Here is a 57671-nt window from a genome sequence, read left to right on the forward strand (position 1 = left end):
GGGTTTCATTGGCCCGAACGGGGCGGGAAAATCGACGGCGATCAAGATCCTGTCCGGCATCCTGCGCCCCACGTCGGGAGACGTGCAGGTCAATGGGCTGGTGCCCTGGACGAACCGCGTCGCCCATGTGGCAAGGATTGGCGTCGTATTCGGCCAGCGCACCCAGCTCTGGTGGGATCTTTCCGTTGCTGAAGGTCTGGCCCTTCTGCGCGACATTTATAGCGTCGAGCCAGAACGCTTTGCCCGCAACCGTGCCCGGCTGGCGGATGCACTGGATCTGGGCGGAATCATGGACCAGTCCGTCCGCCAGCTTTCGCTGGGGCAGCGAATGCGCGCCGAAATTGCGGCATCGCTCATTCACGACCCGGACATCCTCATTCTCGATGAACCCACGATCGGACTGGATGCGCCGTCCAAGCTCGCTGTCCGGGCATTCGTTCATGAACTCTGCCGCGACCGAGGCACGACCGTCCTGCTGACGACCCATGACATGCACGACATCGAAGCCCTGGCCGAACGCGTGATCGTCATCGGTCATGGCCGCATTCTCGCGGACAGCCCGTTCGAGGCTCTGCGCACCACCACCCTGTCCGAACGTATTCTCGAACTCGATTTCCATGGCACGCCCCCCGATCTGACGCTCCCCGCCGGTGCCCGTGAAACCGCCCGCGCGTCCCAAAGCGTCACAATCACCTTCGACCCACGCCAGATCCCGGCCCCGGCTCTTGTTGCGCATGTGGGGCACCTTCCGGGCCTCGACGACCTGCGCATCAGCCGCCCTTCGATCGACGAAATCATTACCCGCTTCTATGCGGACCACGCTGCATGAGCCTGCGCCCCTATCTCACCGCATTTGGCCTGCAATGGAAGATCGGCCTGCGATACCGGATCGCCGTTATTGCTGGACTGGTGGCGCAGATGTGGTTCGGGGCCGTCACGCTGATGGCCTATGCCTCGGTCTATCACGCCGCACCTGACGTGCAGGCTCCGCTCTCGCTGCGACAGGCCATGACCTATACCTGGATCCAGCAATCGCTCTTCACGCTTCTGCCGCTCGGCTGTCTTCCTGCCATCGGCGATGCCGCCAAGACAGGGGCCATCGTCTATGACCTGCTCCGGCCGGTCGATATGTGGAACTGGTGGCTTTCGTCCAGTCTCGCACGATTGCTGGGGAATGCAGTGCCCCGTGCGGTCCTGCTATCCTGCGTTGCCGGACCGCTTGCCATGCTTGTCGGCCTCGGCGCCTGGAGCCTTGCCCCGCCTGCAAGCCTGCTTTCCGCTATTCTGGCCCTCATCTCCATCACGCTGGGGGCACTTCTTTCGGCCACCATCGTCATGTGGTGGAATATCCTGACGGCCCGCACGCTTTCTCCGCTCGGCAGCTATGCCGTCGGAACCCCGCTGGCGGTCCTCCTGTCCGGAATGCTGCTACCGCTGCCGCTCTATCCCGACTGGATCAGGCCCTTCCTGCTCGCACAGCCTTTCGCCGGTATTACCGACATTCCCATTCGGATCTATCTCGGGACACCCATTCCGGGTGGGGTCGCAACGGGTCTGAGTCTTCAGATGTTCTGGGTGGTAAGTCTGACACTTCTCGGACGTCTCTGGATGCGTCAGACCGTGAACCGCCTAGAGGTGCAGGGTGCCTGACATGTCACAATCCCCTTCCCGCACACTCAGCGCGATTGGCCTTTACCGTCGCATGGCCGGGGCCTCGATCGTCGCGCAACTCCGCTATCCCGGCACCTTTGCCATTCAGGCTATCGGGAATTTTGTCACCACGCTTCTGGGCTTTTTTGGTATCTGGAGCCTGTTTCACCGCTTTGGCAGCATTGCCGGCTGGGATATCGGCACGGTTGCCGTCCTGTACGGGCTGGTGAACGTCGCCTTTGCCGTGGCTGAAACGCTGGGGCGTGGCTTTGAAGTCTTTGGCGGCGAATATGTCCGGACAGGGAGCTTCGATCGTCTGCTCCTGCGACCGCGCTCGACCCTGCTTCTGCTTCTGGGCCATGAACTCCGCCTGCGCCCGATCGGACGCTTCCTTCAGGGCGCGTTCGTCCTCATTGCCGGGCTCTGGCTCGCACCGCATGTGCAATGGAGCGCGCTCCTTGTGCTGCCCAGCGCCATTGCAGGTGGAGCAGCCATGTTCCTCGGCGTTCTAATCGGCCAGGCCGCGTTGTGCTTCATCACGGTCGAGGGGCTGGAAGTCGTGAACGTCCTGACCTATGGCGGCGTCGAGGCCGGACAGTATCCGCTGACCATGTTCGGCCGCTGGCTCCGGCGGTTCATCACCTTCGTCCTGCCGCTCGCAGCCGTCTGCTATTATCCGGCTTTGTTCAGCCTTAACCATCCAGACCCTCTAGGCATGCCCACATGGATCGGCAGCCTTTCGCCCCTTGGTGGATTTGCATTTCTCGGCGTCATGGTCCTTGTGTGGCATCGGGCCGTGGCGGGATATGTCTCCAGCGGGAGCTGAAAAGCCGGGCTTACGAGCCCGTGCCCATCAGTGACACATGAGCAGCAATGATTTTCCACCCGTCGGTCGTGCGGAACCACGTCTGGCTCTGACGCCCGATCCGTTCCGCCCCGATGCGCCGGAATTCCAGATCCACGGTCGCAACATCCTGACCCACAGCCGTAATAACCCGCCGCAGAACCTCACGCGGTGGAGATCCTCCTGTCCGCCCCCGTCGAAAAGCCTGAATTTCCTGAAATCCGTACAGGTTCTCGCCCACTCCGTAACGGACCGTTTCGGCACCGTCGTAAAAGAGAGCGTCCAGTTCGTGCAGGATATTGTCCCCCAGCGCTTTTTCATAACGGTCTGACATCTCGGTCACCTCCGCCAGAACCTGAGGATCATTCAGGGCGGGAACAGAATGCGATGTCACTTTTTGATCTCCCACAGAGCGACCAGGAGGGCCTTCCCATTGCTCTGAAACATATCAGTCCTTCGGAAAAGCGCCATCTCGCAACAAAACCAAAACGCTCGAACAGTAACGAAAATCTGTATTTAAATTCATAAATATAGATTAATCTGTTTAAATGATAAAAATTTATTAATGCGCCACCAAAAGTAAAAAACCGTCCATAAATCACGATTTAAAAGACGTTGTATTTCAGGACCAGTATCGTCCCGGTTTCCCTTCCTTGCTCAAAATCTGTCGGGAACCGAGCTGAATGAATGCCATTGTCATCACCGCGCTGAGGCGACCGCTCACCTTTGTCGTCCTGTCGATCATGATCGTGATGCTTGGCGTCATGTCCATTTTCAAGACACCAACGGACGTCTTTCCAAACATCAACATCCCCGTCGTTTCGGTCGTCTGGACCTACGGCGGCATGCTGCCCGAGCAGTTCGCCGGACGCATTATCTATAATTACGAACTCAATGTGACCTCGACCGTCGAAGGTATCGAGCACATGGAGTCCAACTCCTATTACGGTCGTGGGATCGTCAACATCTACTTCCAGCCCGGGACCGATATCGGCCCGGCGGAAGCGGATGTCGTCGCCATTTCCCAGACCGTAATCCAGCAGTTGCCGACGCATATTCCTGCACCGATGGTCATGCGGCTTGAGGCGTCGTCCGTGCCGGTCATTTCGCTTCAGATCACATCCGATAAACAAACGCCGTCGGATCTGTTCAAGCTTGGCGTTATTTCCGTCCGGCCGCTTCTGGTTACGGTTCCCGGCTCCGTCGTGGCGCATCCCTATGGCGGGATGGACAGCTTCGTCATGATCGCGCTGAACCAGGCGCAGCTTCGGGCGCATCACCTGTCGGCCATGGACGTTCAGGCCGCCATGCGCGACCAGAACATCGTGCTTCCTGCGGGCGATCAGAAGATCGATGCGACCGACTGGATGGTGCAGACCAACGCCACCCCCACCAGCATGAAAGCCATTGGCGACATTCCGGTGAAGCGCGTGGGCAATGCGGTCATTTACATCCATGACGTGGCGGACGTGTATCGCGGCGGCCATCCGCAGACGAACGTGGTTCTCGTCAAGGGACGTCAGGGCGTGGAAATCGTCGTCATGAAGGGCGGCGGAGCCTCGACGCTGGATGTGGTCAACGGCGTGAAGGACCTCCTCCCCCGTCTGCGCCGCATCCTGCCGCCTGACGTTCATGTCTCGGTCCTGACGGATGCTTCGACCTTCGTGAAGGATTCCATCAAGGACGTCGTTCGTGAAATGGTCACGGCCGCGTTCCTGACGGGGCTTGTGGTGCTGCTGTTCCTCGGGTCCTGGCGCTCAACGATCATTATTGCGACGTCGATCCCGCTGGCCATCCTGTGCTCGATCATCGGGCTGGGCTGGGCCGGACAGTCCATCAACGTCATGACACTTGGCGGTCTGGCGCTGGCGGTCGGTATTCTCGTGGATGACGCCACCGTCATGATCGAGAACATCGACACCCATCTTGAGATGGGCAAGGGTCTCGAAGACGCCATCATCGATGCGGCCAACCAGATCGTGGTGGCGACATTCGTTTCCACGACCTGCATCTGCATCGTCTGGCTGCCGCTGTTCGAGCTGGACGGCGTGGCGGGCTTCCTGTTCCGCCCGATGGCCATGGCCATCATGTTCGCCATGATCGCCTCCTTCATCCTGTCGCGGACGCTCGTTCCGACGATGGCGAAATACCTGCTGACCGATCACGTCAACAGCGGCCTGCACGGTGAGGAGCATGAAGCCCTTCACATGGACCAGACGGTCGCCGGTGGCCCGCGCAAGGGGTTCCTTGGCCGCTTCCAGCAGGGATTTGAGCGTGGTTTTACCCGCTTCCGGGAGGGCTATAACCGCGTCCTGACCCGCTGCGTCGAGCGCCGCATTGCCTTCGTGGGCGTGTTCCTCGGCGTCTCGCTGCTCTCGCTCGGGCTTTATGCCACCGCAGGGCGGGACTTCTTCCCGGAGACGAAATCCGGCCTTCTTCAGATGCATATGCGCGCGCCTCTGGGCATGCGGATTGAAGTGGCTGGCCGGATTGCAGCCCTCGTGGACGACCGTATCCATCAGATCCTGCCCGGCAAGGTCGAGGACATCATCAGCAATTGCGGCCTGCCCGAAGGTCCGCACAACCAGGCCTTCATTCCAACACCCAGCATTGGAACGCAGGACTGCGACCTGACCATCACACTCAAGGACGAGGCCTCGCCGGTCTGGGATTACCGCCGCCTGCTCCGCAAGGATCTCTCGGCACAGTTCCCCGGCACGGTCTTTACGTTCCAGCCGGCTGACCTGACGGCCAAGATCCTGAACTTCGGGGCGCCGTCTCCGATCGACATTCAGGTTTCCGGCCCCGATATCCGCCAGAACTACGCCTATGCACGCTCCATCCTCGGCCAGCTCCGGCATATTCCGGGCACTGCGGATGTCGTGATCCAGCAGACCATGAAGACGCCAACCCTCATGGTTCAGGGCAACCGGACCTTCAGCCAGGCGACCGGCCTGACCGAAGCCGATCTTGCCAATAACGAGCTGATGGCGCTGTCAGGAAGCTCCACGGTCGATCCGCAATACTGGCTCGACCCGAGCGACAACGTGACCTTCCCGCTCAACGTCTATGTCTCGCAGGACCAGCTCACCCATCTGACGGACCTGATGACGATCCCCGTGGACAAGGGCGACGGAGACCCGAGCGGTACCCAGACCCAGCTTCTCGGCGCCATCAGTGCAATCAAGGCGACCGGCACACCAGGTGAAGTCTCGCACTACAACTCCATGCCGGACATCGACATCTATGTGTCGGCGGAAGGCACCGATCTGGGCTCCGTTCTCGATGGTGTACACAAGGTCCTGAACGACACGGCCAAGACCGTTCCGGCATCCGCTCAGGTTGATGTCCGCGGTCAGGCCACGACCATGCACGGGGCTTATAACCAGCTCGTGCTCGGCCTCGCCGTCTCGGTGGTGCTGATCTATCTGCTGATCGTGGTGAACTTCCAGTCCTGGCTGGATCCGTTCATCATCATCACGGCGCTGCCCGGCGCGCTGGCAGGGATCGCCTGGGCGCTGTTCCTCACACATACGCGCCTCTCCGTCCCTGCGCTGACGGGTGCGATCATGTGCATGGGCACCGCAACCGCAAACTCGATCCTCGTGGTCTCCTTCGCCCGCGAGCGGATTGAGGAACATGGCGACGCCCTGCGCGCCGCCGTGGAAGCCGGTTACGGGCGTATCCGTCCCGTCATCATGACCGCTCTGGCCATGGTGGTCGGCATGGTGCCGATGGCGATTTCCAACTCCACCAATGCTCCGCTCGGCAAGGCCGTGATTGGTGGCCTGATCGTCGCCACCATCTCGACCCTGCTGTTCGTTCCCTGCGTCTACGCAATTCTTCACAACCGTCCCGCGCGCCACAAGGAGACAGTCTGATGGCCTCCCTTTCCCGTAAGTTCATTCTTGGCGCGGGAGCCTGCGCCGTGGGCCTCTACGTCGCATTCCTCGTCGTCGATCGCGTCCATGCCGTCAGCACCCTGCGCGCAGAAACCAATGCCGCCGCCATTCCTGACGTGTCGGTCGCCTCGCCGCACCGCACGAGCCCCAAAGTATCCCTGACACTGCCCGGCAATATCGACGCCTGGTATCAGGCACCGATCTACCCCCAGGTCTCTGGCTACGTGAAAATGTGGTACAAGGACTATGGCGCGCATGTAAAACAGGGCGACGTTCTGGCGGAAATCAACGCGCCGGCGCTTGATGCCGAATATGCGCAGGCCAAGGCCAGCCTCGCTTCAGTCATGGCGAAATATAACCTGGCTTCCGTCACGGCGAACCGCTGGCGGGCCATGGGCAAGTCCCAGTCCGTATCCGGCCAGTCGGTCTCGGTCGCCAATGCGAATGAACAGTCCGCCAATGCTGAAGTACAGGCCGCACAGCGCAATGTGGATCATTTCGAGGCGCTCGAACGCTTCAAGCAGCTCGTGGCCCCGTTCGACGGGATCGTCACGGCGCGTTCGGTCAATGTTGGCGATTACGTCAATAATGGCGGTGGCGGCCTGAATGCGACCGGCAGCGCGTCCGAACTCTTCACCGTGGCCGATACGGACAAGCTGCGCCTGTTCGTCTCCGTGCCAGAAGTCTTCTCCTATGTCCTGCAGGACGGCATGACCGCACAGGTCACCGTGCCGCAATATGCGGGCAAGACCTTTACGGCGAAGTATCTGACGACGTCCAAGGGCTATGACCCCAATACGCGCACGGCCATTGCGGAATTCGTGCTCGACAATCCCGGCAATCTGCTCTGGCCCGGTACCTTTGCCTCTGTCGCCCTGACGGCGAAGAACACGGATGCCAACCTGTATGAAATCCCAAGCGGCAGTCTCGTTTTTGAAGAAAAAGGCATGCAGGTCGCCCTCGTGGATGCCACCAGCCACGTCCATTACGTCAATGTGCAGGTGGGCCGGATGGCGGATAGCTCGACGGAAATCCTGAGCGGTCTCAAGCCCACGGACCGTCTCATTAACAACCCGCCTGCCGACCTGCTGGAAGGTGATGTGGTCCATGTCGTCACCCCGGCGCGTGGCTATAATGAAAGCGGGTTTGAGACTGATAATGACTCCTCCGACAATGACGGGGACGAATGATGATCCCAGCCACGTTCCGACGCCTCGCACTCACCGGTGGATCAGCCCTCGCGCTGATCAGCCTCTCGGCCTGCGATCTGGCACCAACTTATAAAGCCCCGAACTTCGTCGTCCCCTCGAACTGGCAGGGGCAGGCGCCCTTCGCTCTGGCCACACCGGCGGATACGGCGCTGCCAGCCAACTGGTGGACCATGTTTCAGGACCCACTGCTGAACGATCTTGAAGCACGGGCCACGGCTGATAACGGCGATATTCAGGCCGCGGCCGAGCGCTTCATTCAGGCGCGTTCGCTCGTTGTGGCGGCACGGTCTGAATTGCTGCCGCATGCCAGTCTGGATGCAGGAGCCTCGGACAACAAACAGTCCGCCGACCGACTGTTCCGCAATGGCGCGACCCAGACCCAGACCAGCGAGGATTATGGGGGGCTGGTGTCATGGGAGCCTGATTTCTGGTCGTCCATCCGCAACCGCGTGCGGGCGCAGAAACAGTTCGCCCAGCAGCGCGCCGCCGATTTCGCCATGGCGCGCCTGAGCACGCAGGCCGAACTGGCGCGCGATTATATCCAGCTGCGGGGTTATGACGCGCAGGATGCGATCTACGAGCAGTCCATCGGCTATTATGAGCGGGCCGTCCGCATTACGGAAAATCAGGTCCAGAATCAGGCAGCCCCTCGCCTCGATCTGGCGCGTGCGCAGGCGCAGCTCTACACCACGCAGGCCGCCCGTCTGGACATTCAGGCCGCACGACAGGTTACGGAACACGCCATCGCGGTGCTGACCAACAGTTCACCGTCGAGCTTTCATATCCCTGCCAGCCCACAGTTCCATTTCATCCAGCCAACGATCCCGACGGACGTCCCCTCAACCCTGCTTCAGCGCCGCCCGGACATCGCCTCGTCCGAACGCGAGATGGCGCAGGCCAACCGAGAAATCGGCATTGCCCGTGCGGCGTTCTATCCGCATATCGCGCTCAAGCTGAATGGCGGGTTTGAAGCCAACGGATTTGATCTGGCCAATCTGGCCAACTCGCTATGGACCTATGGCGCAAGCTTCCACATGCCGCTGTTCGATGGAGGTCTACGCCGTGCGGAGCTTCAGAGAACATGGTCGGCCTATCGCGAAACCCGCGACGACTATCGCATGAAGATCCTGTCAGCCTTTCGCGAAGTGGAAGACGGCCTGTCCCTGACAGAGCGTCTGACGAAGGAAAACGCGGCGCTGGAACAGGCGGTCAAGGCCAACCTTTCCACGCAGAACATGACCATGACGCTCTATCAGGGTGGCGTTGGAACCTATCTTGAAGCCATCGTCAGTCAGGAAAACACGCTGGAAAGCCGCATCCATCAGGTCGAGGTTGCGACACGCCTCTATCACGCGGATGTGGACCTGATCCGCAGCCTTGGTGGTGGCTGGAACGTGAAGGATCTGCCGACCATGGACCAGACCCTCTCGATCACGCCGCTGCAATACGACAACCTGCATCACCCCAAACCCGTCGGAGACGTCACGGCGTCCCAGCACCCCGAACAGTTCGAAAACCTGACAACAGGACTGCCAACGCCACGATGACCGGACACGCCTGTCCGGTCAGGGCAGGCGTGTTTTCATCTGAGGCTCAGGAAAAAATCCGTTCCATCCATACCTCGATACTGTCTCCACTGCTGATCTGCGGATCAATCAGTCCGTCAACCATGAAAGTCGGGGAGACATGAATGCCGTTCTGCCGTGCATATTTGCAGTGCCATTTGACGGCCTGCTGAAGCTCAGGGACGGCAAAGGCCTCAGCCAGTTCCAGTCCGCTATAGGCCTCGATCCGCCGGATAATATCGTTGGGTGTTGCATCCATATTCGGACCGGAACAGTGATCCCGAAACTCGAACTCCTCCCGGTGCTCTCCCACAACGGTCATGACAGTCCGCGCGGCCTCCCGGCCGTTTTCCAGCGTGGAAGCCGCCAGAATGCAACGGACGATCACGCCTGAAAACATATGCCACGGCTGTGACTGCAACCGCACCCTGACTGTCAGCCGATCTTCTCCAGCGGCCTTCAGGAGCCCGTCCAGCTTTCCAAAAGCCCGCACTGAAAACGGGCATGTCGGTTCGAGAAAAACTTCGAACAGCTTTGGCCCATGTCCCCACACCAGCGGCGCGACGGAGAGGGAAGTCGATCCTGTCATGATGTCTGTAATCCTTGTTACATTCTAAAGGCATTGACCTTTTCAGAAGTAACGATCCAATAAGCAGTCAGGTTCTGCTGGGCCTGTGCTTTACCCCGGCCCTTGCCACGAGTAGGCTTTCTTCATGCGTTACGTGATTCTTTCCAGCCTGTTTCTGCTCGCATCCTGTTCTTCTGCGCCATGGGTTACGGGGCACACGGACAGCAAGTGCATCCGGGAGCAGATGCTGAGTGGGGCCCAGGGCAATCCCCGCCCCTTCGCCACCGCAGCGAGCCTCTGCGCTGCCGCCATCCGTCACGACAACGGTGGTCATGACCGCCCGCTGGACGTACGCGACGACACGACCCTTCAGGCCATGGCCGAAAACCCGGATTTCAACACCACCGGGCTTGCGTTCGTTCCGCGCGATTCCAAAACGCGCATTCCCGGCGGGATACGCAACATCAATATCGACTGAGCCTGCGTGGAAACATTTCCGTTTCCCCGCACCCGGTCACCAAGGAAGGTCTTTAATGTTCAGCCACATCATGCTGGGTAGCAATAACATTGCCCGTTCCAAGACATTTTATGATGCCACACTCGGCGTCATCGGCTGTACGCCTGCGGAACCCGATGCAAAGGGCCGTCTGGCCTATGTCCATTCCGGCGGACGTCTGCTCATTACGAAGCCACTGAACGGCGAGCCTGCAACCGGTGCCAATGGTGAGACGATCGGTTTTGCCATGAACAGTCCCGAACAGGTCGACGCCTGGCACAAGGCTGGCGTCGAGAATGGTGGCGAGGCGATCGAAAACCCGCCTGGCATCCGCCACACCGCAATAGGCGACCTCTATCTCGCTTATCTGCGCGATCCAGACGGCAACAAGCTCTGTGCCCTGTACAAGGCCGCCTGAAGCTAACCTTGGCGGCAAGGTTGTCTGCCGGGCTGCCCTGCGGCATGAAAGGGGCCAATACGTTCCTTTTTCCTGTCGCAGGTTCTCAAGATGTCCGAACATACCCCCATTGGTCTCGAAAACGGCGCAGCGCCCGTCGCGGCGCTCACCCATTCAGGCAATTTCCACGTCGACGAGACCATGGGCTATGTCATCCTTCATTACGCCCTTGCCCCCCACGGGGACCTGCGGGCGCGCGTTCTCGAAGAGAAGTCTGCCGACCGGCTGACCTTCATCCGCACACGCAACCCGGATGTTATCAAATCGGCCGATATCGTATTCGATGTGGGCGGCCTGTATGATCCGCCGCATGGCCGCTACGACCACCACATGAAAGACAAGCCCCTTCGCGAAGACGGCACGCCCTACAGTGCCGCCGGTCTCCTGTGGAGGGACTATGGGCACGCAGCCATCCGCAACATTCTGGTCGCGCCGGTTGATAACGCCACCGTAGACCTGATCTGGAAAAGCCTCGACAAGTCTCTGATCCTGCCGATCGATCAGGATGACAACGGTGTGGTCAAGATGGGCAAACTTTCCCTGGCCGACATCGTCTCCGCATGCAGTCCGCCGTGGGATACGGCCGAAGTTTACGGACGGCAAGAAGCCCGTGCCCGGGAATCCCTTGGGTTTGCCAATGCCGCCACCGCCGTTGCCTCGCATCTGATGAACGTCGTCGACCGTGTTCGTGCCAGCCTCAAGGCAACGGACCGCGTGCTTGCAGCTTATGAAAATGCCGAAGACAGGCGCATCCTCATCATGGGAACCGGCATGCCGACGGAGAAAGTCATTTTCGAACACGACCTGCCGGTTGTGTATGTTGTCTCTCCCGCCGGATCCGAGCAGTGGAACGTCAAAGCGGTTCCTCCCGTTCGTGGCGATTTCGGACAGCGCGTTTCCCTACCAGAAGCCTGGGGCGGTCTGGAACGGGAGAAGCTGGCTGCTGTCTCCGGCGTGTCCGATGCCGTGTTTGCCCACCCTGCCCGTTTCATCTGCGGCGCGGGCAGCCGCGACGGTGCCATCCGCATGGCACAGCTGGCACTGGAAATTGCCGGGGTCTGACAAAAAAAGGACGCGATATCAATATCGCGTCCTTTTTCAGGTCAGGGCCGGAACAAGAAAGCTCCAGCCAAACAGTTCTGCGGATCAGGCCAGCAGATAGAAAACCGTCGCGGCGACACAGACTGTCACCGGCAGCGTCAGCAGCCAGGCCATTACAATCTTCGTCAGCATCTTCTTGTTGATCCCCGATCCGGCAGCAACCATCGTTCCGGCAACGCCGGACGTAATGATATGCGTCGTCGAGACTGGCAGCCCGGTATATCCCGCCGTCATGATCAGACCCGCACCAACAACTTCGGACGCAGCACCCTGTGCCGGTGTCAGATGTGTCGTACCAATTCCTTCGCCCAGCGTCCGCACGATACGCTTGTAGCCAATCATCGTGCCGATACCCAGACAAAGAGCGCTCAGCAGACGGACCCACCCCGGTGCATATTCAACAGTCGGGCGCAGTTCGGCTGCAAGATGAGACGCAAGTTTCTTGTCCGCATCCGACGCGGCCGGGTTGGCCGCAACCGAGCGCAGACCGGACAGAACCTGATAAACATCGCCACGCAGTTCAGACGGAGCTTCAGTCGGCTCGCCCGTCTGCGAAAGACGGTTGATCGAGGCAACAGCATCTCCCTTGAAGGAATACCGGTCATACTGCGTCACCAGCGGCAGAGCCTGCTGCGCATCCTGACGGATCTGCTCGATGCTGACGGGCGAAGCAGGGTTGAGCGCAAAGGCGGCGGGCATGATGCCGATGATCGTCAGCATGATGAGACCAATGCTCTTCTGCCCGTCATTGCTACCATGTGAGAAGCTCACGAGCGTGCAGGTCAGAACCAGAACGGCGCGTACGATCGGGTTTGGCTTCTGCTCAGGCGTCGGTGCCTTGTACATTTCCGGCATCTTCACGAGGGAGCGGATAAGGAAATAAAGCAGGAGTGCACCGACAAAGCCCAGCAGTGGCGAGACCGCCAGAGCACGAAGCACTTTCCAGATCTGGCTCCAGTCTACGCTGTGGCCGAGTTCGCGGGCGTGAACGAAGGAGTCACCGATCGCAATGCCGACCAGCGATCCGATAACGCAGTGCGAGGACGAATTCGGAATCCCGAACCACCACGTCATCAGGTTCCAGGCCAAAGCAGTTCCGAAAAGCGCGACCAGCATCGGGACGGCCGGGTTGCCGCTTGGGGGTGAAAGCACGTCCGGCGGCAGAAGCTCCACAAGCGCGTAAGCGACAGAAATGCCGCCCAGGATCACGCCCAGAAGATTCATCAGCCCCGACCAGACAACGGCAACGGTCGGCTTGAGCGAATTGGTATAGATAACTGTTGCAACAGCATTGGCCGTATCATGAAAGCCATTGGCAAATTCAAAGACACAGACAAGAACAAAGCAGAGGCATAGCGCGATAAGCGAAGCCGCTGACGAGGGGTCAAAATGAAGCATAAGGTTCCGGATTCCGTTATTTCGAACCCTGCCTTAATCTATTTTAGAAATTTTTAGTTATGACGTTTCTGGTTTTCATAAAATATTCATAGTTACGACTTTAGACATAAAAATATAGAAATATGCTCGATCTCATTCCTGTACCAAGCAGATTCACACTGCACTGCTACTGAACGAGTGCTTTCACCAGCGCCTTGAGCGCCTTCTGTGCAGCCTTTGATCCCCATTCACGCAGGAGCTCCCGAGCCTGCGGCTGCTTCGAAAGGCCCTCCGGCGTTTCCCTGATGGGTGGCATGGCGCTGACATGATCTTTCAGGGAGGCGGGCAAAGCGGGAAACGGATCAATGTTCACCAATTGGATCAGAAGAGCCACACTGGTAATCTTGCAAGTAGGATGGCGCGTATTCAGACAGACATACGCGCCAGTACCGTTCGCCGCCGGATCATAAATTGCTTTCCAGGTTACGGCTGGAACCGGGATACGCCCTTTGCCGATTGTCTGAGCCCGATCCGGATCATAGCCCGGGCCGGTCACGATAAAGATTTCTCCCTCCTGCCGGGCCCATCCTCTGACGGCGCTTTCCACTCCTTCCCAGGGTCCACGGTTCAGCTCTGCTGTCTGCGGTACGATATTGGAGAGAAGAAAAGACTGCTGCTGGGCCTCAATTCCAGGTTCGTCCCCGCTTGGCGTCATGTGCCCACGATCGTAACCCGAGGCCCTATAATCCTCCAAAGATGCTCTCATGCTGTAAGGAAGGCGTGTGTCGAGGAAAAAACTGCCCTGACGCCGCGTACGATCCGCAATTTCCAGATTTTCTTCTGTCAGATCCTCGGCTGACCATAACGGCCCCTTACTGGCCTCTGAGACAAGAACAGCATACGCGGAATTACAGAGCTGGACGGTGCCGATCCGCGCCGTCTCCCCCAGAACAGCGGGAGGCTGCCCTTCCGCAAACATGGCCGGACAGGTGTCTGCCCGTGCCACATGTAAAAACAGCAAAAACAGAACCGGAAGATAAAGAATATATTTCAACAGCGTCTCACACGCCCGGTCTCGTGAGGTCTGGTCCGGGTCGGGGCGGTGTTAATACAGCCTCCAGCCCTGCACAACCAATTGATTTTTCATTTCCTTTTCATGAGGCACGCATGACTGCCCTGATCAGATGTGCTCCTCCATCATCCTTCAGAAGAACTGGAGCACCGTCCCCCAGACGCCTTCCATTCTCCAGAACTTCAACCACGCCATGGCTGATATGATCCGGATTGGTCACCTCGATCCTGTACTGGGCCGTCTTCCAACGCAATGTCACGTCAAATCCTGACCATTCCGGTGGAATGCAGGGCGAGAGAAGCAATCTGTCTTCCTCAATCCTTACACCCAGCAGGATTTCCGTTCCGACACGCTGCATCCAGCCAGCCGAGCCCGTATACCAGGACCACCCCCCGCGCCCGACATGCGGAGCCGCGGAATAGACATCAGCAGCCACGACATAGGGCTCCAGCCTGTAGCGATCCGCAGCGGCCATATCACGGGCGTGATGCACCGGACTGATTGTCGAGAACATGGCATGAGCTCCCGCGCCGTCCCCGAGCATTGCCGTTGCCATGACCGTCCAGAGCGCTGCATGCGTATATTGGCCGCCATTTTCCCGCACACCCGGCGGATATCCACGGATGTAGCCGGGATCGGGCTCGGACGTATCGAATGGCGGGGTGAGCACCATGATGATTTCATCATCCAGCCTCACAAGCTGTTCCCGCACAGCCTGCATGGCCAGACGTGCCCGCTCGGGGTCCCCGACACCGGAAATCACAGCCCAGGACTGCGCAATGGCATCGATCCGCCCTTCCCTGTTCAGATGGCTGCCAAGCGGCGACCCGTCGTCGAAATATGCCCGGCGATACCATTCCCCGTCCCAGGCGTTTTCCAAACCGCTCTTCAGCTCTGCAAGGGCCCTTTGCCAGACATCTGCATGAGCCTGATCGTTCCTTGCCTCAGCAAGAGGAATGAACGCTTTCAGCGCCGAAGACAGGAACCATCCAAGCCAGATGCTTTCGCCACGCCCCGCTTCACCGACACGGTTCATCCCGTCATTCCAGTCTCCGGTGCCCATAAGCGGCAGACCATGTGCGCCCCATCTCAGACTGTGATCCAGCGCCAGGGCACAATGATCGTAAAGTGAGGCCGTCCGTTCTGTTATCTCCGGCTGGAGGAAGCGCTCATGCTCGTCGGGTGCAAGAACCGGAGCATCCAGAAACGCAAGTGGCTCGTCGAGAACAGCCCTGTCGCCACTCACCCGCACATAATGCGCCACCGTAAAGGCCAGCCACGCACAGTCATCGGAAATCCGTGTCCGCACACCATTACCCTTCTGGGGCAACCACCAGTGCTGCACGTCTCCCTCAACAAACTGTCGGGAGGCCGCGCGTAGCAGATGCTCGCGGACCAGAGCCGGCGCAGAGGTCACGAGTGACATCCCGTCCTGAAGCTGGTCCCGGAACCCATAGGCACCACTCGCCTGATAGAAACCGGCCCGGGACCAGATACGGCTCGACAGGGACTGATACAACAGCCAGCCATTGAGCATGACGTCCATCGCCCGATCCGGCGTATAGACCTGAATGGCGTCGGTCACGGACCGCCAGCCCTGCTTCACGTCCTCAAGCACGGCATCCAAATCACAGTCCCGATAATGCGTTACCAGGTCACGGGCCTGCTCGGCATTCCGTCCCTGTCCCAGCAGGAAAACGATCTCGGTTTCTTCGCCGGACGCCAATCTGACGACAGTCTGCAAAGCAGCGCAGGGATCCACACCTGCGCCTACGAGCCCCGGCAGATCGGTTCCCTGCACAATTGCCTGAGGCGCGGCCAGGCTTCCGTTGCGCCCCAGAAACGCCGTCCGATCATCCGTTCTGGACATCTGGCGCGCACCGCAGTCCGCGAATGCCACGCACTCGCCAAACGTGTCACCCCAGACGTTCCGCGCAAACACGGCTCCTGTTTCTGTATCAGTCTCGGAGAAAACGAAGGGTGCCGCAGACATCCGGGAGCGACCGAGCACCCATTCCGCATAGGCCGTCACACGCAGTGTCCGCGCGTGCGAAGACTGGTTTACCAGACGAAGCCGCGAGATCCTGACTGGATCTTCCTTTGGAACATACTGCGTAAGTGTACTGGCGATCCCACTGGCCACCCTCTCGAAGCGACTGTATCCCCGCCCGTGATACGCAACATGGACGGCGGAATCGTCGGGACACACAGCCGCAACCGGTGACCAGAACACCCGGCTTTCCTCATCGCACAGATAGAAGGCTTCTCCAGTCGGGTTGCTGACCGGATCGTTGCTCCAGGGCGTCAGCTGGTTTTCGCGGCTGTTGCCCGACCATGTGTAGCCGCTTCCTTCTGCAGACACTTGGAAACCGAAATGAGGATTGGAAATCACATTGACCCACGGTGCAGGCGTCGTACGCCTACCACGCAGAATCACGGCATATTCCTTGCCTTCGGCCGTGAACCCTCCATATCCGTTTGCAAGTTCGAGCTCAGGCAGCGAGGGAGCCTCACCAGACGCCCTGTAGGGCCGGCAGATGGATATTGTACTGGAACCTGCTTTTTGGTGACGGGCCGTTTCCGCCTGCGTGAGCTGGTACTGCAGACTGCCGCCTTTTCCTGAAAGCACCACACGTGCCGCCGAGAACAGAAGTTCTTTCACAACCCCCGACATGAGGCCACCTCTGAGCAAATGAACTCCACCTGCCCCACCCCCCATTGAGGAGGAGCGCACAAGTGTTTCAAGCGCCTGCTGAAGGTCCTGCGCATAAGAGGTCTGGTGTTCATTCAGGATCACCACGTCAACGGCCAGCGCCTTGATGCGGAAATATTCATGGGCCCTGAGCACCGTGCGCACCAGTTCGAAGTCCTCGCTCTCACTTACGACAAGCAACAGGATCGGCAGGTCGCCTGAAAGGCCCTGCCCCCACAGATCGGTCTGCCGTCCCGCACCGCGCCTGATGCGCTCCGGAGAGGCCCGCAGCATCGGCCCTGCATAGAGCAGGGATGCCGCCAGCTGCTGGAACAGGTCAGCCTGTGTGGGCCGGATATCGAGATGCCGCAGTTGAACCTGCGCATGTGTCCAGGCCAGCGTCAGCGCACGATCCAGATCCGCCGGATCCTGATGGCGCTCGATGCTCTCCATGAGCCCTGCCCTGGTGGAGGAGACGATCGTCCAGAACGACAGTTTGCGTGTCGCGCGGGAGGGGATGTTCAGCTTGCATCGCGCAGCAAAGACCGGATCAAGCACGGTGCCCGTACTACCGGAAAGTTCCGTGCGACCCACCAATGCGACGGGTGTGCGGAGATCCCGTCCCCGTCCCACAAACCGAGCCCGGTCAGTTTCGATGGAAAGCGATCCACCTCCTACAATCAGGCAGGCCGCCCAGATTTCCTGTTCACCCGGACTGCGACGGCGCCGCGTGGCGATGATAGCCCGGCGTGAGGCCAGATACTCGGTCTGGACAAACATTTTGGCAAAAGCAGGATGGGCCAGATCCGCGTCAGGCGGACAGAGAGCCAGCTCGATATAGGATGTAACTTCAATCTCGACTGGCGCCAGACCTGAATTGCTGACCGACACACGGCGCAGTTCGGCGTCGTCTTCTGCAGATACCAGAATATCCATTGCAGTCGTCAGTTCGCCGTCCTGCCGCAGATACGTGGCACGGTCTTCCCTGAACTCGACACTGGCGTGATCGGCATCCACCCCACAGGGCTGAAATCCTGCTGACCAGACGCGTCCGCGTCCTGTATCGCGGAGGTAGACATAAGACCCCCAGTTATCGAGCGTCCCGTCCTCCCGCCAACGCGTCACCGCCTGACCGTTCCAGCGACTATAGCCCGAACCTGCACCTGTCAGCATGACACTGTATCGGCCATTGGAAAGCAGATGCGTGACGGGAGCTGCATGCGCATCCAGCACGATGTGCCGGCCACCCGGCGCTTGGCCCGTGGAAGCCGGCGGGGGAAGAAGTTTTTCCTCTTTCAGCGGCCTCGTAATGGCGCCTCCTGTTGGTGCCCGTTCCTGAAGCAGAAGCTCGGCCGCCCCCATCATGGGTTCTGCATGGAAGCGCCTGCGCATGATGCCTTCAAGCACCGTATCCGCGAATGCGAGGATGGACATGCCCTGATGATGCGCCATGTAGGACTGGACGATCGCAAATTTTTCACCTGGACGCAGGCGTTCTTTCGTATAGTCCAGCGCTTCATAGAACCCGAAAACACCCTGTGTGCCGAGCCCTTCCAGACGGGCGAAATTCGCCACGGCCTTGCGTGCATCGACCATTGCAGCCAGAGCGGTCGCATACGGCGCAATCACGAGGTTCTGCGCGAGCCCCCGCTTCATCCCGAGACCCGGGACACCGAAATTCGAATACTGGTAATTATAGTCCAGATCACGGGCATTATAGGCAGATTCCGAGATACCCCACGGCGTTTCACGCGCCTGCCCATACTCGATCTGGCGTCGGACAATCTGGCGGCTCGTTCCTTCAAGAAGGCTGTCAAACGGGGCAGCCATGATCAGGGACGGCATAAGGTATTCGAACATGGACCCCGACCAGGAGACCAATGCCTCTCCACGCGCCACGGCAGCGACAGGACGCCCCAGCCGGAACCAGTCCCTGGCGGGAATATCGCCCTTCGCTACCGCAAAAAAGGCCGCAAGCCGTGCTTCCGAGGCCAACAGATCATAGCAGTTATCGTCGAGCACCCCGTCATTGACGACAAACCCGATGGACAGCAGAGCGCGTTCCCGATTGCGCAGGAAACCGAATTCCATCTCCAGCGCCATGCTTCGCGCCTGCGCTGCCAGTTCCTGCAACAGTGTGGCTGTCCGTATTCCGGCGCCATCATCCTTATGATCGCTGCGGATGGTATGCTGGGCGGCATGAAGCCAGAAAAGGACGTTCTCTGCCCCTGTTGCGGGGACAGCCTCCTTTTCAGCGGACCGGCGTTCTGCCATCGCGACCAGATGCCGCACTGTCTCCTCGGCATGAGTAACGAGAACATTCAGCCGCTGCTCCACAAAGGTCTGGCCTGCAGCATTCTCTCTCATGTCATGAAGGAGTGCGCGGATATCCTGCATGATGTCCTCCGCATGGAAGACATCACTTCCGGAGGTCAGCTCGTTTTGCGCCAGATTCAAGGCGTCCTGAACACCCAGCTTCCATCCGTCACTGGACCGCCCCTTGCGCTCCCATTCCACGAAAGTGCGACCCAGCGTGACAAGATGCCCCGCCAGATTGCCGCTATCCACGGTCGAGACATATACCGGCATCAGCACGGACAGGTCTTCCGTGCTGTACCAGTTATAGAAATGACCTCTGTACCGTGGCAGCCGCGCCATCGTCCCGAGCGTTTCCCTGACCCGGTCCACTGCTTCCGCCATGCCGATCCAGCCAAAATCATGCGCAGCGACAACGGACAGAAGGTAAAGCCCCATATTTGTGGGTGAGGTTCTGCGCGCCAGCAGGCCTCGCGGTTCCTCCTGAAAATTGTCTGGAGGAAGGAAATGATCGGAGGCAGTGACAAACGTCTCGAAATACCGCCATGTCCGGCGGGCCTGCATCCGCAGGAACATCCTTTCTTCAGCAGTTGCCTCAAGCCGGCGAGCTGAAACACTGTACTGGCTCGCCTTCCAGGCCAGAACCGGAGACAGTACCCAGAGAGCGGCAAAGGGCAGGATTACGAGCCATACAAGATGCGCCATCAGCGGCATCAAGCCGAACGCCAGTACAGCCAGAAGGATCGCGCCTCCCATCTGACGCACATATCCCATCACGCTCTCACGCGGTGCCTCGGCCGCCTGCGCCGCCGTCACCCATTGCAGCAAATGCCGCCGCGTTACGAAGACCCTTGCGAGCGTACGGACAATCGCATCTCCCATCAGGCAGGCCTGATCGGCAAGGAAGACAAGGCAGAGCGCAGTGGTCAGAACCGTCCGTTTCAGGTCAGTCCCAAGCAGGGCAAGATAGCTGTCGAGCGTCTCACCCTGACGAAACCGGAACATGTCGATCAGGAGAGGAAGGACAGCAGGAATGGCCACAGTCGCCACAATGCACGTCGTCCAGACAAACGCGTCATGACCACCGAGCATCCAGCCAGCAAACAGCGCTGCCACCGCCATAGGAGCCGAAAGACTGCGCCGCAGATTATCAAGCATCTTCCAGCGCGCGATCCCCATCATGGGGTTGGGTCGCATTCCGATCGTCGGAAACCTGCCCATCCATGAAAAGATCCATGGCAAAAGCTGCCAGTCTCCCCGTGTCCAGCGATGTGACCGCGCCGCTGACACCAGATAGTCCGTCGGAAATTCTTCAATAACCTCGATATCGGTCACCAGACCGGCCCGCGCAAAGACGCCTTCGAACAGGTCATGACTCAGAAGCGTTCCCTCGGGCACGCGATCGTTCAGAGCAGCTTCGAACGCATCAATGTCATAGATGCCCTTCCCTGCGAACGAACCTTCGGAAAACATGTCCTGGTAAAGGTCTGAAACGGCCGCAGTGTAGGGTTCGATCCCGTTTGGGCTCGAAAAGACCCGCTGAAACAGCGTACTGCTCCGCGTCTTGGGCAGCGAGGGCGTCACGCGTGGCTGAAGAATGCCGTAACCCTCGACCACACGCCCTTCTTTCGGGTCAAAACTGGCCCGGTTCAGGGGATGCGCCAGTTTTCCAACCAGACGCCTCACAACGTCATAGGGTAACCGCGTGTCGCTATCGAGTGTCACGACATAGCGCACATCCTGAGGAATGCGCGCGCCGGGAAGCATCATGAAGCTCGTATCCTGAGCTCCACGCAGAAGCCGGTTCAGTTCATGCAGCTTACCGCGCTTGCGTTCCCATCCGATCCATTTCCCTTCGCCTTCCGACCACATCCGGCGACGATGCAGCAGCAGGAACCGGTCCGTGCCGGCATCAGAAGCGCCATAAATCGTATTCAGGCGTCCAACACCCTGCATCGCCTGCTGAAGCAGGCCCTCATCCCCTTCACGATGTTCGAAAGAACAATCGGTCCAGTCAGTCAGAAGAGCGAAGCTGATGTCCCCGTCCCGACTGGCGAGATAATGTTTTTCCAGCCGATCAACCATCTCTGCTACGGCCTGTCGGCGCGTCAGGAGGGTCGGCACGACGACCATGGTTCGCAGTTCTGCCGGAATACCCGTTTTGAGCTCAAGCGCTGGTAATTCAGATACTGTAATGGCCCACATCAGGAATCGGTTCATCCCTGAAACCACGGCATCCGATGCAGGGATAAATCCCAGAACAAGTAGCAGCAGGAAGGCCCGCCCCGGCAGATAGCCATTCATCAGGGAAAGAAAGCCCGAGAGCAGAAGAACTGTCAGCAGCGTGACAGCGACGCTGTAGCCGGTGATCCCGAGCCGCCGGCAGGCTTTGCCGACCTGCACCCGCAGGGGAGCACGGAATTCCAGCTCCTCCTCCAAGGCGGGGCGGCCTTCCGCTATCAGGTAATATCCAGGGTCCGTCCGACGCATATCAGCAGTTTCAGGAAGCCTTGCCTCCTGAGCTTTCGCAACTGCCAGACTGGCAATATCACACTCTGAAAAACGTGATCCTTTCGCAAGTTTTTCGACGGCCCGGCAGTACAGATGGCGCGTCGTGAAGTCCATTCCGGAAAATTCACCGTGGGCTGCCAGTATGCGACTTACAAGACTGACGTCCTCGATGAGATCATTCCAGTCGGTCGTCGTCATGAGTCTGATGCTGTTGATGATATTCCGGATCGTCGCGTTCAGAGTGCCCTGTTCCTGCATCTCTGCGTGAACAATCGTTTCCAGATCCGTTCCTTTTTCCTGAAGTACGCCATCAAGCCATAGGAAAGCCGGATCCTTCTGCGGATCATGTCCTCTCAGGCGATGGGCAAACTGGACCAGAAATGCGGGTGAGAGGCTCTCTGTCTCTACACCTGCAAGCACCCGCATTGTCTGTGGTCCATTAGAACCACCGTTTTCCATTAAGGCATCAGCGAGTGCGTCAGCTCTTTCCCGCGATTGCAGATCATCACTGATTTTTTGTGAAATACGACGCAGATTCTCTATCAGCACGATGCGGATATTGATCGGAACAGCCCAGAGTTCACGGATCAGGAGCGGCTGTGTCTGCTGATAGGTCTCCAGAAAACTGCGGATTGTCTCAGTACCGATATGGCTGTCGGTATGGGCGACGAGCGCCCATGCAATCTCGAAAACCCGTGGCAGCCCTGCAAATGCCCCGTCCACCAGTTTGGGGAGATCACGGTAGTACCCTGCCGGCAACTCCACCTTGATGGTCTGGATCTGCACGTCCATCAGATAGTAGTTGTCGATCAGCCACTCAGCTGCTGGCGTAAGCTGCTTCCCCTGCTCTGAAGCGTGGGACAGGGCAATATTGGCCTTTTGCAGAACGCGCGCATTATCATTCAGACGGCCAATCAATGACCTGCCATGCGCTGCAAATACAGTTTTTGCATGTGAAACAGCGAGGCTATGCGCATGGACACGCATCCGATCCAGTCCAAACAGATCGGCTCGAATGGGGCGTTCATCCGCCCAGCAGTTACGAGAAAGGCTTTCAGATATCGGCCATTTAAAAAACCGGGAGCCAGACGAAACCATTTCTTCCAGAATTTTGGAAATTTCTATCCTGATCGACATCTGTATTGCCTCCATATAGAGGATGGAAAACCACCCAGGTGCCGGAAACAGAAACGACAACAGATTTATCAGGAATAAGTTCTTATTATTTGTTCTGCGTATCGATCACTTTTTCTTGCTATATTAAAAATCATCATGTCTTTTTTTGTTTTTATTTATTTTCATGATGTAATATTCAGAATTTAGGCGAAGGCTTTTCAAATACAGAAATGTTATTTCCAAAACGCAGATGCACTTATGGAACACGCCATGCATTACAGAGATCCCCCATGGAAAACTGAAACCGTGCTCTGGACGTTGAAACGCGCAACAATGATCATCTGACTTTGGAAGCAATATTCCATGATCCGCAAAGGGAACGTCCCATCATCACGATAAGACATATGGCTGGAGGAATTTTTCTGGTTACTGCGCTTGGCGCAGCTGTCCCGTGTTTGGGCGCGCCCAAGCCACTTCCTCCCATCGCCCGTGCGGACATGGACCATAACTCTCACATTGCACTCTCCGCACAGGGTGTCGTTGCGGCACTGGACGTCAGACGGACGACCAGATGTAATGTGCCTATCGTCTGGGCTGATGCGGATTCCAGCCCGACATCGCCATGCAGTATGGCATTTCTGACGCTCCGCACATCGGGCACGGCCCATTCGCTTCCTGCATCTTTTCCGTTAACTCCATATGGGACGGAAGATGACGGAATGGCCCAGCTGAGGATGTCGTTTCGCCATCTGGACGCATCATCCCGCCTCCCACAGCTTCTGGTCTCCGCCTATACCGGAGGCGCACATTGCTGCTCGCTCACATCCATTTTCGATCTGGGTCCGAACGGACAGTGGGAACATCTCGAACTGGGAGCAACGGATGGCGATGGAGAGCCGGATATCCAGGACATTACCGGCAACGGCCAGCAGGAAATCCTGACGTCCGATCAGTCGTTTCTTTATGCTTTTGCTTCACATGCCGGCTCGGAAGCACCAGTCGTCATTTCGCGCTATCATAACGGCGTTCTTGAAAATGTGACGCGCGATCCGGCTTATCGGGACTTTATTGCAAAGGACCTGGCGAACAGGCGGCGCAACTGGGTCCGCTCAGGACGCTTCGAGCCTAATGGTTTCCTGGCCTATGAAGTCGCGACCATGGCCAATCTGGGGAAATTCACAGAGGGCTGGCACGACATGCTGGCTCATGCGCAATCCACGAAAGAGTCCGGGTTCGGGCTTTCTTCCTGCGATCTCAAATCCGCTGCGGACAAACAGAACGGCCATGGGTGCTCGGCAAAAGAGAAGGAGCTGCTTCCATTCCCGCAGGCTCTTTCCTTGTTCCTGATACGAAGCGGATACATCACGCCCGAGCAGGTTGCATCCGCAGCTGACGATCACAAACCAGCAATCGCCCAACAATTGCAGGCTTCCCCTTCAGTTCCTCAGACGGCACGCCCCCCTGAGACTTCCAGCCCGTCGTCATCTGCCACAGCACGGCCTTCTGAAATGGATCACCCGGTCTCTGCGGTGGATGCTCCTACCAGGCCGCATGGATGGTTCGCAATTTTCGCTGGACTTGGACTGGTGCTTTATTTTGTACCCGTCCTGATCGCCTACCGGCGCAATTCGATCAACCAGCGCAGGATTGCGCTGGTGACAGTGCTTCTTGGGTGGACTGTCATCGGATGGGTCGCAGCGCTGATCATGGCGCTTAACGAACCTGTCCGGAAATAACCGGCCAGCCGCACTCAGTCCTGATTAATGGTTTGCGGAATCCGCGCTTCGCGCAATGTCATGCCGCAAACCCGGCTCAAGGATGCCCTTTTAGGCGTACCGATCCGCTGGGAGAGATAGATCCCGGTATGACCTGAGCAAGCATAGGCCACGAAACATCCGGTCGCGAAATAGATGATGTCCCCTGCGCCAAAGAGCTCAACACCCATCAGCGTGCAGGCCAGAGGCGTGTTCGCTGCCCCAGCAAACACCGACACGAACCCGACTGCCGCCAGCAGATCCACCGGAACATGCAGCACAAACGCAAGAATGTTCCCGGACGCAGCTCCCAGAAAAAACAGCGGCGTAACTTCACCGCCCTTGAACCCTGTCGCCAGAACCGTGACTGTAAAGACAAGCTTCCAGAACCATGACCAGGGATAGATCGTCGGGCCAAAAAAGCTGATAATGGATGCTCCACCAAGCTCGGGCGGCAGAACCCCCAAACCCAGATAGTCGCGGTTTCCCACAAGCATGACCAGAAGAATGGTCAAAATACCGCCGATCGCAGGACGCAGCCAGGGCGTCTGACAGATCTTCTTCATGAGTGCTGCCAAGCGATGTACACTTTCGGCAAAGACCCTGCTCATCAGACCAAAAGCAACAGCCGCGATTGCCACTTTTACGACCAGCACCAGATCAACATGGGAAAGTGAACCATCCGTGTTCAATGTCCCCTGAAACACAAGGGGGTAGGACGCATGGTGAATTCCCCATGCACGGCAGGACCAGTCCGCGATGATGGAAGCCATGGCGGCCGGGAGAAGGAACCTGTAGTCCAGTCGTCCCAGCGTCAGAACCTCCAGAGCAAAAACAGCTCCGGCAATCGGGGTTCCGAAAACCGCACCAAATCCCGCGGCAATGCCGCAGGTCAACAGAACACAGGTTTCAGGAGCCCGCAGCCTGAACAGTCTGGCCGTCGCGCTGGCCAGACTTCCCCCGACCTGTATGGCCGTCCCTTCCCGCCCCACAGAAGCTCCGAACAGGTGGCTCACGACTGTGGCGATCAGTACGAACGGCGCCATTCGAAGCTGCACACCCGCACCCGGTTCATGAATTTCATCCACGATCAGATTGGCCCCGGCCTCGACGTCACGTCCGAACCAGAAATAGCACAGCCCGACCGCTACACCGGCCGCCGGAAGAGCGTATAGCAGGGCCGGATGATCAATCCGGAACGACGTGGCGCGCTCCAGAAGCCACAGGAACAGGGCACAGGCGCTGCCAATACAGCCTGATAGCACAACCAGCACGGCACTCAGGCGCACGAGGCTGAACATATCGGGAAAACGGGGCTGATTCTGAATCTTGCTCATAGCGGACGCAACTCTCCTGTCTTGTCCCCGACGGGGACGATGGACAGGAATCATCAGCTTCCGGACGAAGCGGTTCGACCTTGGACGGTCAGGCAGAATCCATTGCCTATAGCATCATCAAAAAAGCCGCGCTGCTCTCGATCTGTCAAGAGATGACAAGCTTTTTAGGGACAGACACTTTCCCACATGACACGGCTATGCCACCGTCTCTGTAACAAAAGCGAACGGTCCCTGCCGTTTCTCCTCTTCCAATTGTTTCAAGGAACTGCGTTTCATGCGCCGCCTTCTGGTTCTCACAACCCTGCTCGCAGGCCTGCCCCTCACAATCCCGGCTCACGCCGAGGGCACCTTTTCCTTCGCCAGCACACCCGGACAGCTTCCCAAGACCGTCGTGCCGACGGATTACATCATCGACCTGACAACCGACATGGAGCATCTGACGCTTCAGGGCGACGAAATCATCAGGGTCGAAGTCCAGAGCCCGACGGCTGACATCACGCTCAATCAGGCAGGCCTCAAACTGGCCAGCGCGCTCCTGGACAACGCGCAGAAGGCCATCATTCATCAGGATGATGCCGCCGAGACCGTCACCCTGCATTTCCCAGCGCCCGTTCCGGCTGGCGTTCATACGCTTGCCATCAAGTATTCCGGGCCGATCCTGAAGACGCCAAACGGTATCTATGTGGACGACTACACCGACCCCAAGGGCAAGCCGCAGCGGATGCTGGTCACGCAGTTCGAGGTCGCGGACGCACGCCGGATGTTCCCTGGCTGGGACGAACCTGCCTTCAAGGCGACCTATCAGCTGAACGTGACACTGCCGTTCGAATATGCGGCCGTCAGCAACATGCCGATCCTCGGCACGACACAGCAGGATGAAAAGACAAAGCGCGTCTCCTTCAGCCCAACGCCCCGCATGTCGAGCTACCTGCTCGCGCTGGTGGCGGGTGATCTGGCTTCCGTCGATGGCAAGGCAGATGGCACACCCATTCGCGTCTTTGCGCCGACCGGCCTCGAAAACCAGGGCACCTACGCACTCGGCGCCGCCGAGAAGATCCTGCCCTATTACAACGAGTATTTCGGCATCAAATACCCGCTGCCAAAAATGGACATGCTGGCCATCGCCGGCAACTATCAGGCTGGTGCGATGGAGAACTGGGGCGCGCTGACCTATATTGACAACGTGCTTCTGTTTGATCCGAAAAACAGCACGCCCCGGACCCGCGAACTGATCTATGAAGTTGTCGCGCACGAAATGGCGCATCAGTGGTCCGGTGATCTGGTGACCATGGGCTGGTGGGACAATATCTGGCTGAACGAGGGCTTTGCCTCCTGGATGGAGATCAAGGCGACGGACAAGATGAACCCGGACTGGGACATCTGGCCGCGTCAGCATGAAACCCGCGAAGAAACGATGGCGACGGACGCCCTGTCCACAACCCATCCCATCCAGCAGGTCATTCATAATGTGAGTGAAGCTAACTCCGCGTTTGACGGCATCAGCTACGGCAAGGGCGAACTGGTCATCCGCATGATGGAAGGCTGGCTTAGCGAAGACCACTTCCGCGACGGAATGCGCGCTTATATGAAGGCCCATGCCTTCGGCAACGCGACCAGTCAGGATCTGTGGAACGCGCTTTCCGGCACGTCAGGACAGGATGTTGGCAAGGTCGCCCGCAGCTTCACGGAACAGCCCGGTATTCCTCAGGTCAATGTCGCGGCCGTCTGCAAAAATGGCCAGACAACCTACACCCTGACGCAGAGCCGCTTCACCATCCACGATCCGAATGCAAAGGCCCTGACCTGGAACATTCCGGTTGTCGCAGGCGGGCCCGGCCTCGAGGCCAGAAAGCTGGTGCTTGGTGCGGACCCCGCCACCTTCACCCTTCCACGTTGCAATGCTCCCCTCAAACTTGATCTGGGCGAGAGCGGCTACTATCGCGTGCATTATGACGACGCGGCATTCGCCCCGATCGCCGCATCGATCTCCAAATTTGCGCCAGTCGACCGCGCCAATATTCTAGGTGACCAGTTCGCGCAGTTCCGGGCCGGGCATGGAGCTCTGTCTTCCTATTTCGACCTCGTGGACCGTCTGACAGCCGCACATGAAAGCGACATCGCCACGCTTGAAGAAATCATCGGCAAGCTGGAAACGCTTGATTTCTACGAAATCGGCAGCCCGGACCGCCCCGCGTTCCAAGCCTATGCCCGCAGCCGTCTTGCCCCGGTCCTGAAGCGTCTCGGCTGGGACCAGAAGCCGCATGAAAGCGTGCTGGACACGATGCTGCGTCCGTCCGTCATTTCAGCGCTGGGTGACTTCAACGATCTGGCCGTACTGGCAGAAGCAAAGCGCCGTTTCGCGGCATGGCTGAAAAACCCGGCTTCTCTGCACCCTGATCTGGTCGGTGCGGTCTCGGCCCTTGCGATGAAGCATGCCGATGTCGCGACATACGAGATCATGGCCAAGAAAGTCCGTGATACACAGGCGACCGAACTCAAACTGCGACTGTTCCAGGCCCTTGCCAAAGCCACGGATCCTGATCTGATCCACCGTAATGTCGAGCTGGCCTATAGTGGCGCCATTCCGAACGGCCGTATTTCCATGGCTCTGTCTTCGGTCGCATCCGGTAGCGAAAATCCGGACCTCGTCTGGAAGCTGGTTCGCCAGCATGAGGCCGAAATCCGCACGCATCTTGCACCCTGGTCGCAGGACGGATTCCTGCCAGCCATCGCAGGACATTCCAACAATCCGGATATCCTGGCCGAGCTTCAGAACGACCCGTCTTCCAGCAAGACGACCGGAGCGAAGATTGCCACGGCCCATGCCCTCAATGTTGTTTCCGCGCGCAAGGAAGCCGTCCAGTCTGCCCAGAGCCAGATCCACGACTGGCTTGCCGCACATACGCACTAACCATCCAAACGAGGCGGAAAAGATCCGCCTCGTCCCTGTCCGGGGCGGTAAAACTGCTATAGACGTGGCTCTCCCGTTTTACCCGCCACCGGACCATTCTGCCTCATGCTTCAGATCGAAAACCTTGTCTTCAACGCCTGGGGACGACAGTTCTTCAATCGTGCAAGTGCGAACCTTCCCAATCCCTCCAAGGTTTCGCTGGTTGGCAGAAACGGCGTCGGAAAATCCACGCTTTTCAAACTGATCAAGGGTGAGCTTCAGCCGGATTCTGGTGACATCGTCATCCCCCGCGCGGCCCGCGTCGCGACCGTGGATCAGGAACATCCCGCCACTCCCATCAGCCTGATCGACACGATCCTCGCAGCCGACACCGAACGCGCAGCCCTCATGGCGGAGTTGGAAACAGCCGATCCGGAGCGGATGGGCGATATCTGGATGCGCCTGATCGAAATCGATGCAGACAGCGCCCCCTCCCGCGCGGCGGAAATTCTCAACGGTCTGGGTTTCTCCACTGAAGACCTTGAACGTCCGATGGCAGAGTTCTCCGGTGGCTGGCGGATGCGCGTAGCGCTGGCCGCTGCGCTTTTTGCCGAGCCTGACCTGCTGCTGCTCGATGAGCCGACGAATTATCTCGATCTTGAAGGCGCCCTGTGGCTGGAAGCGCGCCTCGCCCGCTATCCGCATTCCGCGCTCATCATCAGCCATGACCGCGAATTGCTTAACAATTCCGTGGATTTCACGCTCCACGTCACCGAAGGCAAGCTGGAACTCTACACCGGCGGCTACGACGATTTCGAGCGCCAGCGTGCCGAGAAAATCCGCCTGCAAAGTGCCACCCGCGCCAAGCAGGAAGCCGAGCGCGCCCATCTCCAGTCCTTTGTGGACCGGTTTAAGGCCTCCGCCGCCAAAGCCGCGCAGGCCCAGAGCCGCGTCAAGCGCCTCGCCAAGCTGGCCCCGATCGAAACCACGATCGAGGCTTCGGTCTCGCCGTTTCTCCTTCCTTCACCGGCCCGTCCGCTCGCACCGCCCCTGATCCGGCTGGAAAACGTCGAAGTCGGTTATGCTGACGATCCGGCCATTCTGCGCGATCTGAACCTTCGACTGGACGTGGACGACCGTATTGGCCTGCTGGGCGTCAACGGTGCCGGTAAGTCCACCTTTGCCAAAATGATCGCAGGCGCGCTCGAAGTCCGTTCCGGGGAAGTCTCCCGCTCGCCTCGTATCGAGGTTGGCTGGTTCCACCAGCATCAGATCGAAGCGCTGGATCCGGAGCAGACCCCGCTTGACATCATGCGTGAAGCGCGTCCGGTGGACAGCGACCAGTCCCACCGCTCCCGTCTGGCGCAGTTCGGCATCCATTTCGAAAAGCAGGGCACCAAGGTCGAGGCCCTGTCCGGTGGCGAGCGCGCGCGCCTGCTGCTGAACATGGTGGCCATGGCCGCCCCGCATCTGCTGATCCTCGATGAGCCGACCAACCATCTGGACATCGACAGCCGCCGCGCCCTGCTGGACGCCCTGAACAGTTACGAAGGCGCGGTCATCCTCATCACCCATGACCGCTCACTCATGGAACTGGTCGCGGACCGGCTCTGGCTGGCTGCAGACAACCAGATCGTTCCCTTCGACGGCGATATGGACGATTATGCGAAGTTCGTCATCGAGCGCGCCAAGGGTGGAACATCCGCTCCGTCTCAGAGTGCAGCAAAAGAAAAGCGTTCAAAGGGAAAGAAAAAGAAAAACAAATAGAAAATTACTCAGATTATTAATGACAGCTTCCTTCAGGAAGTACTTCACTCAACCTTCTATCTGCAGAAAATATCTCTCCATTTCAGATAGAAGGTCCTAAAGAGGCTTTCATAATTAGAAAATTTATAATTCCCCTCGATGAATAATATGTAATTTTCATTATTTTTGATTTAAATCAACTTTCAAGTTTCCGTGAGGGCGTAAGTCTGTCCTGCGAAAAAATTCCTTTGGTATGTACTCAAGGAAGCTGAAAGAATTCCATAGCTGGATTTTAGGAAGGGAAAAGCGTGTCTCCTGTTGGTGGCCTGAAGATCGCTGGAAATTCTTTACCCAGACGATACAGACTGCTTTTAGGCGCCGTCTTCTTCGTCGCCTCACCCGTTACAGCCCTTGCACAGAGTACCGACGATCAGGAGCTTGCGGCCATCAAGACCGAAATGCGCATGCTGGAAGGTCGCCTGCAGGCCATTGAGCAACGCAGACACCCGTCCACCGCTTCGCGGGCAGCCCGTGCGACCTCTTCAAGAGCATCTGCTCCAGGCCGCAGAGCTGAGCAAAAAATCGAGACAGCACGCATTGGAACACCACCACGGTCTGCCACTGGAACGCCTGCTGGTTATCCGTCCCCGCCTGCTGCAGGCGGCATAGTCCCTGTTTCTACAACTGGCTTTACTTCTGGCTCTGCTACACAAGGCAACACGGTTTTGCCCGCGCTTGCGGCACCTGCGCCAGTCCATCAGACGCCCCCGCCGCTGTTCCAGTGGCTGGGCAATCAGCGGAACGAAGCCCATCGAACCTCCATTGATCTGTCATCGTCGAGCCCGCTTGCCATTACCCAGACGGAAGTGGACCATCTTCCACCCATCTTCCAGATCGGCAATCTGACGGTCCGCCTGGGCGGCTTCATCGATTTCTCCAACATCTGGAGAAGCTCGAACATGACCAGCGGCCCGGCGACGGCCTGGAACAATTTCCCCTATGCCAACAGCCCCAATCATGGGCTGAGCGAGGAACGGTTCTCCGCGCAGCTTTCGCGCTTTTCTACGCTTCTGGAGGCCAACCCGACCAAGTCAGTGCGTCTTCAGGCCTATGTGGAGACCGATTTCGGCGGCTCCGGTGGCACGACCAACAGCGTACAGATCAACGGCTACACCCCTCGTCTACGACAGGGCTATTTTACGTTCACGCAAAAAGACTGGGGATTGCATGTCCTTATGGGGCAGGCCTGGAGCCTGACGACCAACTACGCCAAGGGCGTCATTCCCCGTCAGGAACAGCTTCCGGCCGTGACAGACAACAACCAGATCCCCGGCATTACCTTTACCCGCGTCCCCCAGATCCGCATCGCCAAGGACTGGGACAGGAAATACTGGCTAGCCCTGTCGATCGAGGACCCTCAGGCGACGGTCGGCTTCTCCGACGCACTCAGTTCGGGAGGCACTCTGCCAGCCAGCTATGGACGCCTGGCTGGGCCGCGGGTTTATTACGCAAACGCAGGCGGTGTGCTGCTGAACCCCAACACGCAGTACAGCTACAACCCGGCGCCAGACATTGTGCTCAAAACAGCGGTCGATACGTCCTTTGGACACTACGAGGTGTTTGGGCTGGCGCGCTGGTTCCGGGGGCTTGTCCAACCGGCAGGTGAAAATCATACCCACAAGAGCACCCAGTTCGGCGGTGGTGTCGGCGCAGGTATGACCGTACCGCTTGGAACCGACAAGCTCCAGTTGACCGGAAACGTGCTGGCGGGTCAGGGCGTGGGACGTTACGGACCCAGTCTCATTCCCGATACGACCTTCGATCATAACGGGAATCCGAGCCCCATACCGGAAATCATGGGATCACTCGGGCTGGTCGGACATCCGGCACGCTCCGTTCTGCTCTATACCTATGGGGGCGTGGAGAGCGCGGGTCGTCGCACTTATCTGGGCGCGGACGGCATTCAGCACGGCTACGGTGCCACAGACCTGAACCTGTCCGGCTGCGAGTACGAATTCGGAACCTGCTCCGCCCAGACAAGGACACTGGCCTCCCTGACGACGGGCGGCTGGTGGCACTTCCTGGATGGCCATTACGGCAGTGTTATGGGCGGCCTTCAGTACACCTACATCCGGAAGTTCGCCTTCAAGGGCAATGATGGCGCAGACCATGCCGTCGACCCCACGACTTATGGACATACGGTGTATGTGACCTTCCGGTATTACCCCTTCCAGCAATGAGGGCTGGTAAAGTATCCACATTCCCTCAAACAGCATTCCATCTTTTCGATACGGACAGACCTCTTTTCACGATCCCCGCGCCACTCAAGGTCATGGCGACCGGTCTCACAGACCTGCCCATGACACACTGGAGAATTTCATGTCTGGCACAACACCTCAGGCGCCTCCTAAGCCCCTGAACCCGGCGCAACCGCAGAAACTTCAGCCGCTTTATGTGCTGTCCTGGTTCCTGTGTGCGCTGTTCTATTTCTATCAGTACGCCATCCGCTCCGCTCCCGGGATCATGCAGGATGAACTGACACAGGCCTGGGGCAACAGCCATCTTGGCCTGATGATCGCGGCCTACTACATCGTCTACGCCCTGATGGCCCTTGCCGTCGGCGTGCTGCTGGACCGCTATGGCGCACATGCAATCATGCCGATGTTCATTGCCGTTACGGGCGTCGGGTGCCTGATCTTCGGTCAGGGCAGTCTGGTTGCCGGCATTGGCGGTTACATCATTCAGGGCATCGGCGCGATCTGCGCTTTCGTGGGCGCGTCCTACGTGGCTGCGCGGTATCTTCCTGCCCGGACGCTGGCGCTTTTCGTTGGTCTGACCCAGTGCATGGGCATGGCTGGCGCGGCTTTCGGTTCCAAGCCGACCCGCATCCTGATCGACCCGCATGGCTCGTTCCATATTCCCTGGCAGTCAGTCTGGCTGGGCTTCGGCGTCATTGGTTTGCTGCTCGCTGTGGCAGTCTTCTTTGTCATGCCGCGCGACACGGGTGACAGCGATCATCACCACGGCGATGTTTCCGTGGCCAACCTGCTGCGTCCGTTCAAGATCATTTTCTCCAACCCGCAGAGCTGGATCGCTGGTCTCGCTGGCGGCCTGCTGTTCGTCCCGACGACGATCGGCGCCCTGGGCTGGGGTGCGCTGATGCTGAGCAAAGGTGAACACACAACGATGGGTTTCGCGGCCACGGATGTCTCGATGGTTCCCATCGGTTGGGTCATTGGCTGCCCGCTTCTAGGCTGGATTTCCGACAAGATCGGCCGTCGCAAGCCTGTCATGATCGGTGGTGCGCTGGTGCTGCTGGCAGCGTCGCTCTGCGCGCTCTATGTCCCGGTCGGCGTTCTGCCGCATTACTCCGTGGCGCTGATCATGGGTATTGCTTCCGGTGCTGCGATGATCCCGTTCTCCTCGATGAAAGAAGTCAATCCGCCCGAGGTCAAGGGAACGGCTGCGGGTGTCATGAACTTCCTCGTGTTCGGAACGACCGGCATCATGTCCCCTCTCGTGTCCGCCCTGATGGGCAAGGATGCGCCGGAGACGATGGAGCAGTTCCACACCGCGTTCCTGCCGCTTGTCATCGGCATCGGAATTGCCATTCTTCTGGGCTTTTTCCTCAAGGAAACCGGCTGGAAAGTCCGCAAGGCGTCCTGATTTTACGGACAGCCCGCAAACAGGAAACGGCCCGCTTTCGCGGGCCGTTTTTTTATGTGCGTTACTTCGCGGCCGTCTTCTCGAACGCCCCGGCGATCGTCAGCGTCACGTCATCGCCGACATAGGGGATATACTTCTTGACCCCGAAATCGCTGCGATGGATCGTCGCTTCAGCCTGAAAGCCAACCGTATAGGCCTTGTCCATCGGGTTGACGCCTGCGCCTACGAAATGGACGTGCAGGACTTCCGGATGGGTCACGCCATGCAACGTCAGATTGCCGGTCACGAGGGCCTCGTCCGTACCTGTCCGGCGGACCTGCGTGGAGACGAAGGTCGCATCCGGATACTTCGCAACATCGAACCATTCGTTGTTCTTGAGTTCACCCGTCAGAACCGTGCTGGTGGTCGAAATGCTTGAAACCGGGATGGTCACGTTCAGATGCGAGGCGTCCGGATGGGCAGCATCAAGCTGAAGCGCACCGGTCACGCCAGAGATCTGGCCGGAATAGTAGGTGAAGCCGAAATGCAGCACGGAGAAGCCAATCTGCGTATGGCTGCTCTCAACCGTATAGGCGCCGGACTGAACGTCGGCAGGGGCTGCTGCGTACGCTGTGGAAGACAGGAGTGCGAGAGCGAACGCAGCGCCTGCGCCCTTGAGGAAACGTGTGTTCATGACTTCATGATCCTTCGTAAGATGTGAATTGAAGAGGTCAGCCGAACCGGAAGCCGGACAGGGCCTTCCCCATGACGATATCGCTGTAATCGCGAAAACCGGTATCAGTTCCCGCGGCCCCGGCAGCGAACATCAATGGCAGGAGATGTTCCGGCTGAGGGTGGCACTCCCGCGCGAACGGAGCCTGCTCCCAGTCCAGAAGACTTTTTGTGCGACGATCGGATCTCGCCTCGACTGCGCCCTGAAGCCACGTGTCGAAAGCGACCGATCTAGCATCTGATACGGCGTTTGGTCGCATCAGATGTCGCATGTTGTGGTAGGTCATGCCCGTCCCAACGATCAGAATGTTTTCATCCCGCAACGGGGCCAGAACTTCTCCGAGATGCATAACACCAGCAGCATCAAGGGTCTTGGGGAGAGAAATTTCCACAATCGGGATTTCCGCCTCAGGGAAGGCGAGCATGAAGGGAATGAAGACCCCATGATCCAGCCCGCGTGTGGCGTCTGCCGTGCAGGCCATACCCGCGTTGCGCAGAAGATCCCGGATTTTCCCGGCTACGGCAGGCGCCCCCGGAACGGGATATTCAAGTTGATAGGTATGAGGCGGAAAGCCATAATAATCGTAGATCAGCGACGGATGAGCTGCTGATCCGACGACCATATCCTGCGTCTCCCAATGTCCCGACATGACTACGATGGCGTCCGGACGGCGCGGCAGGGAGGGGCCGACAGAACGGAGATAGGCCGCCATATGGTCCCACGTCGTTCCCCACTCCATGAAGAAGCACGGGCCACCACCATGCGGCAGGAACAGGACCGGCTGCCGCATCTTGTCCTGATTTTTCAGGGTCATCTTCACTGCCTGCCTCTCCGTTCGACAGGACAGATGTTGCCACTCTCACCCAAAAAGAATAATTCCCCAATTTGGGATAGGATCTGACACCAGGAGTGTGAGGTTAATGCTTGATCGCTTCATGAGCATGCAGGTTTTCGCAAGGGTCGTGGTTCAGGGCAGCTTTTCAGGAGCCGCACGTTCTTTGGGTCTGTCGCAGACGATGGTCACGAAACATATTGCCGCTCTGGAAAGCCGGCTGGGTATCTCGCTGTTCCATCGCAGCACGCGCAGGTTGTCCCTGACCGAACCGGGCCGTCTTTTCCTCATCCGCAGTCAGAAAATCCTGACGGATCTGGAAGAGATGGAACAGGAAGTCTCGGCGGAAAATCAGGAGCCTCGCGGGCTGCTGCGCCTGAATGCGCCAGTCTCGTTCGCCATCCGGCATGTGGGACCGATCCTTCCGGAATTCAGCCGCCGCCATCCCCGCGTCACGGTGGAACTGGGGCTGGACGACCGCCGGATTGATCCGATCACGGAAGGCTGGGATCTGACGCTGCGTATCGGGCGCATGCCACCAAGTGCGTTGAGGTCGCGCCGTCTGGCGCAGGTTGATTTTGTGGTCTGCGCTTCCCCGTCCTATCTGAAAGAATGCGGCACACCCCGAACAGTGGCCGAGCTTCAGAACCATCGCTGTCTGGGCTATACGCTGGGCGATGAAATCAGCACGGCGCGCTGGAGCTTCGGTCCGAACGGCGAACGCACGGTTCCGGTGAGCGGCCCCATGCATGCCAATAACGGCGATATCCTCCGCGAGGCGGCCGTCGCCGGACAGGGTATCATCTACCAGCCGACATTCATTGTCTCGGATGAGCTGAAATCAGGTCGGCTGGTTCCGCTGCCCCTTGATGTGCCCGTCATGACGGGGCCGGAACTGCATGCCGTCTATGCGCCGACACCTCATGTCCCGCTCAAAATCCGGGCAATGATCGATTTTCTGGTTGAACGCTATGGGCCGGTTCCGCCCTGGGCGATCTGACGGAACCAGAAAAAACGTCGCTTACTGGACTGTGGCCGGAGCATTCTTCTGGCGGATCGCGGCAAATTCCGAACCGGTATTCCATTGCGGCCAGTCATGCGAGAAGGCGACGTCATGCCCGACTTTCCACACGGCCCAGACATCCTGCGCGGCACCCCGCACATCCCAGTCCGGGCTCCACGCATCACACGCCTGATGGTAGCAGGCCATATAGGCCGTCAGCCATTTGCCGCCCGCTTCGGTGCCACCTTTCAGAAGATCGAACTTCCCCGCCATATCCATGACCGCAAGCACGGGTACGCCGGCCCGTGCGAACGGCAAATGGTCAGCGCGATAGAACGCACCACGCTGAGGCATCGCTTCCGGCTGTGCCGTGCGTCCCTGAAGAGCCACGGCTGCCGCGAACTGCTCCTGAAGCGTGTCCTGCCCTGCCCCGATGATGAAGGCATTATGCGCAGGCCCTGCCATCTGGAGCACGTCCATCGTCAGGTTAGCAGCCGTCTTGTCCAGCGGCGCCAGCGGATGGGCGACGTACCAGCCTGATCCCAGCAAACCGCGCTCCTCGCCCGTCCAGGCGGCGAAGCGGATGGTGCGATCGGGCTTCGGGCCGGCCTTGAAGGCACGGGCGATTTCAAAAAGTGCGGCAATCCCCGAGCCGTCGTCGATCGCACCGCGACGGATGACGGCATGGCCCTGCGCGTCGGTGCTCTTGCCGAAAGCGTCCCAGTGAGCACCGAACATGACCGTCTCGTCCGGATATTTCGCACCCGTGATCTTGGCGAGCACGTTCTGGCTTTGAAGGCGATCCACCGTGACCGGAAGATCGGCCGAGAAGCTCGTATGTTTCAGGGTAACGGGACGGAAGCTTTCGGAACGTGCCTTGATCCGCAGGGCCTCAAGGTCCAGCCCTGCCTGCTGGAACAACGTGCTCGCGGCCTTGCCCTCAAGCCAGCCCTGAACAGGAACGGGACGGCTTTCGGTAGCGGCATGCTCCACGTCATACGCCTCACCACCCGGTGCCACGACCGTGCTCCAGGGATAGGACGCGGCTGCGGTTTCATGGATGATCAGGGCTGCGACGGCGCCCCGTCGGGCTGCTTCTTCGTATTTGTAGGTCCAGCGGCCGTAATACGTCATGGTCTTGCCGCCAAAACGACCGGAAACGGGCTCACCGGGGGCAGCATCGAAATCAGGATCGTTGACGAGGAAAACTGCAACCTTGCCCTTCAGATCCACGCTTTTGAAATCATCCCAGTGCCGCTCCGGCGCATGAACGCCATATCCCACGAAGACCATGGGAGCATTTTTGACCCTGATCCGATCTTCCGGCAGCAGCGTTGAAAGGTAGATATCCTGAAGCTGGATCAAGGAGAGCACCTTGCCGCCAGTCCGGGCACTGACCGTGCCTGTCGCGGCGGTTCTGGTCCGGACCATAGGAACGTTCTGCGTCCATCCGCCGTTTTCACCGGCCGGCTCAAGACCCAGAGCCTTGTACTGGGCGATCAGCCAAGGGAGCGTAACCTTCTCCCCTTCTGTTCCGGGCGCACGGCCTTCGAACGCATCGGACGCAAGAACCTTCATCGTCTCCGACATGCGCGACGGGCTGATTTCGGCCGTCGGATCAGCGTATCCGGCGACCGGAGCGAGAAGGACCGCTGTCAGGGCGCTGGCGAGAAGCAGGCTGCGTCGGGGAAATGTCTTCTGTGTCATGGCGAGATCATATTTTCAGTAGCGGTTTTCGGAGGAGACGTAATCGGGCTGGCATCCTGAAAAGTCGTCTGCCCAAGGCGGTCACGGCGGATATAGACGCTGCGTTCCACCGGATCGCGCCGGTACTCCTGCGCGAGAACCTTGAGCGCGCAGGACATGTAATCCGCAGGCGCCCACCTGTCCCACACATGGTAGTCATCGAAATATATGATCGGCGGGAGATCGCGCGGTAGGTCATGGCACAGATCACGCTCATAACCGCCCCATGGATGGCGCGCATAATCTGCTTCCCAAGGCAGGTATTCGTGATATTTCTTCATGGAAAGGCGCCCGGCATAAATATAGACATCCGGATTATAGGGAATAACCAGAATGCGTTCGTCTGGACGGGAATATTTCTGAATAGTCTTAACGAAACCGACATCTGTGTTTTCACGGAGGGAATGAAATCCAATCTGATGCTGCTGTTGGCGGTTCATGCCATAGGGTGATGAGATGGCATGACGCGTTCCGATGACGTAGAGGCTGCAAAAGGCCACCACAACGGCGGGTGCCAGTCGGTCATGAAACTGCAAAACCCTCATCACCATCAGAACGCAGAGTGTGAGCGCCCCCATGACGAATGTTCCATCCTGAAAGCCAAACGCCCCACGTATCTGCATCATGAGCACCGCTGCCACGCACAACAAGGCGGCCAGCTTGTGCCTGGATGTTACGAGCATGAGAATACTACCGACAAGAAAGCAGATTACAGCCAAAGATTGAATGGTGGTGTCCGGTCGGAAAGACGGAATGAGGCTCAAAAACAGGCTGCCTAAGCCCACGGCGATATAAGGAGCATAATAAAACTGGTTTGCAACAAAATGATAGGCAATCATGCCTCTCAAATCGCCATAAACCGCCATCCAAAGGCCGCAGAGGCCAAGCGCAACTCCCGCGCCCGACAGAATATCAAAGATCCCGGCCCAGTAAGCTGGACGTCGTACGGCAATGACGACGAGCCCCAGCAAAGCAGCCGTAGGTGCAAAAGAATACGCGGTGAGCGGCAGGAGTGCGATACAGGCCCCACCCAGTCTCGCCTGCCAGCACCCGACATGTTCTTCAAGTAAAACCGGAAGAACCAGAACTGACATGAGAACTGCAAGAAGATCACCGCCAATAGTCCAGTAACTGTCCATATTGAATGCCTGAAGCATCCACTGGGCTGCCATTGCTGCAAGCCATGCAGCAACCGTGAGGAAGCGCGTTGACCACTTATGAAAAACCGGAGACAGGAATACCGCCGTTGCACTGCCCATCGTGCAGACAATCGGGATGAGGCGCAGGAGATAGGCGTGACGGAAATCGGCCACCAATCCGACGAGCCATGACAATACAAAAATCAGCGGACCGTGAGCGTCTATATAATCGCGATAAAGGATATCACCTTTCACAATGGCCAAGCCGCCCAGGATGTGACCGGATTCATCCCCGAAAGAAGGCGTTCCAAGGCCGTAGAATGCTTTCAGGCCAAAATACAGCACAGCAAGCGTCGCCAGAAATGGGCCGCATAAAGAAAGCAGGCTCATTCTGCGCAGAAATATTGGCATGACCCACGCCCTGAAAGAAAAAATGGGCGGAAAAGACCAGATTTTTCCGCCCGACAACAAATTACTTGTTCTGTTCTGAAACGAGGCCGCGATGCACCAGCATCGGCGTGATATCAGGGTCCTTGCCGTAGAAGGCCTTGAACATCGGGCCGTAATCCATGGTGTGCCCCTTCGAGAGGATCATGTCACGGAAGCGCTGTCCGTTCTCGCGCGTCAGGCCACCATGATCCTGGAACCACGCGAACACGTCCTGGTCCAGCATTTCCGTCCATAGATAAGCGTAATAGCCAGCTGAATATCCGTTGGACCAGATGTGCAGGAAGTAACTGGAACGATAGCGCGGCGGAACGGCTGCAACGTCCAGCCCCGTGCTGTTCAGCGCATCGCTTTCAAATTTGTCCACGTCCTGAAGCTGTGCCGTTGCGGGCAGACTGTGCCATTTCATGTCCAGCTCGGCTGCAGCAACGATTTCACCCAGCGCGTAGCCCTGATTGAAATGCGACGCCTTGCGGATTTTCTCGACCAGAGCGGCCGGCATTGGAGCACCGGTCTTGTAGTGATGGGCGTAATGCGACAGCACTTTCGGGTCCAGCGCCCAGTTCTCGTTGAACTGTGACGGGAACTCGACGAAATCCCGCGCCACGCTGGTACCGGAGAGCGACGGATAGGTCTGATCCGCGAACAAACCATGCAGCGCATGACCGAATTCGTGGAACATGGTCGTCACATCATCAGATGTAATGAGCTGTGGCTGACCCGGAGCCGCCTTGGTGAAATTGGCAACGTTGTAGATAACAGGCTTCGTACCAAGCAGCTTTGACTGCCCAACGAAGTTGGACATCCAGGCGCCGCCGGACTTGTTGTCCCGCTTGAAGTAATCGAAATACATCAGACCAAGCGGAGAGCCATCTTTGTCATGAACTTCAAAGACCATGACATCCGGCTGATAGACGGGGATATCCGTCCGTTGCTGGAACGTGATCCCGTAAAGCTGGTTGGCGGCAAAGAACACACCATCTGTAAGGACCGTCTTGAGTTCGAAATACGGCTTGATTTCATCCTGATCGAGATTGTACTTCGCGCGGCGTACCTGAGCGGAATAGTGCTCCCAGTCCCAGGGTTTCAGGTCAAACCTGTCGCCATCCTTACGAATGGTGGCCTGAAGAACCCCGGCTTCACGTTTCTGCTCCGCAGCCGTTGCCGGGACAAGCTGCTGCATGAAGTTTTCCGCAGATTCCGGGGTCTTCGCCATCTGATCATACAGCGTATAGGCAGCAAAATTCGGATACCCGAAAAGTGCAGCCTTCTGGGCACGGAGCTGCGCCAGTTCGGCGATCGTGGCGCGGGTATCGTTCTCGTCCCCCTTTTCCGCCCGGGTCCAGCTCTGCTCGAACAGGGCCTGACGGGTTTCACGGTTCGTCAGGGATGACAGATCCGGCTGCTGCGTCGTGTTCTGAAGCGGGATGACCCATTTTCCGGTCAGCTTACGCTCCTGCGCGGTTTTGGCAGCAGAAGCGATCCCATTGGCGTCCATGCCTGCCAGTGCCTTTTCGCTATCCACGACCAGCGCGCCGTTCTTCGCACTCGCAATCAGCTTCTGTTCGTACTGCGTCTCGAGATTGGACAGACGAGTATTGATCGCACGCAGCTTCGTCTTGTCAGCGGCGGAAAGCTGCGCCCCGGCATGCACGAACTGCTGATAATAAATATCCAGAAGCTGCGCCTGTTCGAGAGTCAGCGTCAGCTTTTCCCGACGGTCATACAGCGACTTCACGCGCGCGAAGAGCTTCGCATTCAGATAGACTTCATCTTCATGAGCCGTCAGACGCGGCGCTTCCTGGCTCTGTACCTTGTCCAGCGCATCATCCGTATTGGCCTGATAGACGCCATAAAACGTCATCTGCACCCGGTTGAGCGTCTGGCCCGCGCGTTCCATGGCACCAATGGTGTTCTCGAATGTCGGGGCCGCACGATTACTGGCAATCGCATTGATCTCACGCAGATGCTCGGCCATTCCGCGCTCGAACGCCGGCGCGTAGTCACTGTCCTTGATCTGATCGAAGCGGGGAGCCTGAAAGGGCAGTGTGCTTGCCGAGAAAAACGGGTTTGTAGCGGCAGCATGCGCTTCAGCCGAAAGAGAAAAAGCTGAAACCGCAACAACTGCGGCAAGCCTGAAATTGAAAGCCATGAAATCGCCTGTAGCATTCGTGTTGATTCCGAACCGTATGGGGTTCACGAGGGATCGTCAAACAACCGCACCGACAGCCGGAAAGGGCGCAAAACTAGCCAGTTGGTGCTTGACGCCATTTTCTCCTTGGTGCGCGCGAACGCCCCTCCCTAGACCGGGAGGGTGTGTTGGCACAGCCGCCTTTCATGGCGGTTTTTTCATAGCCGGAGAGAACAATGGACTGGACATCACTGTTCCAGACAATCCTGCCCTATCTGCCTGCCAGATATGCTGGCGATATCATTTCAATCATCACTTTTCTGATTGCTGCGGCCGCTCTGGCTCTTCGCTTCTGGAAACCACCGTCCAGCAACTCGAAGTTTCTGCCTCTCTTCCGCATTGTCAGTACGATTGCTCAGGCAAAAGGCTGGAATACCAGTGCCTATCAGCCGGACGCGAAAGCCATCATGGTGCCCATCGGGTCTTCACGGGCGGACGAAGCCGCAAAGCTGGGGCTGGACAAAGTCTCAACACATCCAAAAGCCAATGAGGCTCCCCGGCGCGCCGAATAAATTTCTGGCCGATCGTGTAGCCTGCCTGAATACAATTTCATTTTCAAAATTCACAGCCGCCTTTCGGGCGGCTTTTTTATTTCTGGAGCATTAATTGATGCGTAACCGTCTTATTGCACTGAGCCTTGGCGTCGTTCTTCTTGCCTCTACGAGCGCCTGCACCACAACTGGCAGCACAACCACCTTCAACACCCAGGCCCTGAGCAGTGACGCCGCTGCCATCGCCTATGCGGTTCAGGCCATCGAGAGCATTCCGGAACTGGAAAGCCATCTTTCCGACAGCGACAAGGCCCAGTTCGACAACCTGATTGCACAGATCAAGAGCGTGACCGCTCAGGTCGCCGCCAATTCGAACGGCTCCATTACTGTGACGACCGGCAAGGACTGGGCAAAGAGCCTGGGGACTGATCTACAGACCCTGCTCACCATCGCAATGCCGATCGTGAAGGTCTACTCACCGTCAACGGCAGGCTATATGTCGACGGTTTCCGCCATGATCCCGCTGATCGAAGCCCTCGCAGGTGTCACGGCCGTTCCTTTTGCGGCCACGTCGCAGTCGCCTGAACTGATCCGCGCCCGGATTTATCAGGGCGCCTGACGCTCCGCCGCCTTCCCCATCCCATAAACCGAGTACAGGAATGGTTCACCTGAGCCGCTCCTGTATTCATATTTCTGCCGGAGTTGTCCATGTCACGATGCCTTGGCAAACTTGCGCCCAAGCATGATCTGCGAACCTACCGTCTTGCCCCTATGCTGGCCGCACGCCTCCCCACTGTTCCCACGCAGAAGGACTGGTCCAACAGCGTGCCCTATCAGATGTGGGGAAACGACCGATATGGCTGCTGTGCATTCGCCGCTCATGCTGCCCTGACGGCCACATGGACTCACGCCGCACAGGCACTGGTTGTACTATCCACGGACATGGTGCTGAACAACTATGCTGCCGTTACCGGCTTCGACCCGCAGACAGGTGCGCGGGACAACGGTACGGTCCTGCTGGACGAATTGAATTTCTGGCTGCGCGAAGGTCTGCATCGTCCAGGTCAGACACTGGATTACCTGACGGCTTACGGCACGATCGATCCGCAGGACTGTGAGAGTATCCGCCGCGGTATCTGTTATCTCGGAGGTGTGCTCGCTGGCATTCAGGTGCCGCAGGGATTCATGGACCTGCCGCTGGGAGCAACATGGGACTGGAACGCCATTTCCAACAGGACGCCGGTGGGGGGGCATGCCATTGCGCTTGTAGGCTACGATCCTGAAGGACTTTTCTTCAATACGTGGGGCACGCGCACATTCATGCCGTGGGACACATTCACCAAAATTGCCGACGAATCCTATGGCCTGCTGTCGCGCCAGAACTGGATCGGCATTCCGGGAACATCACCGAATGGCGAAGGGTTTGACGCGCTTCTTGCAGAAGTGAGGGGCGTATGAGGAACGGCATTTTTGTCGGTTGTACAATCCTGGCTTCTGCTCTCCTTGGTGGATGTTCAGCCGGGTCTCCTGCTCCCGTCACGATCAGCGAAGCCATTTCGGGCATCCAGATGGATCTGACGAAAACAGGCGTTGTCAGCACGTCCCATGTGCAGGAGTGGACAGCCGAGCAAGAACGGGGGTTTGACACGAATGTTCGGGTCCTCCAGTGCAATCAGCAGGTCCCCGACCCGGTCGTAGCCATGATCTCGGGGCCGGTAACGCTGTCCCTAACTGGAAGTTTTACGTCTTCAGGGAGTTTTTCGGTCAGCAATTCCGGCACGATGCCCGTTTTCGGACTTCAGGCAGACACGAGCCATACCAAGGCCCAGACGCTCAATCTGCCGGTCCAGTTCGTACCGCTTTCCGCGCTACCGGATGCGGAAATGGCCCGGGAAGTCGGATACGCTGGCGATCTTCTTGCACAGAGCGATGCGGTGCGTCAGGCTGAAGGAACGCGCATTACGGCTAACCGGGATGCTCTGGCACAGCATGTCAGGAAACTGGTCGGACTGTTTCCCTCGTCATGCACCAAAGATCCGGTTCATCCTTTCGTGGGCATACAGTATCTTCCGTAAAAGCCCGGTACTCATCACTCAGACAGGCGCAGAAAGACCAAGGGCCCTTCCGGCTGCCGTCGCGATATCATGGCGTAATTGCACGACGCTGTGCCCGCCTGAGGGGTGCACCCGGTTGGTGAGGATCAGCACATAGCTGTCACTGTCCGGGTCAATCCAGAGAGACGTTCCCGTAAAACCGGTATGACCGAAGGAGTGATAGGAAAACACATCGCCGCGCGGAGAAGAATAATGGGTGTCGATATCCCAGCCCAGTCCCCGAAGCTCGGTCTTACCTGCCGGCTGTTGAGGCGTGATCATGAGTTTGAGAGTGTCCTGACGCAAAGGAAAATGGCTCGGACGCCCTTTAAGGCGATCCAGAAGGGCCTGCGCGTAAACTGACATATCCTTCGCATCGGAGAACAGCCCCGCATTCCCGACGGCTCCTCCCATCCTGCGGGCAGTTGGGTCGTGAACCACACCACGTAGCATCACACCCTGTTCGTCATATTGCGTTGGAGCAATGACAGGGCGCAGACTGACTGCTGGGAGATACCCGGAATTCGTCATGCCCAGCGGGTCAAGGATATTGAGGCGGGCATACAGATCGAGTGACAGGCCGCTCAGTTTTTCAACCAGAAGCCCCAGTGCAATGTAATTGATGTCACTATAAACGAATTTCTCGCCCGGCGGATTTATGAGCGGCGACGTCAAGACCCGCCTGCTCCCCTCAGCCTTGCCACTCCAAGGATCATTCAGGGGAATATCAGGTGGCAATCCGGAATAATGGGTCAGAAGCAGGCGAATGGTAATATCGCCTTTTCCATTTACAGAAAATTCAGGGAGATACTGACTGACACGATCATCGATCTGAAGCTTCTGGCGTTCAACCAGTTGCATGACTGCCAGCGCTGTCATGGTCGGTTTGGTAAGGGACGCCATGTCGAAATGCGTGTCCCAGTCCAGAGGCTCTGGGGTCGGAACAAGCGCGCGCCTGCCATATACAAAGCGATGCACGATCTTTTCGTCATGGCCAATGGCGACAACAACGCCCGGAGCCTCGCCTTTTTTGACGGCGGCGCGTACCAGAGAATCTACTCCGGAGTAAGGTTTACCGGGTCCGGCACAAGCGGCAACCTGGCTGACACAGAGAGCGGCTCCTCCAAGAAGAACCTGACGTCGTTTCATAAAAATACGATCTGTCCCAGCGAGCATGTCCGACATGTTTTCTGTTTTTCCCCACCCATCCTGCGGAACCGGAACACTAGCTGTTTTTTTCGAGTACGCAACAGAATGTCGCTGATATGTTTCATCAGTCATGGTTTCAAGGCTGCTTCTCCTGTATGACGCCAATCATTCCTGCAAACTGTTCTTCAGTGAGAGTGGTGTCATTTGTTCAAGAAGCACCAAGCCCTTCCGTCATTCACAAGCGCACCTGTGATATACACACTGTCACTGTTGTTTGGTCTGTTTCAGGCATTGCAGTGCTTTCCACTTTCCCTGATCGGTGGACAGGTTCCGGCCTCAGTCCAGACTGATCACGGCGATTTTCTGCAACATATCATCGGCCAGATCTATTTTCTGAGGGAAGGATGGCACTGGCCCATCCTGATGGACCAACAGCTTGATGCACCCTCGGGAACGAATATCGCCCTGACAGACAGTATTCCTCTGGAAGCGTTATTTCTGAAGGTCGTACATCCGCTTTTTCCGAATATGATGCAGGGAATAACGCTTTATCTGGCGCTCTGCTGGACACTTCAACCGGTCTGTGCCGTTTTTGCGCTGCGTTCTCTTGGCGAAAAGCGCCTGCTTCCTGCGATTACCATCGCAGTTCTAAGCGCCTGCTTCCCGACATTCCTGAACAGAATTGGTCACGCTGCGCTTTGCGGGCAATGGATCCTGCTTCTGGCGATCGGCCTGTATTTCAGAGCTACGCGACCAGGTGCTGGCCGTGGGCCAGTCTGGATACTGGCCGCTCTGACAACCCTGACCCTGCTGGTACATCCCTATCTGATGGTCATGGCAGGCGCCATCCTTGGGGCGGTTCCCCTGACGTTCCTGCTGCGGGACAGAAGCTGGCGGACCTGTGGAACTGCGACAATCGCCACAGCGGTATCCGGGTTGAGCATTATCATCATTGGATCATTTCTGGGCTACTGGGGAGGATCAAGCGGAGGTGGCTATGGGTTCTATTCCATGAACCTCGCCTCACCGTTCTGGCCAGTGCACTCCAGCCTTTTCCCGTTCGTTTCTGGCGGCCCGGTCGAAGCAACAGGTGGCCAATATGAAGGCTATCAATATCTTGGGGCTGGCGTCTTACTGCTGCTGGCGATGCTATTATTGAGGCGCAGAGGCCTTGCGCTTGTGACGCAGCTTCCCAAGCAGCATGCGGGACTTCTTCTGGCCTGTCTCGCACTGACAGTTATTGCTGCCTCGAACCGGGTCTATTTCCTTCATATTCCAGTACTCCTAACCCATTTCAGGGTTCCTGGGGCGGAGCAGATGCGCTCCTCAGGGCGAATGTTCTGGCCGGTCGCCTATCTGATAATGCTGGGGGCCGTCTATGGCCTGTGCCGTGCCTGGCCGAGGGCCTGGCCACTCATCATGCTTGCAGGAATTGCCCTTCAGTGGCGTGATACACGGGACATCCGTACTGGTGATCATCAGGCGGAAATAGGGCTTCTCGCTCCAGCGACGCACGAAGATGAGCGGTTTTTCTCACTGATGCGCCCTTTCAACAGGATTGAGATCCATCCGCGACTGGAATGCGACGGCGTCAATTCGCCTTACGTCATGCCATTCATTTATGCAGCCGCTCGACAGAACGCCACGGTCAATACGATGTATACGGCGCGACTGTCGCCTGAAACCGCATGCCAGGCCTCTACAGAACGCCCTCACCCTCTGGACAAGCAGACCCTTGTCATTCTGACCGGTGCCTCTCAGCAAATTCACGCAATCCACTGGGCAGCCCTCGAAAACGCTCACTGTGGCGTCAGGGACAAAGCTACGTTCTGCGTCTCATCTGATATCCCGCTTCCGGCATATCTCTCAGACGTGCCTGAAGCAGCCACAATCCCTGTAGACCAGCAAATCTTTACTGCCGGTTCCGAGCAAAAGAGCGAAGAAATTCTGGCTGGCGGATGGTCCCATCCAGAGGATTGGGGTGTATGGAGCGAGACGACCGACCCTTCTCTCTATTTTCATTTGCCAGCAGACGTTCATACCGCGTCTCTTGGGCTTCGGATGCGCTCTACGCCCGGCAAACCCCAGCATGTTACAGTTTTTCTGGACGGCAAACAGATCGCCGGTTGGGATGTTCAGCCAAACGAAGCTGACTACGAAACAAGTTTTGCCATCCCATCCAGTACAAATGCCGTCAGCCTGCAACTCCAGATCAGCAATCCCATTCAGATTGGGAAAGACCCTCGTCTGCTCGGTGTGGCTCTTCTTGGATTGAGGTTACACAAGCTGGACTGACAGGCGCCCCAGCGACGTACTTCACTGATATGGCTGCAGTCAGTAAGTACGTCGCAATACGTAAATGGGCCTCTGCTTGGTCTCCATGTAAATTCGTCCGATATACTCGCCCAGCATGCCAATACTGATGATCTGCACACTGCTGAAAAAGATGATCGCCACAAACAGGGACGCATAGCCTGGTACAGGATTGCCCCATACGATTGTCCTGAAGACGATGAAAAGCGCATAGAGGATAGCTAGCATTGCCCCCATTGTTCCGAGATACGTCCAAAGCCGGATGGGAACAGAAGAGAAGCTTGTGAAGCCTTCAAGCGCAAAATTCCATAGGGAATAACCCGAGAATTTCGTCATTCCTGCCGCTCTGGGCGCCCGGACATAATCAATCGTGACCGTTCGGAAGCCTACCCATGCGAAAAGGCCTTTCATAAAGCGCTGACGTTCTGGCAATCTTTTGAGTGCATCGACCACACATCGATCCATCAGCCGGAAATCCCCTACATTTTCCGGAATCTGAATATGCGCGAGCCGATTATGCAGTGAGTAGAACCAGGATGCCGTCCTGCGCTTGAGGATGCTGTCCGTAGAGCGGTCGATCCGCTTTCCCAAGACGACTTCCGCGCCCTCACGCCAGAATTGAACCATCTTTGGAATGATTTCGGGAGGATCCTGAAGGTCGGCATCAATGATAATGACTGCCTCCCCTGTCGCAGCATCGAGACCAGCCGTCAGAGCCGCTTCCTTCCCAAAATTACGCGACAGTTCGAGCACTCTGAAACGCCTGTCGGTTTCCGAAAGCCCGATCAGTTCGCGCAGCGTTGCGTCGCTGCTGCCGTCATCCACGCAGACGATTTCCCAGTCCGTTTCCGGAGTACCATCAAGAACAGGTATGATGCTCCGCACGAAATGCGTGATGGCAGCTTCTTCGTTGTAGAAAGGAACAATCAGGGAAATCTGGCTGGCCATACAGGTTTTCAAAGTCCAAATCGTGACAGATCGATCATATCAGAAATATGTCCGTAACATGCAGCCATCACTTCAGGAACAGAGCATAAATCCCCCTGATGCCTTAGCACGGGCTTCGCGGCTTTCCTGAGCATTGATCTTTTGCCTGCAGCCGATAAGGTGCCCTTCAAGAAAGTGGCAGGATGCCCGTCGCATCTTGCCCATAACCAGTTGTTTTCAAATGTCGCGTTCTGCCAGCCTCTCCGCTTTTCAAGGTGCCGGGAATGTCAGAACCAGAAATACAGAGGCCATGACAGACCAGACCAAGACAGGCCCATCTGCCGCACAGCCTACAGACAGAACGCCACAATGGCATCTGCAGGGTGAGCAGACTGCGCCGGTCATGGTGCTCAGCGGAACATGGCAGGCCCGGACTGGCAACATCCCGGTTTTCCCAAAAGACGGGCTAAAAAAGGCTCCCGGCGCGCATCTGTCTTTCCAGACCTCTGATGTCCAGGCCTGGGATACAGGATTGGTGGCCTTCCTGTGGGATCTCAAACGCGTCGCCCATGATGCCGGCATCAGTCTGGACATGCAGACGCTGCCCGGCCCGATGCGCCAGTTGCTGGAACTCCTTCCGGAAGCCCCTGACGACCCGGTCCACCACAAAAAGCCCCGCGCCCCATTTCTGGAAACCGTGGGCGGCCACGCCATCGCCTCCATGTCAGAAGTCGGCGTGGTATCCGAACTGGGTGCCCTAACGGCAAAGGGCGCAGTGCAGACTGTCCTTGGACGAAGCCGGATGCGCATGGTCGATCTTCTGGCCAATACCAGTGATGCAGGCCCTTATGCCCTGCTGATCGTGGGCATCGTCAATTTTCTGATCGGTGCGATCCTGGCATTCGTGGGTGCGGTCGAACTCCAGAAATTTGCTGCAGGCATTTATGTTGCCAGTCTGGTCGGTATAGCGATGGTGCGCGAAATGGCCGCCGTCATGACTGCCATCATCATGGCCGGGCGCACAGGGGGCGCCTATGCCGCGCGGATTTCCACCATGCAGGGCAACGAGGAAATCGACGCCCTGAACGTTTTCGGTATCCCGACCTCGACCTACCTGATCCTGCCAGCTGTCCTGTCGCTGATCATCACGATGCCCTTCCTCTACCTGTACGGATGCCTCATCGGCATGCTGGGTGGCTTCGTCGTGGCCATCTCCATGCTGGACATCACGGCCGCAGGCTATTTCCATCAGACAATTACCGCTTTCGGGATCGGGCAGTTCATTTTCGGCTTCACCAAAAGCCTCGTCTTCGGTGCCTTTATCGGTCTGACAAGCTGCCGGATCGGCCTGAAAGCCGGACGTTCCGCCGCTGATGTCGGCATCGCGGCCACACGGGCCGTGGTCGTGGGGATCGTGGGCGTTATCGCAATTGACGCCATTTTTGCCGTCATCGCCGATGTTCTGGGGATCTGACCGACATGCCTGACCAATCCCAGACCGTCCTCTCCCTACGCGATGTCACGCTCTCTTTCGGCCCCAAGGTCATCCAGAAGAACATCTCGCTCGATGTGCGCAAGGGAAGTATCTTCGCCGTCATGGGTGGCTCGGGCTGCGGCAAGAGCACGCTTCTCAAAAGCATGATCGGCCTGCTCCGCCCGTCCGCTGGCGAATATCACGTCGGAGATGAGAACTACTGGGCCGGAGACGAAGCCCATCGCACGGATCTGAACCACCGCTTCGGCGTGCTGTTCCAGAGCGGCGCGCTCTGGAGTTCCATGACGATCGGCGAGAACATTGCCCTGCCGCTTCAGATGTTCACGGATCTCAAACCCGCCGTGATCCGCAGACTGGTAGAGCTGAAACTCGGCTTCGTCGGCATGTTACAGGCGATTGATCTTTACCCTTCCGAAATCAGCGGCGGAATGCGCAAGCGCGCCGGGCTGGCCCGCGCCCTCGCGCTCGATCCGGACATCCTGTTTTTCGACGAACCCTCCGCAGGTCTCGACCCGATCACCTCCGTGCGGCTCGATGATCTGATCCTGAACCTGCGCGACGGGCTTGGCGCGACGATCATCATCGTCAGCCATGAACTGCCGAGCCTCTTCCATATCGCCGATGACGGCATCTTCCTGGACCCCAGGACAAAAACCCCGATCGCCCATGGCTCTCCCCGCGACCTGCGGGACAACTGTACGGACCCACAGGTGCATGCCTTCATGCACCGTGAACGCGACGAAGAAGGAAACACGTGATGAACAGGCAGGCTCTTGTCGGTGCTTTTGTCCTTGGGGGGACAGGCCTGCTCGTCGCAGCGTTCGTCCTGTTCGGCAATTTCCATCCTTTCAGCCGGACGGAAAAAGCCGTTCTTGTGTTCCATGGCGCTTCTTCAGGTCTGACCGTTGGCGCTCCCGTCACGTTCCGGGGCGTACAGGTCGGCGCAGTGGATCGCGTCGTGATCGAATACAATCCCGCCACGAAAGACGCCTATATTCCCGTCTTCGTCACCATGCGGCCGGACAACATCATCCTGACGAACAACAGCCATCACCGCCCCAGCATGGAAGACCTCGTCCAGCAGGGGCTGCGCGGTGAGATGAACCTCAAGAGCTTCGTTACCGGCACGTCTGAAATCGATCTGGACTTCTCACCCTCCACTCCGGCCGTGCTGCACCCCGATATCGCGCATGTCACCGAGATCCCGACCAAGCAGTCAACCATCGCCGCCATGACGCAGAGCCTTCAGGACCTGCCGCTCAAGCAGATCGGTGAAAACGCAGACGCAACGCTGGCCTCCGTCCGGCAGCTTTCGGACCAGCTCGACAAGGAATTGCCTGCGCTGGTGCAAAGCATCCGCGAAACCTCCGATCACAGCCGGGACATGGTCGATGCCGCGCGCAAGACGGTCACAGAGCTTGAACCCGCCCTGACGCGCACGCTGCTCAGCGTGGACAAGCTGGCCAATGAGGGCACGGCCCAGCTCAACACACGCGGCCATGAGCTCCACACTGTCCTTCTGAACAGCAACGAAGCCGTCCAGCAGGCCACGAAGAGCCTCGCCAATCTGGAAAACATGACCTCCCCGCGTTCGGCGGACCGCGCCAATCTTGAAGCGAGCCTGCGGGACATCGCCGCCGCAGCCTCCGCCCTGCGCGGTTTCGCCACGGACGTGGAACGCAATCCGCAGCTCCTCCTCACGGGACGCCGGCCATGAGCAGACAGTTCCGCCTCCCCGCTTTTCTTCCGGAGACCAAACCCGTGACACGGCTCATGACACGATCCGCAGCCCTTCTGGCCTTCGCAACAGTGGCAGGTTGTGCCGCACCTCCCGTCCAGTTCTACACGCTCGGCGCACCCGCCATTGCACAGAACAATGCCGCACTCCCTGCTTCGGCATCGGTGCTTAGCGTGTCGCATGTCACCCTTCCAGATTATCTCGACAGTCAGGACATCCTGACACGCCACGGTGACCAGCTTGACCGCAGCCCCAACGGGCGCTGGGGAAGCCGCCTGTCACAGGGTGTGACGGATCTTCTGTCTGCCCATCTGGGACAGGACTGGCCGAACTATGTCGTCACCACACAACCTCTGGCCGAAACACCAGCCCTGCGTCTTGCGGTCAATATCAGTCGGCTGGATCTCGACACCTCCGGTCAGGGTGCGCTGGATGCCGACTGGGCGCTGATCCCCTCGGACGAACACCAGCCAATCCTGCACAGCCGGGGCTCATTCACCGCGCAGGGCGCGGTTGCCACAGATGGGGGCAAGGTCGCCCTGACCCGCACCCTCGTCGAACAGCTCGCCGCCCGGATCGCCAGCACGACCCCGCGCCCCTGAAAAGCCCCCCTTTCACTCAGACGTCTAACACCCTATTTTCCGTGATCCTGCGCCCTGAGGCGGCATATTTGCGGAGCGCCTGATTGAAAACCGTGCCTACCTTCTTGACTGTTCTGGCGATCGGTTTTTCGGCGTCTCAGATCCCCGGAACATCGCAGGCAGCCGACCCACGCGATACGCTCTCGATCGGTCTGGCCATCGAACCGCCCGGCCTGGACCCGACGCGTGGCTCCAGCGAAGCCATCGGAATGGTGACGTATGACAATATCTATGAAGGCCTGATGCGGCTGGACGAACAGGGCGCCCTCACGCCCCTTCTGGCGCAAAACTGGCACGTCTCACCAGACGGCCTGACGTATGACTTCACGCTTCATGACGGCGTGCATTTCCATGATGGCACGAACCTGACCTGCGACAGCGTGAAGTTTTCCCTGCTCCGTGCCGGTGCGGCGGACAGCACCAACCCGCACAGGGCCATCTTCAGCCAGATCGCCGACATCTCATGCCCCGACAGCTTGCATGTCAGCATCCGGCTCCAGCATCCTTACGGCAGCTTTCTCTATCAGCTCGCATGGAACGATGCCGCCATTCTCTCGCCAGCCTCCGTGGCGCAGAACATCAGCCATCCCATCGGCACAGGACCGTTCGTTTTCGAAGAATGGCGACGCGGCGACCACCTGACCCTGAACCGTAACCCGGATTACTGGGGCGCCAGATCTGCCCTGCGATCGGTGACATTCCGCTTCATGCCTGATCCGCTCTCGGCCAGTAACGCGCTGCTGGCCGGGGAGCTGGATGCCTATCCGTCCTTTCCGTCGCGGGAAATCCTGAGCCGCTTTTCCGGGAACGCAAACCTTGCCGTGGTCAGGGGCAGTTTTCCCTTCAAAGCCATTCTCGCGCTCAACAACGCCCGCCGCCCGTTCAGCGATTTCCGTGTCCGGCAGGCTATCGCGCAGGCCGTTGACCGCAAGGCGCTGCTTCAGGCCGTGGCCGACGGAGACGGAACGCTCCTGCAATCCCACATGGCGCCGGACGATCCCGATTACGTCGCCCTGCCCGACCGCTATCCCTACGACCCGGACCATGCCCGCGCCCTGCTGAAAGAGGCGGGCGTCGCACCCGGCACGCATCTGACGCTGACCTTCCCGCCCATCGGCTATGCGCGCGACAGCAGTGAGCTCATTGCCGCCTATCTGGAACAGGTCGGGCTGAATGTGACGCTTCAGCCCGTGGAATGGCCGACATGGCTGGGTCAGGTCTACGGACAGGGCCAGTTCGACATGACCGTCATCGCCCATACCGAACCCCATGACATCACGATCTATGACCGCACGCCGGTCTATTTCCACTACCACAGCCCGGTGTTCCACGCCCTCGCGGAGCAATACGAAGCCACAGCGGATACGACCACGCGGCATCAGCTTTCCATGGAAATGCAGGAACAGCTTGCACAGGACGAACCCAATGTCTTCCTGTTCGCGATCCCACGCGAAACCGTCATGAACCGGCACCTCAGGGGGCTATGGACAAACCAGCCCATCGCAGGTTGCCCGGTCGCAGGCGTTTTCTGGGCACCATGACAGGCATGGATATTTTCCGCATCCCGGTGGAACGGCTGCTTCTCCTCATCGTCGCAAGCCTCGTCATTTTCGCAGCCATGAACCTCCTGCCCGGCGACCCGGCGGCGGTCATGCTCGGACTGGATGCAAGCCCCGAAAGCCTGACCGCCCTGCATCACCAGTTAGGGCTGGAGTTATCCCTGCCCTCGCGATACGCGCACTGGATCAACGCGTTTCTGCACGGTGATCTGGGCCGGAGTTACATCTATGACGTCCCCGTCAGCAGGCTGATCGGCGAACGCTTGCAAAGCAGTCTGCCCCTGATCCTGCTGGCGATGCTGCTGTCTCTCGGCACAGGCATTCCCCTTGGCACAATGGCCGCCGCAAATCGCGGAACCGCCCTCGATAACGGCCTGATGGGCGTCATCCAGCTTTTCAAATCCATCCCGGATTTCTGGCTGGCCATGATGATGACATTCCTGTTCTCCCTGACCCTGCACTGGCTGCCCTCCAGCGGTTTCCCTGGCTGGGGCGAGGGTATCGCTCCGGCACTCAGGGCCCTCACCCTTCCCGCCATCGCCCTTGCCATCCCGCAGGCCGCCATCACAGCCCGTTTCATGCGTTCCTCCCTGATCGAGACCCTGTCGCAGGATTTCATACGCACGGCCCGGGCTCAGGGCTACAGCAGAGGCGGGGTTTTGTGGCGCATCGCACTCCCCAACGCCCTGATCCCCGTCCTGACACTGGCCGGAATCCAGCTTCCAGTTCTGGTAACGGGAACAATCATCGTCGAGAGCGTCTTCAGCCTGCCCGGCTGCGGAAAGCTTTTGCTGGAAGCGGTCAACCAGCGCGACATTCCCGTGGTGCAGAACCTCGTCATGCTGATCGTCACGGCAGTGATGATCCTCAATGTCCTGATGACGGCCCTCGTGCGCTGGCTGGATCCACGCCTTGGAACAGAGTCATGACGACCCACCCCAACCGGGCGCTCCGGGCGGGCGGCATCCTGCTCGGGATCGTGCTGTTACCCGCGACCCTCATAGCCCTGCTTAATGGCGATCAAGCCCCCCCCATCGACGTCATGCACCGTTACGCCCCCGTATCGCTGTTACATCCGCTCGGAACCGATCCTTTCGGCCGGGACATTATGGTCCATGTGCTGACCGGAGCCTTCAACAGCGTGACGATCGCAGTAATCTCAGTCTGCCTCGCCACGATTGTGGGGACGGTGCTGGGCCTGATCGCCGCAGCCAGACCTGCCCGATCCATTATGGGTCTGGCCGATCTGGGTCTGGCTTTCCCACCCGTCCTGATCGCCGCCCTGCTCGTCACGGCTCTTGGAGCCTCCGCAACCGGCGAAATCCTCGCCATCGCCCTCTTCGGCCTTCCCGCCCAGATCCGTATCACCCGGCAGGCCGCACGCTCAATCCTGATCCAGGACTATATCGCCGCATCCAGACTGGCCGGACGCGGCCCTGTTTACATCATGCGCCGACATGTCCTGCCCAACATCCTGCCGCTTCTGACGGTTCAGGCGACCTCCTCGCTGGCCCTCGCAATCCTGTCCGATGCGGGGCTGTCCTATCTCGGTCTGGGTGCCCCTCCGCCGCGACCGAATCTGGGACGCGCGCTGGCCTCGTATCAGATCCATATCTTCGATCATCCGCTGCTGGTCGCCATACCGGGGCTAACGATCATGCTGCTCGTGCTGGGCTTCAACATGCTCGGGGATGGCCTGCGGGATGCTCTTGATGCCGCTCATGAAGAGCAAACCCCATGATGCCCCTGCTCCATGTCCATGCCCTGAGCGTCCAGAGCCTTGCCCGGCCAATCCTGCACAACCTTTCCTTCGCGCTTGAACCGGGAAAAATCCTTGCCGTCACCGGAGAGTCCGGTTCCGGAAAATCCACCCTCGCACTAAGCCTGATGGGACTGCTGCCTCCCGACTTTCAGGCTCAGGGAAGCATCCGGCTTGAAAATATGGAGCTTTCCACACTCTCCGAACCGGACTGGTGCAAGATCCGCGGTAAAAGACTGGCCATGGTCTTTCAGGAACCCATGACGGCGCTGAATCCCACGCGGCGTATCGGCGCGCAGATCGGCGATACATTCCGCCTTCACACGACACTCTCCCATCGTGAAATCGGCGCACAGACGCGGATACTCCTGGAACAGGTCGGCCTGTCTAAAGCAGGCGTGAACGAACGCGCTTACCCCCATCAGCTTTCCGGCGGCCAGAGACAACGCGTCCTTCTGGCAATGGCGCTGGCCTGCCAGCCCGCACTCCTGATCGCGGACGAATTCACCACTGCGCTCGACGCCCGAACCCAGGCGGCCATTATGGCGCTCGTGACCCGTCGCTGCGAAACGCACGGCATGGCCGTCCTCATGATCTCCCATGACCTTGGACTGGTACGCCGTCACGCCGATCATGTTCTGGTCATGAAAGATGGCACCTGCGTGGAACAGGGCCCAACCGCCTCCGTGTTTGGTGCCCCCCGCCATCCCTACACGCAGGCGCTTCTGGCCATGTCCCTGCACGGAACTGCCCGCATACCGCTCACACCCCTGCCCGTTTTTACAGCACCGTCATGACCATGATCCTTCAGGCCCGAAATGTAACTTATGGTCAGAGAAGCCGACAGGGTTTCTCCTTCACGCGACGCGCGCCCTCGCCCATTCTGAAAAATATCAGCCTCGATCTACAATCAGGCCAAACGCTCGGGATCATCGGAGCCTCAGGAAGCGGAAAATCCACCCTGTGCCGCCTCCTCAGTGGCCTCGTCGTCCCGGATGAAGGGCAGATCCTGTATCAGGGACAGGATCTCGCGACCGCTTCAGCACCTGCGCGGAAGAAAATCCGCTCCGCAATCCAGATGATCTTTCAGGACCCGGCTGGAGCGCTCGATCCGCGCCAGACGATCAGCGATATCGTGGGGGAAGCGCTCGGTCCCGTCCCGGAT

At 58.4% G+C, this 57671-nt stretch carries 42 protein-coding genes and 1 riboswitch (2 of these 43 running past the window's edge); of the genes, 29 read left to right on the plus strand and 13 right to left on the minus strand.

The features are described 5' to 3' along the window. The 3 genes in view from JK202_RS07760 to JK202_RS07770 are tightly spaced (at most 1 nt apart) and all read left to right on the plus strand, a layout consistent with a single transcriptional unit that may run on beyond the window. Window positions 1-829: the 3' portion of an ATP-binding cassette domain-containing protein gene (locus JK202_RS07760; protein WP_211559860.1), read on the plus strand. It extends 152 nt beyond the left edge of the window; only the last 829 of its 981 coding nucleotides appear in the window; its start codon lies beyond the left edge, outside the window; its stop codon occupies window positions 827-829. Further along, complete coding sequence (locus JK202_RS07765; RefSeq protein WP_211559862.1) at window positions 826-1650, plus strand: ABC-2 family transporter protein; 825 nt, start codon at window positions 826-828, stop codon at window positions 1648-1650. The genes JK202_RS07760 and JK202_RS07765 overlap by 4 nt, the downstream gene beginning before the upstream one ends. A 1-nt stretch (window position 1651) precedes the next feature. Beyond that, complete coding sequence (locus tag JK202_RS07770; protein WP_211559864.1) at window positions 1652-2476, plus strand: ABC transporter permease; 825 nt, start codon at window positions 1652-1654, stop codon at window positions 2474-2476. A 10-nt stretch (window positions 2477-2486) separates the two neighbouring features. On the opposite strand, the gene hpxZ is transcribed toward JK202_RS07770, so the two are convergent. Next, window positions 2487-2888: an oxalurate catabolism protein HpxZ gene (gene hpxZ, locus JK202_RS07775; RefSeq protein ID WP_211559866.1), complete on the minus strand. Its 402-nt coding sequence runs from the start codon at window positions 2886-2888 to the stop codon at window positions 2487-2489. A 289-nt stretch (window positions 2889-3177) separates the two neighbouring features. On the opposite strand from hpxZ, the gene JK202_RS07780 reads away from it, so the two are divergent. Genes JK202_RS07780 through JK202_RS07790 form a run of 3 tightly spaced genes read left to right on the plus strand, consistent with a single transcriptional unit; the run spans window position 3178 to window position 9154 of the window. After that, window positions 3178-6375, plus strand: a complete 3198-nt coding sequence (locus JK202_RS07780; RefSeq protein ID WP_211559868.1) for an efflux RND transporter permease subunit — start codon at window positions 3178-3180, stop codon at window positions 6373-6375. Continuing rightward, window positions 6375-7586: an efflux RND transporter periplasmic adaptor subunit gene (locus JK202_RS07785; protein WP_211559870.1), complete on the plus strand. Its 1212-nt coding sequence runs from the start codon at window positions 6375-6377 to the stop codon at window positions 7584-7586. The genes JK202_RS07780 and JK202_RS07785 overlap by 1 nt, the downstream gene beginning before the upstream one ends. Then, window positions 7586-9154, plus strand: a complete 1569-nt coding sequence (locus JK202_RS07790) for an efflux transporter outer membrane subunit (protein WP_211559959.1) — start codon at window positions 7586-7588, stop codon at window positions 9152-9154. The genes JK202_RS07785 and JK202_RS07790 overlap by 1 nt, the downstream gene beginning before the upstream one ends. Window positions 9155-9200: 46 nt before the next feature. Here JK202_RS07790 and JK202_RS07795 read toward each other — a convergent pair whose 3' ends face one another. Beyond that, window positions 9201-9761, minus strand: coding sequence for a thioredoxin (locus tag JK202_RS07795; RefSeq protein ID WP_211559872.1), 561 nt, complete (start codon window positions 9759-9761; stop codon window positions 9201-9203). Between the two features lie 124 nt (window positions 9762-9885). Here JK202_RS07795 and JK202_RS07800 point away from each other — a divergent pair, with 124 nt between their 5' ends. The 3 genes from JK202_RS07800 (at window position 9886) to JK202_RS07810 (ending at window position 11755) form a co-directional block, all read left to right on the plus strand. Then, the gene (locus JK202_RS07800) at window positions 9886-10218 is read left to right on the plus strand and encodes a hypothetical protein (RefSeq protein WP_211559874.1); all 333 of its coding nucleotides are present in this window, start codon (window positions 9886-9888) and stop codon (window positions 10216-10218) included. A gap of 55 nt (window positions 10219-10273) precedes the next feature. Continuing rightward, window positions 10274-10654, plus strand: coding sequence for a VOC family protein (locus tag JK202_RS07805; protein ID WP_211559876.1), 381 nt, complete (start codon window positions 10274-10276; stop codon window positions 10652-10654). A 90-nt stretch (window positions 10655-10744) separates the two neighbouring features. Continuing rightward, on the plus strand, window positions 10745-11755 hold the full coding sequence (locus tag JK202_RS07810; protein WP_211559878.1) for an MYG1 family protein: 1011 nt from the start codon (window positions 10745-10747) through the stop codon (window positions 11753-11755). Between the two features lie 84 nt (window positions 11756-11839). Here JK202_RS07810 and JK202_RS07815 read toward each other — a convergent pair whose 3' ends face one another. From JK202_RS07815 to JK202_RS07825, 3 genes are all read right to left on the minus strand, one after another. Further along, window positions 11840-13192: an inorganic phosphate transporter gene (locus tag JK202_RS07815; protein WP_211559880.1), complete on the minus strand. Its 1353-nt coding sequence runs from the start codon at window positions 13190-13192 to the stop codon at window positions 11840-11842. Between the two features lie 166 nt (window positions 13193-13358). Then, window positions 13359-14225, minus strand: a complete 867-nt coding sequence (locus tag JK202_RS07820; protein WP_249199790.1) for a DNA/RNA non-specific endonuclease — start codon at window positions 14223-14225, stop codon at window positions 13359-13361. A 100-nt stretch (window positions 14226-14325) separates the two neighbouring features. Next, a complete protein-coding gene (locus JK202_RS07825) occupies window positions 14326-22749 on the minus strand; it encodes a GH36-type glycosyl hydrolase domain-containing protein (protein WP_408872146.1) in 8424 nt (2807 codons plus the stop codon). A 533-nt stretch (window positions 22750-23282) separates the two neighbouring features. Here JK202_RS07825 and JK202_RS07830 point away from each other — a divergent pair. Beyond that, window positions 23283-24614: a superinfection immunity protein gene (locus tag JK202_RS07830; RefSeq protein WP_211559882.1), complete on the plus strand. Its 1332-nt coding sequence runs from the start codon at window positions 23283-23285 to the stop codon at window positions 24612-24614. A 14-nt stretch (window positions 24615-24628) separates the two neighbouring features. On the opposite strand, the gene JK202_RS07835 is transcribed toward JK202_RS07830, so the two are convergent. Continuing rightward, a complete protein-coding gene (locus JK202_RS07835) occupies window positions 24629-25969 on the minus strand; it encodes a voltage-gated chloride channel family protein (RefSeq protein ID WP_211559884.1) in 1341 nt (446 codons plus the stop codon). A 37-nt stretch (window positions 25970-26006) separates the two neighbouring features. Next, window positions 26007-26085, minus strand: a riboswitch (Fluoride riboswitch). A gap of 158 nt (window positions 26086-26243) precedes the next feature. On the opposite strand from JK202_RS07835, the gene JK202_RS07840 reads away from it, so the two are divergent. The 4 genes from JK202_RS07840 to JK202_RS07855 all read left to right on the plus strand — a co-directional run bounded on the left by JK202_RS07840 (window position 26244) and on the right by JK202_RS07855 (window position 34271). Further along, entirely contained in the window at window positions 26244-28880 is a 2637-nt protein-coding gene (locus JK202_RS07840; protein ID WP_211559886.1) for a M1 family metallopeptidase, read from the plus strand. A gap of 105 nt (window positions 28881-28985) precedes the next feature. After that, on the plus strand, window positions 28986-30626 hold the full coding sequence (locus tag JK202_RS07845; RefSeq protein WP_211559889.1) for an ABC-F family ATP-binding cassette domain-containing protein: 1641 nt from the start codon (window positions 28986-28988) through the stop codon (window positions 30624-30626). A gap of 287 nt (window positions 30627-30913) precedes the next feature. Continuing rightward, entirely contained in the window at window positions 30914-32845 is a 1932-nt protein-coding gene (locus tag JK202_RS07850) for a hypothetical protein (protein ID WP_211559891.1), read from the plus strand. Between the two features lie 139 nt (window positions 32846-32984). After that, window positions 32985-34271 carry an MFS transporter gene (locus JK202_RS07855; protein WP_211559893.1) on the plus strand — a complete coding sequence of 429 codons (1287 nt, stop codon included), beginning with the start codon at window positions 32985-32987 and terminating at the stop codon, window positions 34269-34271. Between the two features lie 61 nt (window positions 34272-34332). Here JK202_RS07855 and JK202_RS07860 read toward each other — a convergent pair whose 3' ends face one another. Next, window positions 34333-34944 carry a YceI family protein gene (locus JK202_RS07860; protein ID WP_211559895.1) on the minus strand — a complete coding sequence of 204 codons (612 nt, stop codon included), beginning with the start codon at window positions 34942-34944 and terminating at the stop codon, window positions 34333-34335. Between the two features lie 37 nt (window positions 34945-34981). Next, entirely contained in the window at window positions 34982-35797 is an 816-nt protein-coding gene (locus JK202_RS07865; protein WP_211559897.1) for a class III extradiol ring-cleavage dioxygenase, read from the minus strand. Between the two features lie 106 nt (window positions 35798-35903). On the opposite strand from JK202_RS07865, the gene JK202_RS07870 reads away from it, so the two are divergent. Beyond that, the gene (locus tag JK202_RS07870; protein WP_211559899.1) at window positions 35904-36815 is read left to right on the plus strand and encodes a LysR family transcriptional regulator; all 912 of its coding nucleotides are present in this window, start codon (window positions 35904-35906) and stop codon (window positions 36813-36815) included. A gap of 21 nt (window positions 36816-36836) precedes the next feature. Here JK202_RS07870 and JK202_RS07875 read toward each other — a convergent pair whose 3' ends face one another. The 3 genes from JK202_RS07875 to JK202_RS07885 all read right to left on the minus strand — a co-directional run bounded on the left by JK202_RS07875 (window position 36837) and on the right by JK202_RS07885 (window position 42302). Beyond that, window positions 36837-38525: a M28 family metallopeptidase gene (locus tag JK202_RS07875; protein ID WP_211559900.1), complete on the minus strand. Its 1689-nt coding sequence runs from the start codon at window positions 38523-38525 to the stop codon at window positions 36837-36839. Further along, window positions 38522-40093, minus strand: coding sequence for a hypothetical protein (locus tag JK202_RS16230; protein WP_249199792.1), 1572 nt, complete (start codon window positions 40091-40093; stop codon window positions 38522-38524). The genes JK202_RS07875 and JK202_RS16230 overlap by 4 nt, the downstream gene beginning before the upstream one ends. Window positions 40094-40175: 82 nt before the next feature. Then, window positions 40176-42302, minus strand: a complete 2127-nt coding sequence (locus JK202_RS07885) for a M3 family metallopeptidase (protein ID WP_211559902.1) — start codon at window positions 42300-42302, stop codon at window positions 40176-40178. Window positions 42303-42517: 215 nt separating this feature from the next. Between JK202_RS07885 and JK202_RS07890 the strand changes: the two genes are divergently transcribed. The 4 genes from JK202_RS07890 (at window position 42518) to JK202_RS07905 (ending at window position 44907) form a co-directional block, all read left to right on the plus strand. Then, window positions 42518-42853 (plus strand): hypothetical protein, encoded by a 336-nt coding sequence (locus JK202_RS07890; protein WP_211559904.1) that lies wholly within the window; start codon window positions 42518-42520, stop codon window positions 42851-42853. Between the two features lie 97 nt (window positions 42854-42950). After that, window positions 42951-43451 carry a hypothetical protein gene (locus tag JK202_RS07895; RefSeq protein WP_211559906.1) on the plus strand — a complete coding sequence of 167 codons (501 nt, stop codon included), beginning with the start codon at window positions 42951-42953 and terminating at the stop codon, window positions 43449-43451. An 89-nt stretch (window positions 43452-43540) separates the two neighbouring features. Then, a complete protein-coding gene (locus JK202_RS07900) occupies window positions 43541-44290 on the plus strand; it encodes a hypothetical protein (protein ID WP_211559908.1) in 750 nt (249 codons plus the stop codon). Next, on the plus strand, window positions 44287-44907 hold the full coding sequence (locus tag JK202_RS07905; protein WP_211559910.1) for a hypothetical protein: 621 nt from the start codon (window positions 44287-44289) through the stop codon (window positions 44905-44907). The genes JK202_RS07900 and JK202_RS07905 overlap by 4 nt, the downstream gene beginning before the upstream one ends. A gap of 18 nt (window positions 44908-44925) precedes the next feature. Here the strand turns inward: JK202_RS07905 and JK202_RS07910 are convergent, their stop codons facing one another. Continuing rightward, window positions 44926-46074, minus strand: coding sequence for a serine hydrolase (locus JK202_RS07910; RefSeq protein ID WP_249199793.1), 1149 nt, complete (start codon window positions 46072-46074; stop codon window positions 44926-44928). 249 nt (window positions 46075-46323) lie between these two features. Between JK202_RS07910 and JK202_RS07915 the strand changes: the two genes are divergently transcribed. After that, window positions 46324-48369 (plus strand): DUF6311 domain-containing protein, encoded by a 2046-nt coding sequence (locus JK202_RS07915; RefSeq protein WP_211559912.1) that lies wholly within the window; start codon window positions 46324-46326, stop codon window positions 48367-48369. 39 nt (window positions 48370-48408) lie between these two features. Here the strand turns inward: JK202_RS07915 and JK202_RS07920 are convergent, their stop codons facing one another. Continuing rightward, on the minus strand, window positions 48409-49335 hold the full coding sequence (locus tag JK202_RS07920) for a glycosyltransferase family 2 protein (protein WP_211559914.1): 927 nt from the start codon (window positions 49333-49335) through the stop codon (window positions 48409-48411). A 289-nt stretch (window positions 49336-49624) separates the two neighbouring features. Between JK202_RS07920 and JK202_RS07925 the strand changes: the two genes are divergently transcribed. From JK202_RS07925 to JK202_RS07965, 9 genes are all read left to right on the plus strand, one after another. Beyond that, a complete protein-coding gene (locus JK202_RS07925; protein WP_211559916.1) occupies window positions 49625-50788 on the plus strand; it encodes an ABC transporter permease in 1164 nt (387 codons plus the stop codon). Window positions 50789-50793: 5 nt separating this feature from the next. Then, window positions 50794-51567, plus strand: a complete 774-nt coding sequence (locus JK202_RS07930) for an ABC transporter ATP-binding protein (protein WP_211559918.1) — start codon at window positions 50794-50796, stop codon at window positions 51565-51567. Next, on the plus strand, window positions 51567-52526 hold the full coding sequence (locus JK202_RS07935; protein WP_211559920.1) for an MlaD family protein: 960 nt from the start codon (window positions 51567-51569) through the stop codon (window positions 52524-52526). Before JK202_RS07930 ends, JK202_RS07935 begins: the two co-directional genes overlap by 1 nt. Then, on the plus strand, window positions 52523-53149 hold the full coding sequence (locus tag JK202_RS07940) for a PqiC family protein (RefSeq protein ID WP_349291843.1): 627 nt from the start codon (window positions 52523-52525) through the stop codon (window positions 53147-53149). Before JK202_RS07935 ends, JK202_RS07940 begins: the two co-directional genes overlap by 4 nt. 92 nt (window positions 53150-53241) lie before the next feature. Beyond that, entirely contained in the window at window positions 53242-54729 is a 1488-nt protein-coding gene (locus tag JK202_RS07945) for an ABC transporter substrate-binding protein (RefSeq protein ID WP_349291845.1), read from the plus strand. After that, window positions 54726-55676 carry an ABC transporter permease gene (locus JK202_RS07950; protein ID WP_211559922.1) on the plus strand — a complete coding sequence of 317 codons (951 nt, stop codon included), beginning with the start codon at window positions 54726-54728 and terminating at the stop codon, window positions 55674-55676. Before JK202_RS07945 ends, JK202_RS07950 begins: the two co-directional genes overlap by 4 nt. Continuing rightward, entirely contained in the window at window positions 55673-56488 is an 816-nt protein-coding gene (locus JK202_RS07955) for an ABC transporter permease (protein WP_211559924.1), read from the plus strand. Before JK202_RS07950 ends, JK202_RS07955 begins: the two co-directional genes overlap by 4 nt. Beyond that, entirely contained in the window at window positions 56485-57303 is an 819-nt protein-coding gene (locus JK202_RS07960; RefSeq protein WP_211559926.1) for an ABC transporter ATP-binding protein, read from the plus strand. Before JK202_RS07955 ends, JK202_RS07960 begins: the two co-directional genes overlap by 4 nt. Next, a protein-coding gene (locus tag JK202_RS07965) for an ABC transporter ATP-binding protein (protein ID WP_211559928.1) crosses the window boundary here: on the plus strand, window positions 57300-57671 show its 5' portion. It continues 393 nt past the right edge of the window; 372 of the gene's 765 nt are visible here — the first part of the coding sequence; the start codon lies at window positions 57300-57302; its stop codon lies beyond the right edge, outside the window. The genes JK202_RS07960 and JK202_RS07965 overlap by 4 nt, the downstream gene beginning before the upstream one ends.

The organism is Gluconobacter sp. Dm-62, from assembly GCF_018256155.1.
Taxonomy (GTDB): Bacteria; Pseudomonadota; Alphaproteobacteria; order Acetobacterales; family Acetobacteraceae; genus Gluconobacter.

Bases quoted from the DNA above. Each gene is read 5' to 3' on its own strand.
- JK202_RS07800 (WP_211559874.1), top strand. From the start codon at position 9,886: ATGCGTTACGTGATTCTTTCCAGCCTGTTTCTGCTCGCATCCTGTTCT.
- JK202_RS07905 (WP_211559910.1), top strand. From the start codon at position 44,287: ATGAGGAACGGCATTTTTGTCGGTTGTACAATCCTGGCTTCTGCTCTC.
- JK202_RS07935 (WP_211559920.1), top strand. From the start codon at position 51,567: ATGAACAGGCAGGCTCTTGTCGGTGCTTTTGTCCTTGGGGGGACAGGC.
- JK202_RS07875 (WP_211559900.1), bottom strand. From the start codon at position 38,525: ATGACACAGAAGACATTTCCCCGACGCAGCCTGCTTCTCGCCAGCGCC.
- JK202_RS07960 (WP_211559926.1), top strand. From the start codon at position 56,485: ATGATGCCCCTGCTCCATGTCCATGCCCTGAGCGTCCAGAGCCTTGCC.
- JK202_RS07865 (WP_211559897.1), bottom strand. From the start codon at position 35,797: ATGACCCTGAAAAATCAGGACAAGATGCGGCAGCCGGTCCTGTTCCTG.
- JK202_RS07835 (WP_211559884.1), bottom strand. From the start codon at position 25,969: ATGAGCAAGATTCAGAATCAGCCCCGTTTTCCCGATATGTTCAGCCTC.
- JK202_RS07895 (WP_211559906.1), top strand. From the start codon at position 42,951: ATGCGTAACCGTCTTATTGCACTGAGCCTTGGCGTCGTTCTTCTTGCC.
- JK202_RS07930 (WP_211559918.1), top strand. From the start codon at position 50,794: ATGCCTGACCAATCCCAGACCGTCCTCTCCCTACGCGATGTCACGCTC.
- JK202_RS07810 (WP_211559878.1), top strand. From the start codon at position 10,745: ATGTCCGAACATACCCCCATTGGTCTCGAAAACGGCGCAGCGCCCGTC.
- JK202_RS07790 (WP_211559959.1), top strand. From the start codon at position 7,586: ATGATCCCAGCCACGTTCCGACGCCTCGCACTCACCGGTGGATCAGCC.
- JK202_RS07785 (WP_211559870.1), top strand. From the start codon at position 6,375: ATGGCCTCCCTTTCCCGTAAGTTCATTCTTGGCGCGGGAGCCTGCGCC.
- JK202_RS07805 (WP_211559876.1), top strand. From the start codon at position 10,274: ATGTTCAGCCACATCATGCTGGGTAGCAATAACATTGCCCGTTCCAAG.
- JK202_RS07925 (WP_211559916.1), top strand. From the start codon at position 49,625: ATGACAGACCAGACCAAGACAGGCCCATCTGCCGCACAGCCTACAGAC.
- JK202_RS07900 (WP_211559908.1), top strand. From the start codon at position 43,541: ATGTCACGATGCCTTGGCAAACTTGCGCCCAAGCATGATCTGCGAACC.
- JK202_RS07815 (WP_211559880.1), bottom strand. From the start codon at position 13,192: ATGCTTCATTTTGACCCCTCGTCAGCGGCTTCGCTTATCGCGCTATGC.
- JK202_RS07780 (WP_211559868.1), top strand. From the start codon at position 3,178: ATGAATGCCATTGTCATCACCGCGCTGAGGCGACCGCTCACCTTTGTC.
- JK202_RS16230 (WP_249199792.1), bottom strand. From the start codon at position 40,093: ATGAGCCTGCTTTCTTTATGCGGCCCATTTCTGGCGACGCTTGCTGTG.
- JK202_RS07795 (WP_211559872.1), bottom strand. From the start codon at position 9,761: ATGACAGGATCGACTTCCCTCTCCGTCGCGCCGCTGGTGTGGGGACAT.
- JK202_RS07765 (WP_211559862.1), top strand. From the start codon at position 826: ATGAGCCTGCGCCCCTATCTCACCGCATTTGGCCTGCAATGGAAGATC.
- JK202_RS07870 (WP_211559899.1), top strand. From the start codon at position 35,904: ATGCTTGATCGCTTCATGAGCATGCAGGTTTTCGCAAGGGTCGTGGTT.
- JK202_RS07920 (WP_211559914.1), bottom strand. From the start codon at position 49,335: ATGGCCAGCCAGATTTCCCTGATTGTTCCTTTCTACAACGAAGAAGCT.
- JK202_RS07770 (WP_211559864.1), top strand. From the start codon at position 1,652: ATGTCACAATCCCCTTCCCGCACACTCAGCGCGATTGGCCTTTACCGT.
- JK202_RS07910 (WP_249199793.1), bottom strand. From the start codon at position 46,074: ATGAAACGACGTCAGGTTCTTCTTGGAGGAGCCGCTCTCTGTGTCAGC.
- JK202_RS07860 (WP_211559895.1), bottom strand. From the start codon at position 34,944: ATGAACACACGTTTCCTCAAGGGCGCAGGCGCTGCGTTCGCTCTCGCA.
- JK202_RS07840 (WP_211559886.1), top strand. From the start codon at position 26,244: ATGCGCCGCCTTCTGGTTCTCACAACCCTGCTCGCAGGCCTGCCCCTC.
- JK202_RS07885 (WP_211559902.1), bottom strand. From the start codon at position 42,302: ATGGCTTTCAATTTCAGGCTTGCCGCAGTTGTTGCGGTTTCAGCTTTT.
- JK202_RS07890 (WP_211559904.1), top strand. From the start codon at position 42,518: ATGGACTGGACATCACTGTTCCAGACAATCCTGCCCTATCTGCCTGCC.
- JK202_RS07855 (WP_211559893.1), top strand. From the start codon at position 32,985: ATGTCTGGCACAACACCTCAGGCGCCTCCTAAGCCCCTGAACCCGGCG.
- JK202_RS07825 (WP_408872146.1), bottom strand. From the start codon at position 22,749: ATGCGTGTCCATGCGCATAGCCTCGCTGTTTCACATGCAAAAACTGTA.
- JK202_RS07830 (WP_211559882.1), top strand. From the start codon at position 23,283: ATGGCTGGAGGAATTTTTCTGGTTACTGCGCTTGGCGCAGCTGTCCCG.
- JK202_RS07940 (WP_349291843.1), top strand. From the start codon at position 52,523: ATGAGCAGACAGTTCCGCCTCCCCGCTTTTCTTCCGGAGACCAAACCC.
- JK202_RS07950 (WP_211559922.1), top strand. From the start codon at position 54,726: ATGACAGGCATGGATATTTTCCGCATCCCGGTGGAACGGCTGCTTCTC.
- JK202_RS07845 (WP_211559889.1), top strand. From the start codon at position 28,986: ATGCTTCAGATCGAAAACCTTGTCTTCAACGCCTGGGGACGACAGTTC.
- JK202_RS07955 (WP_211559924.1), top strand. From the start codon at position 55,673: ATGACGACCCACCCCAACCGGGCGCTCCGGGCGGGCGGCATCCTGCTC.